Annotated in this window: 41 protein-coding genes and 1 pseudogene; 21 read left to right on the top strand and 21 right to left on the bottom strand. The window is 73.8% G+C overall.

All coding sequences use genetic code 11. The annotated features are described in order from the left end of the window. Together ABEB07_RS24765 and ABEB07_RS24760 are read right to left on the bottom strand one after the other, a co-directional pair. Positions 1 to 749: M56 family metallopeptidase (locus ABEB07_RS24765; protein ID WP_345670359.1), on the bottom strand; the 749-nt coding region annotated here is incomplete at its 3' end. A gap of 53 nt (positions 750 to 802) precedes the next feature. Further along, positions 803 to 1,204: a BlaI/MecI/CopY family transcriptional regulator gene (locus ABEB07_RS24760; protein WP_176151422.1), complete on the bottom strand. Its 402-nt coding sequence runs from the start codon at positions 1,202 to 1,204 to the stop codon at positions 803 to 805. Positions 1,205 to 1,300: 96 nt separating this feature from the next. Here ABEB07_RS24760 and ABEB07_RS24755 point away from each other — a divergent pair, with 96 nt between their 5' ends. Next, entirely contained in the window at positions 1,301 to 1,945 is a 645-nt protein-coding gene (locus ABEB07_RS24755; protein WP_345670358.1) for a peptide deformylase, read from the top strand. 13 nt (positions 1,946 to 1,958) lie between these two features. Here ABEB07_RS24755 and ABEB07_RS24750 read toward each other — a convergent pair whose 3' ends face one another. Then, positions 1,959 to 3,386: a dihydrolipoyl dehydrogenase family protein gene (locus ABEB07_RS24750; protein WP_345670357.1), complete on the bottom strand. Its 1,428-nt coding sequence runs from the start codon at positions 3,384 to 3,386 to the stop codon at positions 1,959 to 1,961. Between the two features lie 139 nt (positions 3,387 to 3,525). Between ABEB07_RS24750 and trxA the strand changes: the two genes are divergently transcribed. Beyond that, positions 3,526 to 3,924, top strand: a complete 399-nt coding sequence (gene trxA, locus ABEB07_RS24745; protein WP_164589131.1) for a thioredoxin — start codon at positions 3,526 to 3,528, stop codon at positions 3,922 to 3,924. Positions 3,925 to 4,224: 300 nt separating this feature from the next. On the opposite strand, the gene ABEB07_RS24740 is transcribed toward trxA, so the two are convergent. After that, complete coding sequence (locus tag ABEB07_RS24740; RefSeq protein ID WP_345670356.1) at positions 4,225 to 5,259, bottom strand: LacI family DNA-binding transcriptional regulator; 1,035 nt, start codon at positions 5,257 to 5,259, stop codon at positions 4,225 to 4,227. A 169-nt stretch (positions 5,260 to 5,428) separates the two neighbouring features. Continuing rightward, positions 5,429 to 6,085, bottom strand: a complete 657-nt coding sequence (locus tag ABEB07_RS24735; protein ID WP_345670355.1) for a TetR/AcrR family transcriptional regulator — start codon at positions 6,083 to 6,085, stop codon at positions 5,429 to 5,431. Positions 6,086 to 6,237: 152 nt separating this feature from the next. On the opposite strand from ABEB07_RS24735, the gene ABEB07_RS24730 reads away from it, so the two are divergent. From ABEB07_RS24730 to ABEB07_RS24705, 6 genes are all read left to right on the top strand, one after another. After that, the gene (locus tag ABEB07_RS24730; protein ID WP_164588513.1) at positions 6,238 to 6,801 is read left to right on the top strand and encodes an NAD(P)H-dependent oxidoreductase; all 564 of its coding nucleotides are present in this window, start codon (positions 6,238 to 6,240) and stop codon (positions 6,799 to 6,801) included. Between the two features lie 269 nt (positions 6,802 to 7,070). Continuing rightward, entirely contained in the window at positions 7,071 to 8,057 is a 987-nt protein-coding gene (locus ABEB07_RS24725; RefSeq protein ID WP_176151417.1) for an alpha/beta hydrolase, read from the top strand. A gap of 69 nt (positions 8,058 to 8,126) precedes the next feature. Continuing rightward, a complete protein-coding gene (locus ABEB07_RS24720) occupies positions 8,127 to 8,345 on the top strand; it encodes a hypothetical protein (RefSeq protein ID WP_164588817.1) in 219 nt (72 codons plus the stop codon). A gap of 134 nt (positions 8,346 to 8,479) precedes the next feature. Further along, positions 8,480 to 10,006 carry a flotillin family protein gene (locus ABEB07_RS24715; RefSeq protein ID WP_345670354.1) on the top strand — a complete coding sequence of 509 codons (1,527 nt, stop codon included), beginning with the start codon at positions 8,480 to 8,482 and terminating at the stop codon, positions 10,004 to 10,006. Between the two features lie 104 nt (positions 10,007 to 10,110). Next, positions 10,111 to 10,614, top strand: a complete 504-nt coding sequence (locus ABEB07_RS24710; RefSeq protein WP_345670353.1) for a cupin domain-containing protein — start codon at positions 10,111 to 10,113, stop codon at positions 10,612 to 10,614. A gap of 92 nt (positions 10,615 to 10,706) precedes the next feature. Continuing rightward, positions 10,707 to 11,153, top strand: coding sequence for a type II toxin-antitoxin system PemK/MazF family toxin (locus ABEB07_RS24705; protein ID WP_345670352.1), 447 nt, complete (start codon positions 10,707 to 10,709; stop codon positions 11,151 to 11,153). Positions 11,154 to 11,227: 74 nt separating this feature from the next. Here the strand turns inward: ABEB07_RS24705 and ABEB07_RS24700 are convergent, their stop codons facing one another. Beyond that, complete coding sequence (locus ABEB07_RS24700; RefSeq protein WP_345670351.1) at positions 11,228 to 12,034, bottom strand: TIGR02452 family protein; 807 nt, start codon at positions 12,032 to 12,034, stop codon at positions 11,228 to 11,230. A 422-nt stretch (positions 12,035 to 12,456) separates the two neighbouring features. On the opposite strand from ABEB07_RS24700, the gene egtA reads away from it, so the two are divergent. From egtA to egtD, 4 genes are read left to right on the top strand one after another with little or no spacing between them, the layout of a single operon-like run. After that, positions 12,457 to 13,794 (top strand): ergothioneine biosynthesis glutamate--cysteine ligase EgtA, encoded by a 1,338-nt coding sequence (gene egtA / locus ABEB07_RS24695; protein ID WP_176151412.1) that lies wholly within the window; start codon positions 12,457 to 12,459, stop codon positions 13,792 to 13,794. Beyond that, the gene (gene egtB / locus ABEB07_RS24690) at positions 13,791 to 15,158 is read left to right on the top strand and encodes an ergothioneine biosynthesis protein EgtB (protein ID WP_345670350.1); all 1,368 of its coding nucleotides are present in this window, start codon (positions 13,791 to 13,793) and stop codon (positions 15,156 to 15,158) included. Before egtA ends, egtB begins: the two co-directional genes overlap by 4 nt. Beyond that, positions 15,158 to 15,949 carry an ergothioneine biosynthesis protein EgtC gene (gene egtC, locus ABEB07_RS24685; protein WP_345670349.1) on the top strand — a complete coding sequence of 264 codons (792 nt, stop codon included), beginning with the start codon at positions 15,158 to 15,160 and terminating at the stop codon, positions 15,947 to 15,949. Before egtB ends, egtC begins: the two co-directional genes overlap by 1 nt. Next, the gene (egtD, locus tag ABEB07_RS24680; protein WP_345670348.1) at positions 15,946 to 16,908 is read left to right on the top strand and encodes an L-histidine N(alpha)-methyltransferase; all 963 of its coding nucleotides are present in this window, start codon (positions 15,946 to 15,948) and stop codon (positions 16,906 to 16,908) included. The genes egtC and egtD overlap by 4 nt, the downstream gene beginning before the upstream one ends. A gap of 245 nt (positions 16,909 to 17,153) precedes the next feature. Here the strand turns inward: egtD and ABEB07_RS24675 are convergent, their stop codons facing one another. Beyond that, positions 17,154 to 18,413 (bottom strand): extracellular solute-binding protein, encoded by a 1,260-nt coding sequence (locus ABEB07_RS24675; protein WP_345670347.1) that lies wholly within the window; start codon positions 18,411 to 18,413, stop codon positions 17,154 to 17,156. Positions 18,414 to 18,682: 269 nt separating this feature from the next. Between ABEB07_RS24675 and ABEB07_RS24670 the strand changes: the two genes are divergently transcribed. Continuing rightward, entirely contained in the window at positions 18,683 to 18,898 is a 216-nt protein-coding gene (locus ABEB07_RS24670) for a dodecin (protein WP_164583545.1), read from the top strand. A 29-nt stretch (positions 18,899 to 18,927) separates the two neighbouring features. Here ABEB07_RS24670 and ABEB07_RS24665 read toward each other — a convergent pair whose 3' ends face one another. Next, a complete protein-coding gene (locus ABEB07_RS24665) occupies positions 18,928 to 19,419 on the bottom strand; it encodes a phosphatase domain-containing protein (protein WP_345670346.1) in 492 nt (163 codons plus the stop codon). A gap of 91 nt (positions 19,420 to 19,510) precedes the next feature. Here ABEB07_RS24665 and ABEB07_RS24660 point away from each other — a divergent pair, with 91 nt between their 5' ends. The 3 genes from ABEB07_RS24660 to ABEB07_RS24650 all read left to right on the top strand — a co-directional run bounded on the left by ABEB07_RS24660 (position 19,511) and on the right by ABEB07_RS24650 (position 22,040). Further along, on the top strand, positions 19,511 to 19,744 hold the full coding sequence (locus ABEB07_RS24660) for a hypothetical protein (RefSeq protein ID WP_164583543.1): 234 nt from the start codon (positions 19,511 to 19,513) through the stop codon (positions 19,742 to 19,744). A 123-nt stretch (positions 19,745 to 19,867) separates the two neighbouring features. Next, positions 19,868 to 20,911, top strand: coding sequence for an LLM class flavin-dependent oxidoreductase (locus ABEB07_RS24655; RefSeq protein WP_345670345.1), 1,044 nt, complete (start codon positions 19,868 to 19,870; stop codon positions 20,909 to 20,911). Positions 20,912 to 20,957: 46 nt separating this feature from the next. Next, positions 20,958 to 22,040: a DNA polymerase III subunit beta family protein gene (locus ABEB07_RS24650; protein WP_345670344.1), complete on the top strand. Its 1,083-nt coding sequence runs from the start codon at positions 20,958 to 20,960 to the stop codon at positions 22,038 to 22,040. Positions 22,041 to 22,094: 54 nt separating this feature from the next. Here ABEB07_RS24650 and ABEB07_RS24645 read toward each other — a convergent pair whose 3' ends face one another. From ABEB07_RS24645 to ABEB07_RS24630, 4 genes are all read right to left on the bottom strand, one after another. Continuing rightward, complete coding sequence (locus ABEB07_RS24645) at positions 22,095 to 22,910, bottom strand: SDR family NAD(P)-dependent oxidoreductase (protein WP_345670343.1); 816 nt, start codon at positions 22,908 to 22,910, stop codon at positions 22,095 to 22,097. Positions 22,911 to 22,943: 33 nt separating this feature from the next. Beyond that, positions 22,944 to 24,308, bottom strand: coding sequence for a hypothetical protein (locus ABEB07_RS24640; RefSeq protein ID WP_345670342.1), 1,365 nt, complete (start codon positions 24,306 to 24,308; stop codon positions 22,944 to 22,946). Between the two features lie 186 nt (positions 24,309 to 24,494). Next, positions 24,495 to 25,094: a nucleoside/nucleotide kinase family protein gene (locus ABEB07_RS24635; protein ID WP_345670341.1), complete on the bottom strand. Its 600-nt coding sequence runs from the start codon at positions 25,092 to 25,094 to the stop codon at positions 24,495 to 24,497. Next, a complete protein-coding gene (locus ABEB07_RS24630) occupies positions 25,091 to 25,693 on the bottom strand; it encodes an AAA family ATPase (protein ID WP_345670340.1) in 603 nt (200 codons plus the stop codon). Before ABEB07_RS24630 ends, ABEB07_RS24635 begins: the two co-directional genes overlap by 4 nt. Positions 25,694 to 26,032: 339 nt before the next feature. Between ABEB07_RS24630 and ABEB07_RS24625 the strand changes: the two genes are divergently transcribed. Further along, the gene (locus ABEB07_RS24625; protein ID WP_345670339.1) at positions 26,033 to 28,411 is read left to right on the top strand and encodes an excinuclease ABC subunit UvrA; all 2,379 of its coding nucleotides are present in this window, start codon (positions 26,033 to 26,035) and stop codon (positions 28,409 to 28,411) included. 52 nt (positions 28,412 to 28,463) lie between these two features. Further along, entirely contained in the window at positions 28,464 to 29,018 is a 555-nt protein-coding gene (locus ABEB07_RS24620; RefSeq protein WP_345670338.1) for a GNAT family N-acetyltransferase, read from the top strand. 246 nt (positions 29,019 to 29,264) lie between these two features. On the opposite strand, the pseudogene ABEB07_RS24615 reads toward ABEB07_RS24620, so the two are convergent. From ABEB07_RS24615 to ABEB07_RS24595, 5 genes and pseudogenes are all read right to left on the bottom strand, one after another. Beyond that, positions 29,265 to 30,044: pseudogene (locus tag ABEB07_RS24615) on the bottom strand (lysophospholipid acyltransferase family protein); the annotation flags it as partial. Further along, positions 30,044 to 30,832 (bottom strand): GNAT family N-acetyltransferase, encoded by a 789-nt coding sequence (locus ABEB07_RS24610; protein WP_345670337.1) that lies wholly within the window; start codon positions 30,830 to 30,832, stop codon positions 30,044 to 30,046. The pseudogene ABEB07_RS24615 and the gene ABEB07_RS24610, both read right to left, overlap by 1 nt. A 230-nt stretch (positions 30,833 to 31,062) precedes the next feature. Beyond that, positions 31,063 to 31,812, bottom strand: a complete 750-nt coding sequence (locus ABEB07_RS24605; RefSeq protein WP_345670336.1) for a succinate dehydrogenase/fumarate reductase iron-sulfur subunit — start codon at positions 31,810 to 31,812, stop codon at positions 31,063 to 31,065. Further along, complete coding sequence (locus ABEB07_RS24600) at positions 31,809 to 33,758, bottom strand: fumarate reductase/succinate dehydrogenase flavoprotein subunit (RefSeq protein ID WP_345670335.1); 1,950 nt, start codon at positions 33,756 to 33,758, stop codon at positions 31,809 to 31,811. Before ABEB07_RS24600 ends, ABEB07_RS24605 begins: the two co-directional genes overlap by 4 nt. Position 33,759: 1 nt before the next feature. Further along, positions 33,760 to 34,431 carry a succinate dehydrogenase gene (locus tag ABEB07_RS24595; RefSeq protein WP_176152224.1) on the bottom strand — a complete coding sequence of 224 codons (672 nt, stop codon included), beginning with the start codon at positions 34,429 to 34,431 and terminating at the stop codon, positions 33,760 to 33,762. A gap of 119 nt (positions 34,432 to 34,550) precedes the next feature. On the opposite strand from ABEB07_RS24595, the gene ABEB07_RS24590 reads away from it, so the two are divergent. Further along, positions 34,551 to 35,438: a LysR family transcriptional regulator gene (locus ABEB07_RS24590; protein ID WP_176151401.1), complete on the top strand. Its 888-nt coding sequence runs from the start codon at positions 34,551 to 34,553 to the stop codon at positions 35,436 to 35,438. Positions 35,439 to 35,686: 248 nt separating this feature from the next. Here the strand turns inward: ABEB07_RS24590 and ABEB07_RS24585 are convergent, their stop codons facing one another. The 4 genes from ABEB07_RS24585 to ABEB07_RS24570 all read right to left on the bottom strand — a co-directional run bounded on the left by ABEB07_RS24585 (position 35,687) and on the right by ABEB07_RS24570 (position 40,807). Then, complete coding sequence (locus ABEB07_RS24585; protein WP_176151400.1) at positions 35,687 to 37,828, bottom strand: putative bifunctional diguanylate cyclase/phosphodiesterase; 2,142 nt, start codon at positions 37,826 to 37,828, stop codon at positions 35,687 to 35,689. Continuing rightward, positions 37,825 to 38,637, bottom strand: coding sequence for an SAM-dependent methyltransferase (locus ABEB07_RS24580; RefSeq protein ID WP_176151399.1), 813 nt, complete (start codon positions 38,635 to 38,637; stop codon positions 37,825 to 37,827). The genes ABEB07_RS24585 and ABEB07_RS24580 overlap by 4 nt, the downstream gene beginning before the upstream one ends. Before the next feature lie 335 nt (positions 38,638 to 38,972). Then, positions 38,973 to 39,929: an SCO0930 family lipoprotein gene (locus ABEB07_RS24575; protein WP_345670360.1), complete on the bottom strand. Its 957-nt coding sequence runs from the start codon at positions 39,927 to 39,929 to the stop codon at positions 38,973 to 38,975. A 434-nt stretch (positions 39,930 to 40,363) separates the two neighbouring features. Beyond that, the gene (locus ABEB07_RS24570) at positions 40,364 to 40,807 is read right to left on the bottom strand and encodes a hypothetical protein (RefSeq protein WP_345670334.1); all 444 of its coding nucleotides are present in this window, start codon (positions 40,805 to 40,807) and stop codon (positions 40,364 to 40,366) included. A 78-nt stretch (positions 40,808 to 40,885) separates the two neighbouring features. Here ABEB07_RS24570 and ABEB07_RS24565 point away from each other — a divergent pair, with 78 nt between their 5' ends. Then, on the top strand, positions 40,886 to 41,650 hold the full coding sequence (locus ABEB07_RS24565) for a bestrophin-like domain (RefSeq protein ID WP_176151397.1): 765 nt from the start codon (positions 40,886 to 40,888) through the stop codon (positions 41,648 to 41,650). Positions 41,651 to 41,884: 234 nt separating this feature from the next. After that, positions 41,885 to 42,307 carry a hypothetical protein gene (locus ABEB07_RS24560; protein ID WP_345670333.1) on the top strand — a complete coding sequence of 141 codons (423 nt, stop codon included), beginning with the start codon at positions 41,885 to 41,887 and terminating at the stop codon, positions 42,305 to 42,307. Positions 42,308 to 42,347: the final 40 nt, after the last annotated feature.

Below are 42,347 nucleotides of genomic sequence, written 5' to 3'. Positions count from 1 at the left end.
GCGGCCAGCGCGGGCAGGGTCGGGGCGGGCGCGGCGTGCGCCAGCAGCGCCGCCTTGCCGATCGCCCGGGCGACCGCCCGCCGGTCGCCGACCGCCTGGGCCGCCGCCTCGTCGGCCCACCGCTCGGCGGTGTAGAGGACGGCGGAGCGCAGCGGGCGCAGGAACGGGTTGGCGCGGGCCGCCAGGTGCACGGCGAGCAGATGGCGGTGGTGGCGGGAGGCGAGGTGGGCGCGTTCGTGCGCGAACAGGGCGCGCCGCTCGGCCGGCCCGAGGGCGGCCAGCAGGGCGGTGGTGACCACGACGCGGCCATGGCCGTGGCCGTGGCCGCCGGGCAGCGCGTACGCGTACGGCGCGCTGTCGGGCAGGACGACGACCCGGGGACCGGGCAGCCCGGTCAGCGCCCGGCGGGCCCGCCGGATGACGCGCCGGTGGCGCCACAGGGTGCGCCCGCAGGACGCCGTGACCGCCGCGAGGGCGGGGATCGCCGCGCGCCCGGCGATGCCGTCGCAGGGCACGGCGGCCCGGACCTGGGGGTCGGACCAGCCGTCCGGCAGCGGGTTGCCGGGCAGTTGGGCGGTGCCGACGACCATGAGCAGGGCGAGGCAGAGCGTGCTGCACACGGACATGACCACCGCCACCGCGGTCAGCAGCCGGGTGGCGGTGCGCGGGTGCAGGTGGAGTGCGGCCAGCCGGGCCACCGGCCAGGCGGTCAGCGGCAGCACCAGCGGAAGGAAGACGAAGACACCCATGCCGCGTCAGCCCTTCGCGCCGCCGCCCGGCGCGGGCGGCGCGCCTCGTCCGGTCACCGGTCCTCCCCGCCGCGGTCCGCCGTGTCCTCGGCCGTTTCGAGCAGGGCGCGCAGCACCTGTTCGTCGCCCGGGGGCAGGGCGGTGACGAAGCTGGCGAGGACGGCCTCGCGGTCGCGTTCGCCGTCCAGCAGCCGCCGCATCCGCAGCGCCGCGAGCCGGGCGACGTCCGCGGTGGGCGTCCACGCGAAGGAGCGGCCCCGGCGTTCGCGGGAGACCACGTCCTTGGCGAGCAGCCGGGTGAGGATGGTGACGACGGTGGTGTGGGCGAGGTCGCCGCCGAGCCTGTCCCGCACCCAGGCGGCGGTGACCGGGCCGTCCGCCGCCCGCAGCGCGCCGAGGACCTGGCTCTCCAGTTCGCCCTGCCCGCGCCGGGCCCGCCGGTGCTGCGCCACCATGTCCGTGTCCCCTTCCGGCGTCGGCGTGTCGCACCACGCTACTTCACCCGGCCGGCGCTCCCGCCGGGCGGCGACGGTACGTGGCATGCTGGCGCGATGGCTTCTCCCCGTGCGCGTACGCCGCTTGCCGAGCAGGTCACCGAACTCCTCGCTCCGGGCGGTCCGTTGCCCATCGTCGCGGCCGGCGACCCGGTGCTGCGCCGCCCCGCCGAGCCGTACGACGGGCAGTTGGCGCCCGAGCTGCTGGCCCGGTTCGTCCAGGCGCTGCGGGACACCATGCGCGCCGCGCCGGGGGTGGGGCTGGCCGCCGTGCAGGTGGGGGTGGGGCTGCGGATCGCGGTGATCGAGGACCCGGCGCCGGTGTCCGAGGAGGTGCGGATCGCCCGCGAGCGGGTGCCGCAGCCGTTCCGGGTGCTGGTCAACCCGTCGTACGAGGCGGTCGGGGCCCGCCGGGCCGCGTTCTACGAGGGCTGTCTGAGCGTGCCGGGCTGGCAGGCGGTGGTGGCGCGGCACGCCGAGGTGCGGCTGCGGGCGTGGGACGAGCACGGCCGTGCGGTGGACGAGGTGTTCACCGGGTGGCCGGCCCGCATCGTGCAGCACGAGACCGACCACCTCGACGGCGTCCTCTACGTCGACCGCGCCGAGCCGCGCTCGCTCGCCTCCCACGAGGCCATGGCCGCGCGCTGGACGCAGCCGACGCCGGAGGCCGCCGCCCGCTCCCTCGGCTTCGAACTCCCTTGACCTGCAAGGGCGTTCAGCCTCGGTACGCCTCCAGCAGCCGCAGCCACACCTCGCTGATCGTCGGGTAGGACGGGACCGCGTGCCACAGCCGGTCGACCGGGACCCGCCCGGCGACGGCGACGGACGCGGAGTGCAGCAGTTCGCCCACGCCGGGGCCGACGAACGTGACGCCGCGCAGGATGTTCTCGTCCAGGTCGACGACCATGCGGGCGCGGCCCCGGTAGCCCTCCCCGTACAGTCCCGCCCCGGCCACGGAGGACATGTCCACGTCCACCGCGCGGACCCGGTGGCCGGCCTGTTCCGCCTCGGCCAGCGAGAGGCCCACGGCGGCGGCCTCCGGGTCGGTGAAGACGACCTGCGGGACGGCGTGGTGGTCGGCGGTGGCGGCGTGGGCGCCCCACGGCTCCGTGTCCAGGGAGGCGCCGGCGGCGCGGGCCCCGATGGCGTCGCCCGCGATCCGCGCCTGGTACTTGCCCTGGTGGGTGAGGAGCGCCCGGTGGTTGACGTCGCCGCACGCGTACAGCCAGTCGCTGCCCTCGACCCGCAGCGTGTCGTCGACCGGCAGCCAGGAGCCCGGTTCCAGGCCGACGGTGTCCAGGCCGATGTCGTCGGTGCGCGGGGCGCGGCCGGTGGCGAAGAGGATCTCGTCGGCCTCGATCCGGTCGCCGGACCCGGTGACGGCGACGACGGCGCCGTTCTCGCGGCGCACCGACTCCACGGACGTGCCGGTGCGGATGTCGGCGCCCGCCTCGGTGAGGGCGTCGGCGACCAGTTCGCCGGCGAAGGGCTCCATCCGCGCCAGCAGCCCCTTGCCCCGGACCAGGACGGTGACCTGTGAGCCGAGGGCCTGGAAGACGGTGGCCATCTCGGCGGCCACCACACCGCCGCCGACCACGATGAGCCGCCCCGGCACCTCCTTGGCGCTGGTCGCCTCGCGGCTGGTCCACGGCCCGACGTCCTCGATGCCGGGCAGGTCGGGCAGCTGGGCGCGGGTGCCGGTGCACACGGCGACGGCGTGCCGGGCGGTCAGCGTCCTGGTCGTGCCGTCCGGTCCGGTGACCGTGACGGTGCGCGGCCCGGCCAGGCGGCCGTGCCCGCGGTACAGGTCGGCGCCGATGCCGTCGAGCCAGCCGACCTGGCCGTCGTCGTGCCAGTGGGAGGTGTACTCGTCCCGGCGGGCGAGGACCGCCGCGGTGTCGAGGGGGCCGCGCACTGCCTCGCTCAGGCCGGGCAGGCGGCGGGCGTCGGCTCGGGCGATGATGGGGCGCAGCAGGGCCTTGCTGGGCATGCACGCCCAGTAGGAGCACTCGCCGCCGACCAGCTCGCTCTCCACGATGGCGGTGCTCAGTCCGGCCGCGCGGGTGCGGTCGGCGACGTTCTCCCCCACGGGCCCGGCGCCGAGCACCACCACGTCGTAGGCGATGTTTTCCGTTTCCGTCATGGGGTCAGTCTGGAGGGTGGTGTGCGCGGAGGCCACACGGGTACGCGCGCGGGACAGCATCGTGCGCGCACGGAATAGTCCGTGGGGTCGGCCGTGTTGTGCCGACGGCTCACCCGACAGCAGGAAGAGGGATCACGCCATGAGCAGCACCAGCAGCACCGTGGAGCTCACCAAGGAGAACTTCGACCAGACGGTCACGGACAACGAGTTCGTGCTCATCGACTTCTGGGCGTCGTGGTGCGGGCCGTGCCGTTCGTTCGCCCCGGTCTACGAGAAGGCCGCCGCGGACAATCCCGACCTGGTGTTCGGCAAGGTCGACACCGAGGCGCAGCCGGAGCTGGCGGCGGCCTTCGGCATCCAGTCCATTCCGACGCTGATGATCGTCCGGGACCAGGTGGCCGTGTTCGCGCAGCCGGGCGCGCTGCCCGAGGCCGCCCTCACGGATGTGATCGGGCAGGCCCGCAAGCTGGACATGGACGAGGTCCGCAAGGCGGTCGCCGAGCAGCAGCAGGCGGAGGCCGAGCAGAACGGCCGGTGAGGCCGCGTCGGCGACGGCGGCACACCGGCGCGATGACGCGAGCAGCGGGCGGCCCAGTGGCCGTAGAGCGGGGTCCCTTCCGAATCCGGGAGGGACCCCGTTTTCGTGTCGGCGCTCCGAGGGTGTGGCCTGGGGCGGGGTGCGTACCGCTCGCGCGGGGCTGTGTAAGGGGTCGCGCGGGGCTGTGTGAGGGGGCAGGGCTTTGGTGGTGGGGGGGCGCGGGGCCGTGTAGGGGGGCGGGTGCCTCGTGGGGGGGCGGGGCGGTGTGAGAAGTGAGAGTGGGGGCGCGGAGCGCGGGGGTCAGCTGGATTCGCGGTGGACCATCGTGGCGCCCAGCACCGGACGCCGCTCCGGTGCCGCGGCGGGATCGCGTACGGCGCGGTCGACCAGGTCGGCCAGGTCGCGGCCGGCGGGCAGGTCGACGTGCACGGTGCTCAGCCGGGGCCGCAGCAGCCGGCCGAGCATCAGGTCGTCGGCGCCGACCACGGCCGTCTCCTCGGGGATGCGGACGCCCTCGTCCTGGAGGGCGCGCATCAGCAGCATGGCGTACTCGTCGTTGTAGGCGAACACGCCGTCCAGGCCGAGGCCGCGCCAGCGGGCGGCGAGCCGGGCCGCGGACTCCTCGTCGTAGCCGAGGGGCAGTTCCGTGACGGTGCCGTCGGCGCCGTCCAGGGCGCGGCGTACGCCGGCCAGGCGGGGCCGGGAGAACGGTTCGAGGCCGCGTTCGGCCGGCATGACCACGCCGATGCGGCGCCGGCCCCGGGCGTACAGGTGGGCGCCGGCCCGGTGGCCGACGCTCTCGTGGTCCATGAGCAGGGCGTGGGCGCCCTCGACGGCCTCGGGGCCGAGGGTGACGACGGCGCGGGCGCCGGAGCGCCGGAGCACCGCGACCCCCTCGGCGCCGATCGCGGAGCCGGGCGCCAGGACCGCGACCGGCCGCAGTTCGGCCCAGGCGCGGGCGGCCTCGACGCCGTGCAGGCCCACGGTGCCGTGCTGGACGACGGTGTAGTCCAGCCGGCCGAGCGCCCACTGGAGATCGTTGATGAACCTGCTGTAGAGCGGGCCCACCGGGACGGCCGGGGCGGGCATCAGGACGATGCGGCTGTGTCCGGCCCGGAGGCTGCGCGCGGCGGCGTGCGGCACATAGCCGAGTTCCCTGGCGGCCTCGCGGACCCGGCGGCGGGTCGGCTCGCTGATGCGTACGGCGTCGGTGTTGTTCAGGACGTAGGAGACGGTCGCGCGCGACACTCCGGCCAGACGGGCCACATCGGCACTCGTGGGGACCGAGTGCGGTGCGCTCGACGCGGGCGCGGCGGGTTTCGGTATCTGCACCATGACGTACCGCATCTTGGCAGAAGCCCCGGCGGGCCGGACGGGCGGGGCGGAACGGGCCGGTCCTGCGGACCGCGGGGCCAACTCCCTTGCCCGTACGGGCTGGTGAGCCGACTCGCACGGGCCGGCGAGGGGCTCGGGCCGGCCCGCGGAGCGACCGCCGGCGGCTCCGTCAGGTGCGGGTCAGACGGGCGACCAGGTCGTGCCAGCCGGCCTGGAGCCGTTCCATCGGCATGTGGCACTGCCGGGTGAGGTGGTGGATCAGGGCGGGTTCCAGGTAGCCCATCAGCGTCTGGGCGAGGAGTTCGGCGTCCGCGTCCGGGACGGCCTGCCGCAGCAGGAGCACCACGTGACCGTGGCGGACCCGGCGGGCGGGCACGACGAACCGGCGGTCCGGGCACGGCTCGGCGGCGAGCTGGAGCTCCAGGTCGGCGTCGGCGCGGCGCAGCGCGGCGCAGCCGAACGCGCGCAGGCGTTCCACCGCCGGCGCGCCGGGGCCGAGCGGCGGCGGGCCGCTGAGGAAGGACGCCTGGAACTTCTTCTCGGAGTGGTCGAGCAGCGCGGTCAGCAGCCCGGTACGGTCGCCGAAGCGGCGGAAGACGGTGCCCTTGCCCACCTGGGCGGCGGCGGCCACCGCCTCCATCGTGACGGCGGCGGCCCCGTGCTCGGCGACCAGGCGGGCGGCGGCGTCCAGCAGTCGTGCGCGGTTGCGGGCGGCGTCCGCGCGCAGGCAGGGCCCGTCGGCGTCACCGGCCCCGAACTCGACCATCACCGGCGTCTTCGCCGCGGGCCCCTGCGAGGCGGGAAAGGGCGGCAGGGTGCTGGACATGAACACAGCGTAAAGCATCGGGACTAAACTGGACCACGGTCCGGTTGTGATGGTAGAAAATTAAACGGACCTTGGTCCGTATCGTTGGTCCGGCAGCGCTGCCGCGCTGTCATGGTCCTCACGTCCCCTTTTCCACTCTTGGAGTCCCCCAAATGTCTGTTCGCATCCTCGCCCTCGTCGGCAGCCTCCGCGCCGGTTCCCACAACCGCCAGCTCGCCGAGGCCGCGGTGAAGCTCGCCCCCGAGGGCGCCGAGGTGGAGGTGTTCGACGGTCTGGGCGACGTGCCGTTCTACAACGAGGACATCGACGTCGAGGGCAGCGTCCCCGAGGCCGCCGCACAGCTGCGCGCCGCCGCCCAGGCCGCCGACGGCTTCCTCTTCTTCTCGCCCGAGTACAACGGCACCATCCCGGCCGTGCTGAAGAACGCCATCGACTGGCTGTCCCGCCCCTACGGCGCCGGCGCCTTCGGCGGCAAGCCCGTCGCCGTCGTGGGCACCGCCTTCGGCCAGTACGGCGGCGTGTGGGCGCAGGACGACACCCGCAAGGCCGTGGGCATCGCCGGCGGCAAGGTCATCGAGGACATCAAGCTGTCCATCCCCGGTTCCCTGACCCGCTTCGCCGAGACCCACCCGGCCGACGACGCCGAGGTCGCCGCGCAGCTGACCGAGGTCGTCGCCCGCCTGCACGGCCACGCCGGCGAGACCGTCGCCGCCTGATCCTCCGCGGCCGTGCCGCGCCGCCCCGGCCCGTCCGGGCGGGGGCGGCGCGACGGCCGGTGAGGGGGCCGGAGCCGCCGTGGCTCCGGCCCCTTCGCGCTGCCGGACCGCTGCCGGACCGGCGCTCGCTCGACGCCGTCACCCGACGCCGTCGCCCGATGGGCCGCAGGCCGGTGGCGTACGCGGCCGGACCGGGTAGGCGCTTGCATGGCCGTACGCCTCCGCGCACGCGCCGCCGTACGCCGCGAGGCCACGTGAGGGAGACAGCCATGACGCCGGTACCGCCGCCGTTCGACCCGGAGCTCGCCGCGGCGCTGGAGCAGGTCGGGGACCGGACGCGGCCGCGCTTCACCCCCGCCGACATCGAGCCCGCCCGGCACGGTCCGGCCGCCGAGCTGCCCGAGCTGCTGGACCTGACCATGGACGGCGCGTTCGAGGTGACGGACCGCACGGCGCCCGGCCGGCCGGGCGCGCCCGGCGTCCCGCTGCTGGTCTGCCGGCCCACCGCGCCGGACACCGGTGCGCCGCGGCCCGTCCTCTACTACGTGCACGGCGGGGGCATGGTCCTCGGCAGCAACAAGGTCGGGATGAACACGGCCCTGGACTGGGCGCGGGAACTGGACGCGGTCGTGGTGTCGGTGGAGTACCGGCTGGCGCCCGAGCACCCGCACCCCGCGCCGGTCGAGGACGTCTACGCGGGGCTGCTCTGGACGGCGGAGCACGCCGGGGAGTTCGGCGCGGACCCGGAGCGGATCGTGCTGGTCGGCGCGAGCGCGGGGGGCGGTCTGGCCGCGGCGCTGACGCTGCTGCTGCGGGATCGTGAAGGGCCGCGTCCGGTCGGGCAGTTGCTGATGTCCCCGATGCTCGACGACCGCAACGACTCGCTGTCCGCGCGCCAGTTGGCCGGGGTCGACATGTGGGACCGTACGGCCAACGCGACCGGGTGGGGCGCGCTGCTCGGCGACCGGCGCGGCGGCCCCGACGTGTCGCCGTACGCCGCGCCGGCCCGCGCCGAGGACCTCTCCGGCCTGCCCCCGGCCTTCCTCGACGTCGGCTCTGCCGAGACCTTCCGCGACGAGGTCGTCGCCTACGCCTCCCGTATCTGGCAGTGCGGCGGCGTCGCCGAACTCCACGTCTGGCCGGGCGGGTTCCACGGTTTCGACGCTCTCGCCCCGCAGGCGGCGCTGTCGCGGTGCGCGGCCGCCGCCCGTCTGGCCTGGCTGCGCAGGCTGCCGACGGCCGACCCCGCGGGCTGACTCCACGGGCTGACTCCGCGGCGTGCGCGATCGCGGACGGCGGGCGGGTCGGGCCCGTAGGCTGGGGTCATGGGCGATGCGTCGTTGGTCGGGCTCGTGGGTCGGGTCACCGGAACGGTCGGGCCGGGGCTGGTCGGCGAGGTGATCGTCCGGGTGCGCGGCGGCGCCGAGCACTTCCTCGCCCACCCGGCGGACGGTGCGGCCCGCCTCGAGCGCGGCACGGTGGTGCTGGTGGTGGAACACCTGCCGCCGCGCACCGTGTACGTCGAGGCCGTGTACGGCGGTTGAGCACGCCTCCGCGCAGGTGAGGGCCGTGAGCGTCAAGATTGCGGCAAGGACGCGCCGGTGTCTTCACGGTGGGCCGGGCGAGGAGCACACTCCCTTCGTTCGGTGCCGGACGGGCACCAACCCGAAGGGGGCGCATGCCGATGGTCGTCGGCGTCGTGGCGGGAGCGGCGGTCGCCGCCGTTCTCGTCCTGATCGGTCTGTTCAAGATGATGTGGCGGGTCGCCGAGCCCAACGAGGCTCTGGTCATCTCCGGTTCCACGCACCGCACCGAGGGCCTTGAGGAGGGCATGGGGTTCCGGATCGTGACCGGGCGGGGCACGCTGGTGCTGCCCGGGGTGCAGGCGGTGCGCAAGCTCTCGCTCGACCTCAACGAGACCGAACTGCAGGTGGACTGCGTGACCCACCAGGGCATCCCGCTGAAGGTGCGGGGCGTGGTCATCTTCAAGGTGGGCGACGACTTCGTGTCGATCGCCAACGCCGCCCGCCGGTTCCTGGACCAGCAGAAGCTGATGTCGGAGCGGGTGCACAACGTCTTCGCCGGTCATCTCCGTTCCATCGTGGGCGGGTTGACGGTGGAGGACATGATCCGCGACCGGGAGAAGCTGACCGGCCAGACCAGGGCGGCCTGCGGTACGGAGATGGAGAAGCTCGGTCTGATCGTGGACTCGTTGCAGATCCACGAGATCGAGGACCCGACCGGCTACATCCAGAACCTGGCGATGCCGCACGCGGCGGCGGTGCAGCGGGACGCGCGCATCGCGCAGGCGGAGGCCAACCGCCTGGCCACGGAGGCCGAGCAGCAGTCGTTCGCGCGGATGGCCGAGGCCACCCGGGACAGCGAGATCCTCCAGGCCGGCTACCAGGCCGAGCGGGACAAGGCGGCGGCCAAGGCCAGGCAGGCCGGTCCCCTCGCGGACGCGGCGGCCCGGCAGGAGGTCGTCGTCCAGGAGACGCGGGTCGCCGAGCTGGAGGCGCACCGGCGCGAGCAGCAGCTCCAGGCGGACGTGCGCAAGCCGGCCGACGCCACGGCGTACGAGAAGCGCACGCTGGCCGAGGCCGAGCGCGACGCGCGGATCTCGGCCGCCCAGGCGAAGGCCAAGGAGACGGAGCTCGCGGCGGCGGCCGAGGCGACCCGGGTCAAGACCGCGGCGGGCGCGGAGGCGGAGGCCACCAAGACCCGGGGCACGGCGTCGGCGGCGGCGACCCGGGCCACCGGTGAGGCCGAGGCGGCCGCGGCGCAGGCGAAGGGCCTCGCGGACGCCGAGGCGCTGCGGGCGAAGGGACTGGCGGAGGCCGAGGCCATCAAGGCGCGGGCGGCGGCCCTCGCAGAGAACCAGGACGCGGTGGTCGCGCAGCAACTCGCCGAGAATTGGCCCGAGATCGTCCAGGCGGGCGCCTCCGCCTTCAACAACGTGGACAACATGGTGCTGCTCAACGGCGCCGACGGGATGGCCGACCTGTTCGCCAAGGCGCTCACCATGGGCGGCACCGGGCTGGGCCTGGCCCGCCAGCTCCTGTCCTCCATGAACCACGACGGCCAGGGGCACGACGGCCCGGCCGGGACGGGGAGTTCGCCCGCGCCGGGCCCGGTCGTCGCCCCGGGCCCGGTCGTCGCCCCGGGCCCGCCCGTCTCACGGAAGGTGCCGGTGGACGAAGGGTGAGGGCCGACCGGCCCGGACGAGGCCCGTCGGCCACCCGGACGGCCCGGGGATGACCGTCTGCCCTGGAAGAATGGCGGGCGAGCCGAGCGAGAGAGGGGTGGACCATGACGTCGCCCTCCGGAGACGAGCCAGGACCGACAGAGCCGACGGGAGCGACAGAAGCCACGGAGCCGACGGGACCGACGGGACCGACGGGACCGACGGAGCACTCCGACCCTCGCGTAGGGCCGGAGCCGGCCCCCGAGCCGCGCGTCCTGTGCGACGCCCGGGCGCTGGCCGCGGACCCGCCGTTGCCCGGCGGTGTGCTGTGGAAGCTCGCCGAGGCCGGACGCCAGCTCGACGCCAACCTCGTCCGGCTCGCCCCGGGCGGGCGCGTCGCCCCGCACGCCGAACCGGACCTGGACGTGCTGCTGTTCGTGGTCGGCGGCGACGGCGTCCTCGGCGCGGGCGCGGCGGACGAGCCCCGGCGCCTGACCGAGGGCGCGACCGTCTGGCTGCCGCACGGCTCCACCCGCAGCATCGCCGCCGGCGCGGACGGCCTCTCCTACCTGACCGTGCACCGTCGCCGCCCCGGCATGCGGATCCGCCCGCACGGAGGGGCCTCCTGACCGTCGCGCGCCGAGGACACGGCGGGCGTACGGCAGTTGGGCGTCGTACGCCCGCCGTACGGCCGTGCGCGCGCACGTTCTAAGGTGCCGGGATGACTGCCTTCACCGATGAGAACGTCCCCGGCCGCTCCGGCCCCGGCGCCACCACCGAGGCCGACCCGCGCGAGGTCGGCCGGGTGCGCACCGAGTACGCGCCCGCCCACGACGGCGACCCGGACCCCGGCGAGATCGTCTGGACCTGGGTGCCGTTCGAGGAGAACGACGGGCGGGGCAAGGACCGTCCGGTGCTGGTGGTGGCCCGGGAGGCCGCCGGCACCTTCCTCGCGGTCCAGCTCTCCAGCAAGGCGCACGCCGGCGAACGGGAGTGGGTGCCGATCGGGAGCGGCCCCTGGGACCGGTCGGGGCGCGACTCCTGGGTGGCCGTGGACCGGGTGCTGCGGCTGCACGAGGAGGGCATGCGGCGGGAGGCGTGCGCGCTGGACCGGATGCGGTTCGACTCCGTGGCGCACCGGCTGCGCGAGCGGTACGGCTGGCGCTGACCGGCCGGGCCGGACCGCGCCGCTCGACCGCACCCCGCCGCCGGGGCGGGCGTCGGCCGCATGGGTGACCGGCGTCAGGCGAATGTGCGTTCGAACGCCGAGCGGATCTCGCTCCCCGGGGTGCGGTCCAGCACGCCGAACACCACCTGTTCGAAGGCGTCCGCGAACCGCCCGCCCGGCGCGAGCTGGGCCCGGAAGGCCTCCGCCACCCGCGCCGGATCGTTGCGGAACACCCCGCAGCCCCACGCCCCGAGCACCAGCCGCCGGTAGCCGTGCGCGGCGGCCGTCTCCAGCACCCGTTCGGCGCGGACCGCGAGCACGCGCGGCAGTGCGGCGGCGCGCTCCGGCGCGGTGCGCAGGACCACTCCGGCGTTCGGCGCCGCCGCGGTCAGGAAGCCCGCGGTGTACGGCTCGTCCAGCAGCCGGCCGCGGTCGTCGCGGAAGACGGGGACGGCGGGCGAGTGAATCACCCGGTCGGAGTAGAACGGGTCACGGTGGGCGCGGTGGTGGTCGTAGAACCGCCGGGCCCCGAGCAGGCAGGTGTACAGCGCGGAGGCCCGGCACAGGGCCTCTTCCTGGGCCTGCGCGCCGTTGAGGTAGCCGCCGCCGGGATTGCGGGCGGAGGCGAAGTTGAGCACCGCGACCGGGCCGGGGAGCCGGCGGGCCGCCTCCAGGCTGCTCTCCCCCGTGACCTCCACGGACGTGGTGACCGGCGTCCACCGCGGCACGGCCACCGGGTCCGGCCCGTGCAGACGGGTGCCGGCCCGCGCGGCCTCGACGGCCGCGGCGAGCCGCACCGTACGCCCGTCGGCGGCGCGGTAGGAGCCGGCCATGACGATCTGCTCCGTCTGCTGTGCAATGCCGCGCAGGCGAGCGCTCATGGCGCCACCCCCGTGCGCGCCATGAACGCGGCCCACGCCGCCTCCCCCGTGGTGCTCATACCGGCATGGTGATCCATTGCGCCGCCGGGCCGCAACGGGGTTTCCGCGCCCCCGCCGCCGGCCCGGCATCCCGTCGGCCCGCCGACCCGTCCGTCCGTTCGGCGCCCCGACCGGCGTCGGCCGGGAACTCTCCGCGACTGTCCCGGCACACCCCGGGTACCCGGGCGCGAGCTGCCCCGGAGCACCGTGAAGCACCGTGAAGCGTCGGGAAACTTCGCGGAAACGGCGATTCCGAGGCAGGATTATCCCGTTCTGCACCCTTGTGCGAATCGGCTGAAGGGTTTTGGGTGGGACGGTGCGCGACACCGGCCGACCGTGGACCCGGGGCCGGTGGCATGGTGGAATCTCAGGAGGATCCCGACATGTCCGATTCGGCAAGCGGCTGTACGGAGCCCCGTACCGCCCTGACGGAAGCCGAGGTCGAGGCTCTGGTCAGCGGCATCTGCTTCAAGACCGGCCCGCCCCGCACCCTCGGCGTCGAAGTGGAATGGCTCGTCCACGAGCTGCGCGATCCGCGGCTCCCCGTCACACCCGAACGTCTCGAAGCGGCCTACGCCGCGCTGCGGACCGTGCCCCTGGAGTCCGCGCTCACCGTCGAACCCGGCGGCCAGCTGGAACTGAGCTCGCCGCCCGCCGCGTCCCTGATGGAGTGCGTCGGCACCGTCTCCGCCGACCTCGCGGCCGTCCGCGCCGTACTGGCCCGGCAGGGTCTGCGGCTCGTCGGCCTCGGCCACGACCCCTGGCACCCGCCCCGCAGGTTCCTGCGCGAGCGGCGCTACGACGCCCTGGAAGCCTCCCTCGACCGGGGCGGCCCGGCCGGCCGGCGCATGATGTGCACCTCGGCCTCGGTACAGGTGTGCGTGGACGCCGGTCACGAGGAACCGGGGCCGCTGGGCCATGTGCGGCGCTGGTGGCTCGCGCACCAGCTGGGCCCGGTGCTGGTGGCCGCCTTCGCCAACTCGCCGCTGCTGGCGGGCCGGCCCACCGGCTGGCTGTCCACCCGGCAGCTGCTGTGGACGGAGATAGGTCCGGGCCGGGCGGGCGCTCCCCCGCTGGACGACGCCCCGCACACCGCCTGGGCCCGGCACGTGCTGGACGCACCCGTGATGTGCGTACGGCGCGCGGACGGACCCTGGGAGGTGCCCGACGGGCTCAGCTTCCGCGAGTGGGTCCGCACGGGCGTGCCCAGGCCGCCGACGAAGGAGGACCTCGACTACCACCTGACCACGCTGTTCCCGCCGGTGCGGCCACGCGGCCACCTGGAGCTGCGCATGATCGACGAGCAGCCCGGCGACGATGGCTGGATCGTGCCGCTGGCGGTGACGGCGGCGCTGTTCGACGACCCGGCCGCGGCGGAGAGCGCGTACCGGGCGGTGAAACCGCTCGCCGAGCGGGACCTGCCCCGGCCCGCGCCGCACAATCCGCTGTGGGTGACGGCCGCCCGCTCCGGGCTCGCCGACCCGGAGCTGCGCGAGGCGGCGATCGCCTGCTTCCTGGCGGCGCTGGAGGCGCTGCCCCGGCTCGGCGCGACCGACGAGGTCACCCGCGCCGTCCAAGGCCATCTGGACCGCTACGTCCTCAAGGGCCGCTGCCCCGCCGACGATCTGCTCGACCGCCTGCGCGGCCCCCAGCCCTCCCGGCCCCGCCCCCGCCCGACGGGTCCGGGCCCCTTCGCCCACGGGAAGGACATCCGCACATGACCGACCCCGCACTCGACACCGCGACCGGTCCCGCCGCCGGCCCCGCGGGCGACACGGAGACCGACGCGGAGGCACTGCGCGCGCGTGCGCTGAGCACGCTCACCGCCGCCCGCGACCGCACCACCCTGCTCACCTCGTGCGTCGAGGAACCCGACCTCACCGCACAGCACTCCCCGCTGATGTCGCCGCTGGTGTGGGACCTGGCGCACATCGGCAACCAGGAGGAGCTGTGGCTGCTGCGGACGGTCGCCGGCCGGGAGGCGATGCGCCCCGAGATCGACAGCCTCTACGACGCCTTCGAACACCCGCGCTCCGCACGGCCGTCGCTGCCGCTGCTGGCCCCCGAGGAGGCCCGCGGGTACGCGGCCGAGGTGCGCGGCCGGGTGATGGACGTACTGGAGTCCACCGCCTTCCACGGGACCCGGCTGACCGAGGCGGGCTTCGCCTTCGGGATGATCGCGCAGCACGAGCAGCAGCACGACGAGACCATGCTGATCACCCACCAGCTGCGCACCGGCCCGCCGGTCCTGACCGCGCCGGATCCGGAGCCGGCGCCCCTGTACACCGGCCCGGCCGAAGTCCTCGTCCCCGGCGGCCCGTTCACCATGGGCACCAGTGACGAACCGTGGGCGCTGGACAACGAGAAGCCCGCACACGTGCGCGACGTGGCGCCGTATTGGATCGACACCACCCCGGTGACGAACGGCGCGTACCAGGCGTTCCTCGCGGACGGCGGCTACGGTGACGCGCGCTGGTGGGCGCCGGAGGGCTGGGCGCACATCCGGCGGCACGGCATCGAGGCGCCGCTGTTCTGGCGGCGGGACGGCGGCCAGTGGCTGCGCCGCCGCTTCGGCGTCACCGAAGTGGTCCCGCCGGACGAACCGGTGCTGCACGTGTGCTGGTACGAGGCCGACGCCTACGCCCGCTGGGCCGGACGGCGGCTGCCCACCGAGGCCGAGTGGGAGAAGGCGGCCCGCCACGACCCGGCGGACGGCCGCTCCCGGCGCTACCCGTGGGGCGACGCCGAACCGTCCCCGTGCCACGCCAACCTCGGCCAGCGGCATCTGCGTCCGGCCCCGGCCGGCAGCTACCCGGCCGGTGAGTCCCCGCTCGGCGTACGGCAGTTGATCGGGGACGTGTGGGAGTGGACGGCGAGCGACCTGCTGCCCTACCCGGGCTTCCGGGCGTTCCCGTACAAGGAGTACTCGGAGGTGTTCTTCGGGCCCGAGTACAAGGTGCTGCGCGGCGGTTCGTTCGCCGTGGACCCGGTCGCCTGCCGGGGCACGTTCCGCAACTGGGACTATCCGATCCGGCGGCAGATCTTCTCCGGGTTCCGCACCGCCCGCTCCCAGGCGGCTACCTGATGTGCCGTCACCTTGCCTTTCTGGGACCCGAGGAGCCGCTCGGCCGGCTCCTCGTGGAGCCGCCGCACGGCCTGTACCGGCAGTCGTGGGCGCCGCGCCGGCAGCGGTACGGGACGGTCAACGCCGACGGTTTCGGAGTGGGTTGGTACGCCCAGGGCGACCCGGCGCCGGCCCGGTACCGCCGGGCGGGGCCGATCTGGGCGGACCTGTCCTTCGCCGACCTGGCCCGGGTGGTGCGCGCCGGCGCGCTGCTCGCGGCGGTACGGGACGCGACGCTGTCGGGCGCGGACGCGGAGGCCGCGGCGGCGCCGTTCGCCGCGGGCCGGTGGCTGTTCAGCCACAACGGCGCCGTGACCGGCTGGCCCGGCTCGCTGTCCGCGCTGTCGCGGACCCTGCCCCCCGAGGATCTGCTCGCGCTGGAGGCCCGCAACGACTCCGCGCTCGTGTGGGCGCTGGCGCTGGCCCGGCTGCGCGGCGGCGACGACGCCGGGCAGGCGCTGGCCGACACGGTGCTGGAGGTGGCCGCGGCCGCCCCCGGCTCCCGGCTCAACCTGCTGCTCACCGACGGCGAGACGATCACCGCGACCGCCTGGGGCGACACCCTGTGGTACCTCGCCGGGCCCGGCCGCCGCACGGTCGTGGCCTCCGAGCCCTACGACGACGATCCGCGCTGGCGGGAGGTCCCCGACCGCACGCTGCTCGCGGCGAGCCGCACGGACGTCCTGCTGACCCCGCTCAAGGACCTCACCGAGGACCTGGCATCCGCACCCTCCAAGGAGCCCCGCCCTTGAGTCCCTTCCGTCTGACCCGCATCCTGCCCGAGGACGCCACGGCCGCCGCGCTGCGCGCCGACGTCCGGCACGGGCTGACCACCGCTCCCAAGTCGCTGCCGCCGAAGTGGTTCTACGACGCGTACGGCAGCGAACTGTTCGAGCGGATCACCGAGTTGCCCGAGTACTACCCGACGCGCGCCGAACGGGAGATCCTCGCCGACCGGGCCGGCGAGATCGCCGCCGCGCTGCCCGCGCGCACCCTGGTCGAACTGGGCTCCGGCTCCTCGGAGAAGACCCGGTACCTGATCGACGCCCTCGCCGATCTGCACACCTACGTTCCCGTCGACGTCAGCGAGAGCGCGCTGCGGCAGGCCGGGCAGGCGCTGACCGCCGAGCGGCCCGCCCTCGACGTGCACGCGCTGATCGCCGACTTCACGTCCGGGCTGACGCTGCCCGACACGCCCGGCCCGCGGCTGCTGGCGTTCCTCGGCGGCACCATCGGCAACCTCCTGCCGGCCGAGCGCGCCGCGTTCCTGGGCGGGGTGCGCGCCCTGCTCTCCCCCGGCGACGCGCTGCTGCTGGGCACGGACCTGGTCAAGGACGAGGGCGTACTGGTCCGGGCGTACGACGACGCGGCGGGGGTGACGGCCGAGTTCAACAAGAACGTCCTGTCCGTCGTCAACCGCGAACTGGGCGCCGACTTCGACCCGGACGCCTTCGAGCACGTGGCGCTGTGGGACCCGGGGGCGGAGTGGATCGAGATGCGGTTGCGCTCGCGTGCCGCCCAGAGTGTGAAGGTGCCGGCGCTGGACCTCGCGGTCGACTTCGCGGCGGGTGAGGAGCTGCGCACCGAGGTGTCGGCGAAGTTCCGCGAGGAACGGGTGGCGGCGGAACTGTCCACGGCGGGCCTGCACCTCACCCGCTGGTGGACGGACCGCGAGGGCCGCTTCGCGCTGTCGTTGAGCGTGGCGCGGTAGGGGCGACCCCGTTCCCCAGGACGCCTGGCGCGGCCTCCGGGACCCCGGGCAGCTCGGCTGCCCGGGGTCCCGTGCGGTCCCGGACGGTACGTGGTACGGGGCGGTGCGGGGCGGTCCCGGGCGGCGCGGGGCGGTCCCGGGCGGCGCGGGGCGGTCCCGGGCGGCGCGGGGCGGTCCCAGAGGGTGCGGGGCGGTCCCGGGCGGTGCGGGGCACCGGCGTCCTGCCCTCCGGCCGCCTTCCGCTCTCAGCCCAGGCCGGGGGCCAGTTCCTCGGTGATGCGCTGGGAGGCGCGGCGTGCCGCGGTCTGCGGGTCGTCGCCGGACAGCACCTTCGTCATGTAGGGCTTGATCGGGTTGTCCGCCTCGACGGCCGCCCACAGCGACGTGTTCGGGGTCGCCCGGCCGTGCGCGGCGCCCGCCGCCATGGCCGCCACCCCCTCCTCGTCGGCGACGGCCGAGGCGAGGTTCGTCTTGTTCGGGACGTAGTTCATCGTGCGGGCCAGGTCGGTGTCCCACTTGGCGCCGGTGAGCGCCGCCACGACGGCGACCGCCGCGTCCCGGTCGTCGGTGTTGCGCGGCACGATGAGGTCGGAGCCGCCGGTGAAGACGGAGCCCGGCCGCTCGGCGGTCTTGCCCGGCACCGGGAAGAAGCCCAACTGGTCCTTGAGCGCGGGGTTCTTCTGGATGATGGCCTGGGCCAGTCCGGGCGGCGCCACGATCTGTGCCACCTTCCCGCCGGCGAACACACCGGCCTGCGGCGGGTGTTCCTCGTCGGCGCCGGCCGGTCCGTCGCCGAGTGCCTGCAACCGCCGGTAGAAGTCCATGCCGCGCAGGGCGGCCGGGGTGTCCAGCGTGCCCTTCCAGACGCCGCCGCTCTGCTTGGCCAGTTCGCCGCCCTCGTCCCAGATGAACCCGGAGAGCGTGTACCAGTCCTGCCCGGCCAGGTAGATGCCCTGGTTGCCGTCCGAGTTCAGCTTCTCGGTGGCGGCGAGCCATTCGTCGCGGGTGCGCGGCGGGTTCGTGACGCCCGCCTTCTCGAACAGGTCCTTGCGGTAGATGACGACGCGGTTCGCCGCGTACCAGGGGATGCCGTACTGCGCGGAGTTGTCCTGGCCGGGCTCGGCCAGACCGGGCAGCCAGTCCTGCATCCGCCAGTCCCGCATCGACTCCAGCGTCAGGTTGGTCAGCCGGCCGTCCTGGACGTACTGCGCGACCTGGGTGTTGCCGACCTCGATGACGTCGGGGCCGTCCGCCGCCTTGCCGCTGAGCGCGGCCTGCACCTTGGGGCCGATCCCCGTCCACTGCTGGACGCGGATGTCGAGGCGCAGATCGTCGTGGCTGCTCTCGAAGTCCTTCTTGAAGCGGTCCAGGAAGTCCTGCGAGGCGCTGTTCTGCATCACCCAGACGGTGACGGTGTGCCGTTCGCCGTCGCTGCCCGGCAGCACACCGCACGCGCTGGTCAGGGAGGCGGAGGCACAGACGAGGGCAAGGAGACGACGTCTCACGAGGGGGCCTGCTTTTCTGTCGGGGAACTCAGGGCACAGGGGGAAGGTCCCGACGTGGGGGGCCGAGCAGGGGCTCGTACGGGCGTGCTGGGATTTTGGTATGGACCAATGCCCAGGTCAAGTCACGCAGCGGTCACGGTCCGCACATCTCGCGCCGCGGGCCGGGATACGGCACGGTGGAGTGACGTGTGACACGCGTGTCACCGCCGGACGGACGCGACGTCCCCGCCACCGGCGTCACCGGCGCCACCGCCGAGAGGAGCACCCGCATGACCGACCACACCTACCGGGTCACCGAGATCGTCGGCACCTCGCACGAGGGGGTCGACGAGGCGATCCGCAACGCCGTCTCGCGCGCCTCGCGGACCCTGCGCAACCTGGACTGGTTCGAGGTGACCCAGGTCCGGGGCCAGATCGAGAACGGGCAGATCGAGCACTACCAGGTAGGACTGAAGGTCGGCTTCCGCATCGAGGACGCGGACTGAGACACCCGACGGCGGCGCGGCGAGGCCCGTCAGGTCCGCCCCTGCCCCTCCTGCGCGTCCTTCAGCTCGGCGGACGGCGCGGCCCAGCGGGCGCGCAGGACGGGGAAGCCGGCGGCCTCGGCGTCCGCGCACACCAGCTCGTCGTCGTCCACCAGGACGCGGATCTCCCGGTCGCGGGCGAGCCGGCGCAACGTCTCCAGCTTGGTGCGGCGGGCCGGCCGGCGGTCGGCGTCGCGCCGCATGTGCACCTCGCCCGGGGGCAGGCCGTGGGCGGCGAGCCAGTCGAGCGTGTCCCGGCGGCACCGCTCCGGCCGCCCGGTGAGGTAGACGATCTCGCACGCGCGGGCGCGCTCCCGGGCGAGCCGTACGCCCTCCTCGATCGGCGGGTCGGCGGGCGCGGCGGCGAAGAAGGCGTCCCAGTCGCGGGGCCGCCGCCGCAGGAAGCGCTGCCGGTGCGCCGTGTCGGCGAGGGTGTTGTCCAGGTCGAACACGGCAAGGGGCCGTCCGCTGCGCTCCGTCACACCGCACAGCGTAGTCACCCGCACGCACGCGAGCCCCGGTCCGGGCCGCCGTCCGGATGCGCGCCCGGGCGCGCCCCCCGATGCTGGGAACATGTCCGGACCGATGCCCGTGACCGTGCACCCGCCCTCGCCGACGGGCGGACGGCGCGTCCGTGTGAACGGCGAGATCCTGGGGCTGGCGTACAGCACCGCGGACGTCGCCGAGTTCCTGCGCCGCGCCGGCCTGGAGGTCGACGCCGTGGAGGTCTCCGTCTCCCCGCTCATCGACTGGCGCGGCGGCGGCCCCGAGTACTGGGGCCCGGACCCCGACGACCACGCGCCCTGAGACACCCGCGGCCCGCACGGCGCCCCGGCCACCGGCACCGGCCCCTCCTCCCCCCGCCGCGCGCAATCCCGGTCACCCGCACGGCGGCGGGAATCACCGGCGCGCTGCCGCGTTGAACCCGGTGTGAGTTCAGTGATCGCCGCCACCCGCTTCTCCGTGCTCGACCGCTCCCGGACCCGCGAGGGCCGCCCGGCCGCCGAGGCGCTGCGGGACACCGTGGAGCTGGCGCGGGCGGCCGAGGCGCTCGGCTACCACCGCTTCTGGGTGTCCGAGCACCATGGCGTGCCCGGTGTCGCCGGGTCCGCGCCGACCGTGCTGGCCGCGGCCGTGGCCGCCGCGACCGGGACGATCCGGGTGGGCACGGGCGGGGTGATGCTGCCCAACCACCGGCCGCTGGTGGTGGCCGAGCAGTTCGGGGTGCTGGAGTCGCTGTTCCCGGGGCGCGTCGACATGGGGCTGGGCCGCTCGGTCGGCTTCACGGACGGCGTCCGCCGGGCCCTGGGCCACGGCAAGCGGGACGCCGACGACTTCGAGGCCCAACTGGCCGAGTTGCTGGGCTGGTTCGAGGGAACGTCGCCGACGGGTGCGCACGCCCGGCCGGCGGAGGGGCTGCGGGTGCCGCCGTTCGTCCTGGCGATGGGCGAGGGCGCGCTGATCGCGGCCCGCGCGGGCCTGCCCATGGTCATCGGCGACCTGCGCGACCGCGAGAAGCTGCTGCGCGGCGTCGACCGCTACCGCGCCGCGTTCCGCCCCTCCTCCCGGGCGCGCGAGCCGTACGTCGTGCTCTCCGGCACGATCGCGGTGGCGGCCACCCCCGAGGCGGCCCGCCGCCTGCTGCTCCCGGAGGCCTGGTCCATGGCCCACGCCCGCACCCACGGCGCCTTCCCGCCGCTCCCGCCGGCCGAACGCGTCGAGGGGCTGCCGATGACCGCGAAGGAGCGCGTCCTCTACGAGTCCGGCCTCGCCGGCCACCTCGCGGGCACCGAGGAGCAGGTACGGGACGCCTTGGAGACGCTGCTGAAGGAGACGGCCGCCCAGGAGGTCCTGGTCACCACGAGCACGTACGACCGCGAGGCTCTGCTGGACTCGTACCGCCGCCTGGCGGCGCTCTTCACGGGACGAGCCGCGCAACACCGAGGACGCGGCGAAGGCGGGCGGCCGACTTGACCCTCCACCAGGTCGAGGGCGCAGGGTCGCGGATGTGGAGAACGACATGCACAGCATCGGCGAACTGGCCCGGGACAGCGGGCTGAGCGTCAGCGCCCTGCGCTTCTACGACCGCGCGGGTGTGCTGGTCCCCGCCTGGGTGGACCCGGTGAGCGGCTACCGCTGGTACGGCGCCGCGCAGTGCGCGGAGGCGGAGGTGCTGGCGCGGCTGCGCCGGGCCGGGATGCCGCTCGCCGACATCCGTCTGGTGCTGGCCGGCTGGTCGAGCGCCGACACGGATCTGGTGCGCGGCCTGCTCCAAGCGCACTTGCGCCGCCTGGAACGGGACCTGTCCGACGCGCGCGAGGAGTTCTCCGCCCTCCGGACCCGACTCGACCACAGGGAGACCCTCGTGACCACGCCCCGCACCGCCGCCGTCCGGCTGACCGTGTCCGCACCGCGACTGGCCGCCGCGCTGGACGCGGTCCGCTTCGCGGCGGGCACCGACCCGGAACTGCCCATGCTCGCCGCCGTCCTGTTCGACGTCGAGGACGGGATCCTCCGCCTCGCGGCCACCGACCGCTACCGCATGGCGGTCGCCCGGACGCCCGTCACGGGCCACGACGGCCCCCGCGCCCAGGCCGTCACGCCCCTCCCGCTGGTGGACGCGATGCGCGCGCTGCTCGACGGCGAGGCGGCCGTCCAACTCGCCTTGGACGGCGACCGCGTGACCCTGGAAGCAGGGGACCGCCAGGCGGCCGGCCGCCGCCTCGACCACGACTTCCCCGACTACCGCCGCCTGGTCGACCTGCCGGCCGGACGCCGCGTCCACGTCGACACGGCGGGCTTCCGCAAGGCGCTGGAGACCGGCCCGGTCCGCCCCGGCGAGCCGCACGAACGGACCGGCACGCCCGGCGTCCTCAGCGTGCTCAGGGTGACGGACGACGGCGAGGTGACCGTGTGCGAGGACACCGACGACACCCCCGACCGCATCGCCTTCGACCGCGACCTCCTGCTCGACGCCCTGACCGCGGCGCCCCACCCCCACCTCACCCTGGACTTCGGCGCCCCCACCACTCCCCTGGCCATCCGCCGCCCCGACGACGAGCACACCTTCTCGATCCTGATGCCGGTGCGGCTGGACAACTGAGCGAAGGGGGCGTGCATGGGCTGGACACCACGGGTCCGTCCCCTTGACCGACTCTCAAGTCGTAGGTGAGGTGGGGGCAGGGTTCAGACCGGCCTGGGGCTGGCCGCCGTCCACGGGAATGTGGGCGCCGTTCACGGCGCCGGAGGCAGCCGAGAGGAGAAAGGCGATGACCCGGGCAACCTCCTCGGCGTGCAGGAGGCGGCCGCTCGGGTTGCGCTCCGCGTAGGCGGCGTAAGCCTCAGGGTCCCGCAGGCGGAGCCGGTCCCAGCTCTTGCCCGGCAGCAGGATGGAACCGGGACTGACGGTGTTGACCCGCACCCGCTGAGGGGCCAGCTCCTGGCACAGCGCTCCGGCCAGATAGATCTCGGCGGCCTTGGCGGCACCGTACTGAGCGGGGAACCTTGCCTTCCAGCCCGAGATGGAGGAGACCAGGACGACGGAACTGCCCGCCCGGAGGTGGGGCAGTCCGGCGCGCAGGGCCCGCACCGCATGGCCGCCGTTGAGTTCCCATGTCGTCTGCCAGTCCTCACGTGTGGAGTCGAGCAGCCCGGCTCCGCGCTTGCCGCCGACGTTGGCCACGATCCCGTCGAGCCCGGCGAACGCGTGTCCCGCCTCGTCGGTGAAATCCTCCAGTTCGTTCGGTGCCAGGACGTCCACCGGCGCGGTGAACACCCGTGCCCCGTACGTCTGCTCCAGTTCGGCCGCCGCGCGCTCCAGCTGCGCGGTGTCGCGGCCGCAGATGGCCACGGACGCGCCTTCCGCCGCGAGGAGTCGCGCGGTCGCGAATCCGAGGCCGCGGCTGCCTCCGGTCACCACGAACTTGCGTCCCCGAAGCCCGTACGCGACAGCGGGCTCTGTGCTCTCTTCCATGCCCTCACCTTGTCATCCGGTGCCGCGAAGCCGTCACCTGACCAGTTTCCGGATGACGATGCCCACGATGAGCGTGGTGAACAGCAGACCCGCGGAAGTGAAGGTGACGGCGAGCGCGGTCCACTGTGCGGTTTTGAGTTCCGACGGCAGACCTGTGCCGACGTTCAGCCACAGGGCGAACGCGAGATCCAGGGACTTGGCCGCGGCCGTCATGTTCGTCACGCTTTGGCCAGTGTTCCGTAACGGACCCGCCAGTTGCAGACCGACAGCCGTGAGGAGGATGCCCGCCACCAGCACACGAGCGGGGTTGCGTGCGCGCACACCCCAGCCGAGGACACCGCCCAGCACGCCCCGGGAAACGCTGCGCCGGAGCGGCGGCAGCATCCCTGCCTCGCGTTGCCGGGTGAGGTAGTAGAGCTGATCCACTTCACGGTTCCTGTTCCGCTTGGCCAGGGCCGAGCGGACCGCTTCCAGCGCCGTGCCCGTCACCTCGGTGAAGGAGCGCTCCACGAAGGACACGACCTGTCCTCCGTCGCGGAACACCTGACCGGCGAGTTCCATGTCGCCCACGCTTGAGGCCGCGTCGAGGCTGTACCGCAGGCCACCGCCGGGCAGCCCCAGGGTGTCGGTCACCGAGGAGCCACGGAGACTGATGACGGTGGGTTGCGCGGACGCCGCCGTCAGCCGCGTCACCGTACTGTTGTCCAGCGACAGACGGGCCGTCGCTTCGGGGCGGGCCCGGTCGCTCTCGCACACCTTGAGATCGCGTACCTCCAGGGGGCCGCGTACGGTGCTGTCGGTGATCGTGCTGGAGTCGCCTGCCGGAATCACCAGTCCGTTGACGCGTACGGTTTCGCTGCAGCGCAGTTCCGTGGCTCTCAGTGGCTGATCCAGGCGCACCCGCTGGAGGTTCAGTTCCTTGGCCTCCACGTCGCGAAGGTCGAGACCGGACAGCCAGAGATCGTCCAAGGTGATGTCCTCGCGGACCCGCAGGGCCCGGGCGTCCACCCGCGGCCGGCCCAACCGCCCCGCTGTCACCTGGCTCCTCACCGCCAGCGCCGACAGTCGGGCGTGCACGATGCGCACGTCACCGCGCAGGGTGTTGAGCTGAGCCAGCTCTTCGACGCGGACGCGTTCCAGCCGGGTGTCACCGCAGGAGTGCACCGCGAGGGAGACGAGGGAGGTGTCGGTGACGATCACCTCACATCCGACCGGGGCATTGCGAACGGTCAACCGCCCCACTCTGCAGTTCGCCACCAGGACGGCGTCAGCCTCCACGTGGTCGATGACCAGTTCGTCGATGCGGCAGGACCGGATGGTCAGGGTGCCGTCGACGCTGACGTGTTCCAGGGTGACACTGTCGGCGGAGACGGAGTCCAGCAACAGGTCCGCCTCCACCCCTTCCTGACGTAGGTGGACACTCCGGTCGGCGACGGTTCGCTGCCGGCCGATCCTCGCCAGTTCCTCCAGTGTGCGAACGGCTCCCACAGGCATCCCCCTGCTGCTTGCGGTGGCGGCTTGCGTCTGGACAGCGGGGCCCCGACCAAGCCCTGACAGGCGTCATCGGCTTGGGTGCCGGAAGCGTCACGGGGCGCTGTCCAGGACGGCCCGCACCTCTCCGGGAGGGCGGGCAGACGTCTGAACGTCCAACACGGCGACGATCTTCTTGGCCGCCGTCTCGGGCTCCACCGCGTCCGTGCGCACCACCACGTCGAAGAGGTCGCGCAGGTCGGAGTCGAGGAGGTCCCGCGCCGTCTCGTCCCACGCTGTCAGCCGCTTCGCGGTGTCGCGATCCCCTCGCCGTCGGGAGCGGGCCTCGCACACGTCCTTGGGCACCCACAGCAGTACGCGCAGCCACTGCGTGGTCGTGGCGGCCAGCAGGGCACGGAGGTCGGCCACGTTGCCCATGTGCACCACCGGCACCAGGCCACGTCTCTGGGGGGCTTCGACGGAGTCGCGGTCGACGGCGTAGACGTTGCCGTACCGCCGTGTCTCGACCAGGAGGCGCCCCTGCTCGCGCAGTTCGCTCAGTTCGTCCTCGGTGACGAATCGGTAGCCGGTGGAGCGACCCGTGCCCTGCTTGAGCTTGGTGAGCAATCGGAACCGCGGGTCGGCGGCGGACAAGGCGGCGGTGAGGGTGTCCTTGCCTGCGGTGGGCGGACCGTAGAGGACGACGGCGGTCACGGCCTCTGCACCAGTCCGTGGGCGACGGTTTCCACCTGTTCGGCCAACGGGCGCGAGGCGGTGATGCGGTTGTCGATCAGGTGGTGCGGAGTCACCGGGCGCAGATCCAGGTCGATGCCGCCGGCGTACGTCGCCCAGTGTGCGAGCTTCCACGTGTCACGTGAGGCGTTGCGGGAGATCAAGCGCTCCCGCATGGACTCCGCGTCGCTGTCCACCCAGAGCGTCTCGAATCGGGCTCCCAGTCGGCGACACCGCCTCATCGCCCGGCCGGTCCACTGACTGTCGGCGGCCTCGGACAGGAAGGGCGCCACCAGGACCACGGAGATGCCGCACTCGAGGTTCTCCCAGGCCGCCTTCATCAAGCACTCGTACTCCAGCGGCCTGGCGTGATCCAGATAGGTGGGGCTGTGCCGGTCGTCCGGATCGCTGCCCATGGCCTGAAGCAACCGCTCGGTCAGGGGCCGGCTGATCGTGTCCTTGTCGAGCATCGCCCAGCCCGTCGCCGCGGACAGCAGCTTGCCGGCTTCCGACTTACCCGACCCCGCGTAACCCGCGACCAGAGCAAGGGTGAGCGAGCTGCCTTGGCTCGTGGGTGCCACTCGGCCCTCCGTGAGTGTCGTAGGCGCACATTCTAGGAGGTGGGCAGGTTCACCAAGAGGTGAATAATTCTTCACAGCAGAGGAGTTGGCTGGATTCGCCCCATGAATGGCGGATGACCGACTGACAGAGGAAGCGTGGTGATCGTCGAGGCAGTCCGCGCGTTCCGGACGCCGAGACCCGCTCACGACCCTCGGCGCACGGAGTCATGCATCGCCTACGGCCCGAGAGAGACCGTGGCACGCATTTCCTCGCCGTCAGATGAGAGGGACAGCCGTAGGAACGTAGAATAGTGGGGTTTGTCCGCCCCTTCTTCTCCTTTCCTTGTTCGGAGTGTTGCCATGTACAGCGCCCATGATCCGTACGTCCGTGTGCGGGGGGCTCGGGAGCATAATCTGCGGGGGGTGGATGTCGACATTCCGCGGGATGCGCTGGTGGTGTTCACCGGGGTGTCGGGGTCGGGGAAGTCGTCGTTGGCGTTCGGGACGGTGTACGCGGAGGCGCAGCGGAGGTATTTCGAGTCGGTGGCGCCGTACGCTCGGCGGCTGATTCATCAGGTGGCGGCACCGAAGGTCGGGGAGATCAGCGGGCTGCCGCCGGCCGTGTCGCTGGAGCAGCGGCGGGCCGCGCCGACCTCGCGGTCGTCGGTCGGGACGGTGACCAATCTGTCCAACTCGCTGCGGATGCTGTTCTCGCGGGCCGGGACGTATCCGCCGGGGGCGGAGCGGCTGGACTCGGACGCCTTTTCGCCGAACACCGCCGCCGGGGCCTGTCCGGAGTGCCACGGGCTGGGGCGGGTGCACCGCACGAGTGAGGAACTGCTCGTTCCCGACCCGTCGCTGTCGATCCGCGAGGGGGCGATCGCCGCGTGGCCGGGGGCCTGGCAGGGCAAGAACCTGCGGGACGTCCTGGAGGCGCTCGGTCATGACGTCGACCGGCCCTGGCGCGAGCTGCCCGCCGAGCAGCGCGAGTGGATGCTGTTCACGGACGAGCAGCCGGTGGTGACCGTGCACCCGGTACGGGACGCCGACCGGATTCAACGGCCTTACCAGGGGACGTACATGAGCGCGCGGCGGTACGTCATGAAGACGTTCGCCGATTCGAAGAGTCCGGCGCTCCGGGCGAGGGCCGAGCGGTTCCTCGCCTCGGCGCCCTGCCCGGTGTGCGGCGGCGGCAGGCTGCGGCCCGAGGCGCTGGCCGTGACCTTCGCGGGGCGCACCATCGCCGAGCTGGCGGCGCTGCCGCTGTCCGAGCTGGCCGGGATCCCGCACGGCGGCTCCGAGGCCGCCCGGGTGCTCACCGACGACCTCACGTCCCGTGTCGCGCCCGTCGTGGAGCTGGGCCTCGGCTATCTCAGTCTGGACCGGGCCGCGCCCACCCTGTCGTCGGGCGAGCTGCAACGGCTGCGGCTCGCCACGCAGTTGCGCTCCGGGCTGTTCGGGGTGGTGTACGTGCTGGACGAGCCGTCGGCGGGGCTGCATCCGGCGGACACCGAGGCCCTGCTGACCATGTTGCGGCGGCTGAAGGCGGCCGGGAACTCGGTGTTCACGGTGGAGCACGACCTCGACGTCGTGCGGGGCGCCGACTGGGTGGTGGACGTGGGGCCGCGGGCCGGGGAGCACGGCGGGCGGGTGCTGCACAGCGGGCCGGTCGCCGACCTCGCCGGGGTCGCGGAGTCGGCCACCGGACGGTTCCTGTTCGGGCGTACCGCCGGTTCTCCGCGGCAAGTGCGTGACGGACACGGCGCGTTGAAGGTCGGGCCGGTGAGCCGGCACAACCTGCGCGGGGTGACGGCCGAGTTCCCGCTCGGCGCGTTCACCGCGGTCACCGGGGTGTCCGGGTCGGGGAAGTCCACGCTCATCGGGGAGATCGGCGAGGATCTGCCGGGGGTCGGGCGGCTGGTGCGCGTCGACCAGCGGCCGATCGGGCGCACCCCGCGCTCCAACCTGGCCACCTACACCGGTCTGTTCGACACCGTGCGGAAGGTGTTCGCCGCCACCGACGAGGCCCGCGCCCGCGGGTACGGCGTCGGGCGGTTCTCGTTCAACGTGTCCGGCGGGCGGTGCGAGACCTGCCACGGCGAGGGGTTCGTGAGCGTGGAGCTGCTGTTCCTGCCGAGCACGTACGCGCCGTGCCCGGACTGCGGCGGCGCCCGCTACAACCCCGAGACGCTGGAGGTGACGTACCGGGGGCGGAGCATCGCGCAGGTGCTGGATCTGACGGTGGAGGCGGCGGCGGAGTTCTTCGCCGACCACCCGGCCGTCTCCCGCAGCCTGGGCACGCTCCAGGACGTGGGGCTCGGCTATCTGCGGCTCGGGCAGCCCGCGACCGAGCTGTCCGGCGGCGAGGCGCAGCGGATCAAGCTCGCGAGCGAGTTGCAGCGCGGGCGGCGCGGACACACGCTGTATCTGCTCGACGAGCCGACGACCGGGCTGCATCCCGCCGATGTCGAGGTGCTGATGCGGCAGTTGCACGGGCTGGTCGACGGCGGGCACACCGTGATCGTGGTCGAGCACGACATGGCCGTCGTCGCGGGCGCCGACCATGTGATCGATCTGGGGCCGGGCGGCGGTGACGCGGGCGGGCGGATCGTGGCGGCGGGGACTCCGGCGGAGGTGGCGCGCGCGGAGAGGAGCGTGACGGCGCCCTATCTGGCGCGGGCGCTGGACGGCACACCCGACAATCCCGGCACGCCTGGCACGCCCGGCGGATCGCGCTGACCCGGCGGAGCCGGCTGCGGCTCCGGGCGGTCCGGTGTGATGGGATCGGCGGGTGGAGAGTGAGAGCGTCCAGGGAGTCGGCGGCGGCGCGCCGTATGTCCGGTCGAGGGCCGAGCGTGATCTCGGCGCGTGCGTCGAGGTGCTCGCGCGGGTGCACGAGGACAGCGGCTATCCGGTGAACTGGCCCGAGCGGCCCGCCGACTGGCTGGCGCAGCCGGGGGCGCTCGGGGCCTGGGTCGCGGAGCTGGACGGCCGGATCATCGGTCATGTCGTGCTGTGCCGCGCCGGCGCCGGGGACGTGGCGCCCGGGTTGTGGAGCGCCCGTGCCGGGCGGGGCGCCGACGCGACCGCCGTGGTCGGGCGGCTGTTCGTCGCTCCCTCGGCGCGGGGGCGCGGGGCCGGGGCGTCGCTCATGGCGCGCGCCGTGGCGCACGCCCGCGCGCACGGCCTGCATCCCGTGCTCGACGTGGCCGCCACGGACACGGCCGCGGTGGCCCTGTACGAGCGGCTCGGCTGGCGGTCACTGGGGACGGTGCCGCAGCGGTGGGGCGAGCAGGAGGTCGCCGTCCGGTGCTTCGCCGCGGGCGGCGACGCCCCGCTCGGCTGACGGTACGGTCACCGGGCCCGCGGGCGTGGCGGGCGACGGCCGTGCGGGTGGCCCCGCTTGCCCCACAGCCGCTGCCCGCCTCACCGCCGCTGCCGTCCCCACCGCCGCTGCCCGCCTCACCGCCGCTGCCGTCCCCACCGCCTCTGTCTGTCTCACCGTCCCCGCCGAGTTCACCGGCTCCGGCGGCCTCACCCGTACCGGTGGCGCCTCCGGCGCCGGGTGTGTCCGCTCCCCCGGCGCCGTACCCGGGCCGTCGCCGTCGTCGGGGTCGGCCGCGCGGGCCAGGGCGCGGCGGTCGGGGTGGGCGCCCGGCGGCACGGCGGGTCGCACCTCGACCTCGGCGGTCAGGCCGCGGGCCGTGACCACCCGCCACACGGAGGCGAGCAGGGTGTCGTCCCCGACGAAGGCCGGCGCGGTGCTGGCACCTCCGCCGGGGCCGCCGTAGCGGACGCGGACCGGCTGGACCGGTACCCGGGCGTCCAGCGCGGCCTGGAACACGGCCCGGTGGAAGCGGCCCCGGGCCCTGCCGCACCAGGTGCTGCCCTCGGGGAACGCCACGACCGCGCGGCCGCCGCGCAGCGCCTCGGCGATCCGCGCGACGGTGTCCGGCAGGGCGCGCAGCCGGTCCCGTTCGATGAACAGGACGCCGCCGCGCGTCGCGAGCGCGCCGGCCACCGGCCAGCCGCGGATCTCCGCCTTGGCGAGCATCCTGGCCGGGCGCACCGCCGCCAGCAGGGGGATGTCGAGCCAGGAGACGTGGTGGGCGACCAGCAGGAGGCCGCCGGTGGGCGCGGCGGCGCCGGTGACGCGGACGCGGACTCCCGCCGCGCGCACGATCGCCCGGCACCACCTCCGGGTCCAGCCGTCCGGGACGCGCCGGCCGAGCGGCGACAGGGCCACTCCGGCCAGCAGCAGCGTCAGGACCGCGGCGAGCCGCAGTACGGCGCGTGGCAGGGCCGCCGCCGAGCCCGCCGCCTGCACGCACGCCCCCGGGGTGCAGGGGGCGCTGGGCAGCCAGGCGCTCATCAGGCCGGGACGAGGGAGAGGAAGTGCCGCAGGTAGCGCGGGTTGACCCGGCGCATCGACAGCAGCACGTACAGGTCGGCGACGCCGAAGTCGGGGTCGTGCGCGGGTTCGCCGCACACCTGGGCGCCCAGGCGGAGGTAGCCGCGCAGCAGGGCGGGCAGTTCGGTGCGGGCCGCCGGCGCGGCCGAGGCGGCGGACTCGGGGCGCGGCAGCCACGGCAGCAGCGGGCGTACGCGGTGCTCCGGCGGCGCCAGGTGTTTGGCGCTGACCCGGTTCCAGGTGGCGGTGGCGAGCGCGCCGCCGTCGGCGAGGGGTATGGAGCAGCAGCCGGCGAGCCATTCGTGGCCGCCGTCGACCATGTAGCGGGCCAGGCCGGCCCAGATCAGGCCGATCACCGTGCCGTCGCGGTGGTCGGGGTGCACGCAGGAGCGGCCGACCTCGACCAGGCCCGGGCGGATGGCGTCGAGGCGGGTGAGGTCGAACTCGCTCTCGGCATAGAGGCGTCCGGCGACGGCGGCCCGTTCGGGCGGCAGCAGGCGGTAGGTGCCGACGACCTGTCCGGTGTGGGTGTCGCGCACCAGCAGGTGGTCGCAGTACGCGTCGAAGGCGTCGATGTCGTGGCCGGGCAGCGGGGTGGTGAGGAGGGCGCCCATCTCGCCGGCGAAGACGTCGTGGCGCAGCCGCTGCGCGGCCCGTACGTCGGCCTCGTCCCGGGCCAGGCCGACGGTGTAGCGGGTGGGTTCCGTGGGCTGCGGGGGGCTGGCGAGTACGGTGCTGCCGCCGGTCATGGGTGCCTCCTGGTCGCGGTCCGGGTGCGGGGACGGTAGGGGACGGCGGACCGGCGGTGCGGTCCGTCGTCCCTGTTCTCCCGATGCCGGCTGTCCTTCGCGTGACCGTGGCCAAGAGGGCGGGTGTGCGGTTGTTGAATGCCCGGGGTGCTTGGCGGGACCGGGGATGAGCACCACTCCCGGTCCCGCCCGTCCGCACCCTGTCGGCGAACGTTCGTCGGCGGCGGCGCCTACCTCTTGGCCACCTTGCGGGTGGCGCGCAGCCACTCCTTGTTCATGGCGGTGATGGAGACCAGCGGGATGCCCTTGGGGCAGGCGGTGGCGCACTCGCCGGCGAGGGTGCAGCCGCCGAAGCCCTCCTCGTCCATCTGGGCCACCATGTCCAGGACGCGGGTCTCGCGCTCGGGCGCGCCCTGCGGCAGGACGCCCAGGTGGTTGACCTTGGCGGAGGTGAAGAGCATCGCGGCGCCGTTGGGGCAGGCGGCGACGCAGGCGCCGCAGCCGATGCACTCGGCGTGCTCGAAGGCGAAGTCGGCGTCGGGCTTGGGCACGGGTGTGGCGTGCGCCTCGGGCGCGGCCCCGGTGGGGGCGGTGATGTAGCCGCCGGCCTGGATGATGCGGTCGAAGGCGGAGCGGTCGACCACCAGGTCCTTGACCACCGGGAAGGCGGCGGCGCGCCAGGGTTCGATGTCGATGGTGTCGCCGTCCTGGAAGGACCGCATGTGCAGCTGGCAGGCGGTGGTGCGCTCGGGGCCGTGCGCGTCGCCGTTGATGACGAGGCTGCACGCGCCGCAGATGCCCTCGCGGCAGTCGTGGTCGAAGGCGACGGGGTCCTCGCCGGCCAGGATGAGGTGTTCGTTGAGGACGTCCAGCATCTCCAGGAAGGACATGTCGGGCGAGATGTCGTCCACCTCGTAGGTGGACATGGCTCCGTCGGCGCCGGCGTTCTTCTGCCGCCATAGGCGCAGGGTGAGCTTCATGCGTAGCTCCGCTGGGTGGGGTGGACGTACTCGAAGACCAGGTCTTCCTTGTGCAGGACGGGAGCCTCGCCGGTGCCGGTGAACTCCCAGGCGGCGGCGTAGCCGAACTCCTCGTCCCGGCGGGCCGCCTCGCCGTCGGGGGTCTGGGACTCCTCGCGGAAGTGGCCGCCGCAGGACTCGGCGCGGTGCAGGGCGTCGAGGCACATCAGCTCGGCCAGTTCCAGGTAGTCGACGACGCGGTTGGCCTTCTCCAGCGACTGGTTGAACTCCTCGCCGGTGCCGGGGACCTTGATGCGCCGCCAGAACTCGTCCCGGATCCGCGGGATGCGCTCCAGGGCCTCGCGCAGTCCGGCGTCCGTGCGGGCCATGCCGCACAACTCCCACATGAGTTCGCCCAGTTCGCGGTGGAAGGAGTCGGGGGTGCGGTCGCCGTCGACGGCCAGCAGCAGGTTGAGGCGGTCCTCGGTCTCGGCCAGGATCTCCTGGACGGCCGGGTGGTCGTCGGTGACGGGGTCCTGGTGCGGGTGGCGGGCCAGGTAGTCGTTGATGGTGGCCGGCAGGACGAAGTAGCCGTCGGCCAGGCCCTGCATCAGCGCGGAGGCGCCGAGGCGGTTGGCGCCGTGGTCGGAGAAGTTGGCCTCGCCGATCGCGAACAGGCCGGGGACGGTGGTCTGGAGGTCGTAGTCGACCCACAGGCCGCCCATCGTGTAGTGCACGGCGGGGTAGATCCGCATCGGCACCCGGTACGGGTCCTCGTCGGTGATCCGCTGGTACATGTCGAAGAGGTTGCCGTACTTGGCCTCGACGGCCTTGCGGCCCATCCGCTCGATGGCGTCGGCGAAGTCCAGGTAGACGCCCTGGCCGCCGGGGCCCACTCCCCTGCCCTCGTCGCACACGTTCTTCGCGGCGCGGGAGGCGATGTCGCGCGGGACCAGGTTGCCGAAGGAGGGGTAGACGCGCTCCAGGTAGTAGTCGCGCTCGTCCTCGGGGATCTCGTTCGGCGCCCGGGTGTCGCCCTTGGCCTTGGGCACCCAGATGCGGCCGTCGTTGCGCAGCGACTCGCTCATCAGCGTCAGCTTGGACTGGTGCTCGCCGGTGCGCGGGATGCAGGTGGGGTGGATCTGGGTGAAGCAGGGGTTGGCGAAGTAGGCGCCGCGCCGGTGCGCCCGCCAGACGGCGGTCGCGTTGGAGTTCATGGCGTTGGTCGACAGGTAGAAGACGTTGCCGTAGCCGCCGGAGGCGAGGACGACCGCGTCCGCGACATACGTGTCGATCTTCCCGGTGATCAGGTCGCGGGCCACGATGCCGCGGGCCCGGCCGTCGACGACGACCAGGTCGAGCATCTCGGTGCGCGGGTGCAGCTCGATGTTGCCGGCGGCGACCTGCCGCGACAGCGCCTGGTAGGCGCCGAGCAACAGCTGCTGGCCGGTCTGGCCGCGGGCGTAGAAGGTGCGGGAGACCTGGACGCCGCCGAAGGAGCGGGTGTCGAGGAGGCCGCCGTACTCGCGGGCGAACGGCACGCCCTGCGCCACGCACTGGTCGATGATCTCGACGGAGATCTGGGCGAGCCGGTGCACGTTGGACTCGCGGGAGCGGAAGTCGCCGCCCTTGACGGTGTCGTAGAACAGGCGGTGCACCGAGTCGCCGTCGTTGCGGTAGTTCTTGGCCGCGTTGATGCCGCCCTGGGCGGCGATGGAGTGGGCGCGGCGCGGGGAGTCCTGGTAGCAGAACTGGACGACGCGGTAGCCCTGTTCGGCGAGGGTGGCGCCGGCCGAGCCGCCCGCGAGGCCGGTGCCGACGACGATCACCGTCTGCTTGCGCCGGTTGGCGGGGTTGACCAGCTTGGCCTCGAAGCGGCGCTTGTCCCAGCGCTCGGCGACGGGGCCGGTGGGGGCCTTGGTGTCGGTGACCGGGTCGCCGGTCGGGTATGCGGCGTAGGAGGTCATGTCAGCTCACCACTCCGGTCATGACGCCCACCGGTACGGCGATGAAGCCGGCCGTGAGCAGCAGTGCGAGAACGTTGGCGGCGGTCTTCAGGGCGCGGTCGCGGGCGCGGCTGCCGACGCCGAGGGTCTGGGCGGCGCTCCAGAAGCCGTGCCGGATGTGCAGGCCGAGCGCCAGCATGGCGACGATGTAGATCACGTCGCCGTACCAGGTGGAGAAGGTGTCCACGACGTTCTGGTACGGGTGGCCCGCCTGGAAGCCGCCGGAGTGCACGGTGCCGGTGGTCAGGTCGAGCAGGTGCCAGACGATGAACAGGCCGAGGATGATCCCGCCCCAGCGCATGGTGCGGGTCGCGTAGCTCGCCCGGGGCCGCTGGTGCACGTACTTGCTCGGGCGCGCCCGGATGTCGCGGCGGCTGAGCTGGTACGCGCAGACGGCGTGCGCCACCACCGCGACGACGAGGACGACCCTGATCAGCCAGAGCGTCCACTCGTAGTGCATGAACGGCTCGCCCACGGTGCGCAGCCAGTGGGCGTAGTGGTTGAACTCGGTCGGCCCGAAGAAGATCTTCAGGTTGCCGATCATGTGGGCGACCAGGTAGAGCAGCATGATCAGGCCGCTGACCGCCATCACGGTCTTCTTGCCGACGGTCGAGTCCCACACGGTACGCGCCATGGACGGCCGTCGGTCCGTCCGCGTTGCCAGAGCCATGGGAATGACGCTAGGGCCGAAGGACCCGATCGGTCCAAGACATGGTCCGCCTCGTTTCGATAGGGGCGGACTATCATGGCTGGGTGCAGTTCCAGCAGCTCCAGTACTTCGTGGCGGTGGCCGAGACCCGGCACTTCACCCGGGCCGCGGAGTTGGTCCATGTGGCCCAGCCGTCGCTGTCCCAGCAGATCAAGGCGCTGGAGCGGGAGCTGGGCGCGGATCTCTTCCTGCGGGCGCGGGGCAACATCGCGCTGACCGACGCCGGGGAGGCGCTGCTGCCGCTGGCCCGGCGCATCCTCGCCGACGCGGACACCGCCCGGCACGAGGTGCAGGAGCTGGCGCAGCTGCGGCGCGGGCGGGTGCGGCTGGGGGCGACGCCGAGCGTGTGCACCGGGCTGCTGCCGGATGTGCTGCGCGCCTTCCACGACCGCTATCCCGGCGTGCACCTGCTGGTGGAGGAGAGCGGCTCGCACGACCTCGTACGGCATCTGGCGCGCGGGGCGCTCGATCTCGCCCTGGTGGTGCTGCCGCTGCCGACGCCGTCGCCCGCGCTGACCACGGTGGAGCTGCTGCGGGAGGACTTGGTGGTGGTGTCCTCGCCGGAGGCGCCGGCGCCCGGTGGGGCGGGGCGGCGGACGGTGCGGATCGCCGATCTGGAGGGGGAGCGGCTGGTGATGTTCCGGCACGGGTACGACCTGCGGGAGCTGACGGTCGCGGCGTGCCGGGCGGAGGGGTTCGAGCCGGAGTTCGCGGTGGAGGGCGGGGAGATGGACGCGGTGCTGGGGTTCGTGCGGGCGGGGCTGGGGGTCGCGGTGGTGCCGCGGATGGTCGCTGCGCGGGCGGGGCGGGGGGTGCGGGTCACGGCGTTGGCTCGGCCCGGGTTGTTCCGGACCATCGCGTTGGCGCATCGCAGTGACGTGGCGCCGCCTCGGGCAGCTCGGGAGTTGCAGCGGATGTTGTTGGAGCGGTGAGGGGAGCTTTGGGGGGCGTTTCGTTCTCGGGTGCGGGTCGGGTGGGGCTGGGCGCGCAGTTCCCCGCGCCCCTAGGGGTGGACCGCTGCGTGGTCGGGCGCGGGAGCGTTGGGGTTGAGCGCGCAGTTCCCCGCGCCCCTTAGGGGTGGATCGGTACGTGGTCGGGTGCGGGTTCGTGGGGGTTGAGCGCGCAGTTCCCCGCGCCCCTGAGAGGGCCCCTTCGGGGCCTCTCCAGGGAATCTTCGGGGTCAGCCTGTTGCGTCTGCCAGGGCCAGGTGGTGGAGGCGGTCCGGGGGGCCCGGGCGGGCGTAGTACCAGCCCTGGGCCGTGTCGCAGCCCAGTATGCGCAGCTGCTCGGCCTGGGCGCCGGTCTCCACGCCCTCGACGGTGACCGCGAGGTCCAGGCTGTGCGCCAGGGCCACGATGCCCTCGACGATCTTGAGGTCGACCGGGTCGGCCGGGAACTGCTGCATGCTCCGGGTGAAGGAACGGTCCAGCTTGAGCACGCTCACCGGCAGCCGGCGCAGATTGGCCAGGTTGGAGTAGCCGGTGCCGAAGTCGTCCAGGGCGATGTCCACGCCCATCTCGGCCAGCCGGTGCAGCGGCTTGAGCACGTCGTCGTCCGCGCCGATCAGCGCCGACTCGGTCACCTCCAGGCACAGCGCGTCGGGCGCCACCCCCGTGCGCTCCAGGATGTCCACGGTGTCCTGGACCAGGCCGGGGTGCTGGAGCTGGCAGGGCGAGAGGTTGACGTTGATGCGCAGCGAACCCTCCGCGCCGTCGCCGTACAGGTCGCGCCACTTGCCGGCCTGGCGGACCGACTGCTCCATCACCCAGCGGCCCAGCGGCACGATCAGCCCGGTGTGCTCGGCGAGCGGGATGAACCGGTCGGGACCGAGCACCCCGTGCTGCGGGTGCAGCCAGCGCACCAGCGCCTCCGCGCCGCGCACGCTGCCGTCGCCGAGGCGCACCAGCGGCTGGTACTCGATGAAGAACTCGCCCCGGTCCAGCGCGGCGGGCAGCGCCGTGGTCAGTCCGTGCCGGGTGATGGCGCGGGCGTCGGCCTCCGGGTCGGCCAGCTCGAAGCGGTTGCCGCCGGCCGACTTGGCCCGGTACATGGTGATGTCGGCGCTGCGCAGCACCTCCGCCGCGCTGCGCTCCCCCACCGGGCCCTCCACGACGCCGATGCTGCCGCGCACGGTCAGCTCCCGGCCGTCGATGCGGATCGGCGCGACGAGCGCGTTCATGATGCGGGCCGCGAGTTCGTCGACCTCGCGCCGGCTGTCGGGGCCGGTGGTCAGCGCCACGAACTCGTCGCCGCCGAGGCGGGCCACCATCTCCCCCGGCGCGGTCGCGCACGACTGGAGCCGGTCGGCGACCTCGACCAGCAGCCGGTCGCCGGCCGCGTGCCCGAGGCTGTCGTTGATGGTCTTGAAGCCGTCGAGGTCGAGGTAGCACAGGCCGAAGCGGCGGCCCTCGCCGGAGTTCAGCGTCTTCTCCAGCCGCTCGAAGAACAGGGTGCGGTTGGGCAGCCCGGTGAGCGCGTCGTGGGTGGCCTCGTAGCGCAGCCGCAGATTGAGCAGCCGCCGCTCGGTCGTGTCCTCCATCAGGGCCAGCTGGTACTGCGGGTTGCCGTCGGGGTCGCGGAGCAGGGAGACGGTCAGGTTGGTCCACAGGACCGTGCCGTCGGGCCGGTAGAAGGCCTTCTCCACGTGGTAGTGCTCGCGCTCGCCGCGCACCAGCTCCTCGTACAGCCGCCAGATCTGCGGCGCGTCCTCGGCGTGCGTCCACTCCTGTACGTTGCGGCCGCGCACGTTCTGCTCGGAGCCGCCGAACATGCGCAGCAGCGCGCCGTTGACCTGGAGGATGTTGCCCTCCAGATCGGCCATGCCGATGCCTATGGCGGCGCCCTCGAACACCGCCCGGAAGCGGGCCTCGCTGGCGTGCAGCGCCTGGGCGACCACGCCCTGGGCGCGCAGCGCGGCCTGGGCGATGGCCTCCTGCTCGGCCAGGGTGCGCTCGCGCAGCGCCCGGGCGAACCCGGCGGCCATCGCGTGCTGGAGCCGGGAGGAGCGGGCGCGCAGGTCCTCCCGGTCGCCGTCCTCGCCGCAGTAGAGCACCAGGTAGGCGTCGACGCAGTCCAGGGAGCGGCTGAGCGCCTCGGGCGCGGTGCAGTGGGCGCCGATCAGCGCGGCGCCGACCGCCTCGCCCTCGGCCGCGTCGAAGGCTCTGGCCCGCAGCGCGTGGCTCAACCGCCGGGCGAGCGGCAGGAGTCGTTCCTCGAACTCCGGGCGGGTCAGCGAGGTGGAGGTGACCGGGAAGACCGCCCGGCTCCAGATCGTCGTGAGCCGGCGCAGTCTGTCCTCCGGCCCGTCCGGCTGCGCGCTCACGCCGTACGTCCCACGCCGGCGAAACCGGAGAAGGCGTAAGGATCCTCGTCCTCCGGCGCCGTCTCGGGCCGCCAGAGCGGCATCGGCACCAGTCCGGGCTCCACCATGTCGTACCCCTCGAAGAACCGCGCGATCCGGTCGCGCGAGCGCATGATCAGCGGGTTGCGGATGTCCTTGTACACGTCGACCGCGCCCTCGCTGCGCTCCGGCGGCAGCGGGATCCCCTCGTAGGAGGCGTGCGTGAGGACGAGCAGGCTGCCGGGCGCGAGCGCGTCGCGCAGCTCGGCGACCGCGGCGTACGGGTCGTCCGTGTCTTCCACGAAGTGAAGTATGGCAACGAGAAGCAGTGCCACTGGCCGATTCAGGTCGATCAGGGCGCGCAGTTGGGGGCTTTCGAGTATGTCCCGGGGCTTGCGCAGGTCGGCCGCGACCACGTCGGTGTCGTCGTCGCCGGCCAGGACGGCCTGGCTGTGGGTGACGGCCACCGGGTCGTGGTCGACGTAGACGACGCGGCTGCCGGGACGGGCCGCCCGGGCGACCTCGTGGACGTTGCCGAAGGTGGGAATGCCGGAGCCGATGTCCAGGAACTGGGTGATGCCCTCGTCCACCGCGAAGCGCACGGCCCGCCGCGTGAACGCCCGGTTCGCCTGCATGATCTTGGGCAGTCCCGGCAGGAACTCCATGGCCTTGCGGGCCGCTTCCCGGTCCACCTCGAAGTTGTGCGAACCGCCCAGGTAGTAGTCGTAGATGCGGGCGACGCTCGGCACCGAGATGTCGATGCTCCGCGGCGCCCAGGCGGGACGCTCCATCTTCTCTCCACAACGTAGGCGATCCGGTGTTCGAGCTGAGGCTACTGATCGCCTGCCAAAGGGGCGAGCCGAAACGGAAATTGACCATCCGTTCCCGGTCACCACCTGCGTGCTCGCGCCCGTCCGGTCCGGCATCACAGCGGATTGCCGCCGATGTGCGGGCATGGTGCGGCACGCGCCGGTACGTCGCCGAACATGGCGAACCGCCCCCTCCGTGCGGTGCGGAGGGGGCGGTCCGGTCCTTGGCGTGCCGTCGTGCTCGTCCGGTGCTCAGGCGTCCCCGGCGGTCCTGCCCCGGCCGTGCCGGGGGCGGGCGGCCGGTTGCGGGGAGGCGCTCACTTCTTCGGCGCGCCGACCGGCTTGCCGTCCGGGGAGACGGCGTACCACGTGCCGCCGATGCCCTGGCCGTTGGTGTCGCCGGGGATCTTGTCGCCGGAGTAGGTGTAGACGGGCCAGCAGTTGACGGTCATCTGCTTGACTCCGTCGGGCCGGGTGAAGCCCATCAGGCCCTTCTTGCGCACGCCCTTGGTGGCGTCCGCGGGCACGGGCGCCACGGCCGGCCACTTCTCCAGGCAGGCGCCGGTGCAGGCGGAGACCGACGTGGGCCAGGCCTGGTCCTTGAGGAAGCGGTAGACGGTCATGCCGTTCTTGTCGACGACGATGTCGCCGAGTTCGGTCTTCTTGACCGACAGGCCCGGCAGGCTCGCCAGCGTGGCCTTCTTGCCGTCGGGGGCCAGCGCGTACCACTTGCCGCCCACGCCCTGGCCGCTGATCTCGCCGGCCTCGGTGTCCTTGGCGTAGCGGTACGCGGGCCAGCCGCCGATCGTCAGCTGCTTGCTCCCGTCGGCGCGGATGACCTCGCCCAGCATCGCCTTGTCGACGCCGGCGCCGGCGGTGGCGTCGGCGGCGGGGACCGGCGGCCAAGCGGTGGCGCAGTCGCCGTCGCAGTGGGACCTGGGCGGCTCGGCGGTGTCCTCGTCGAAGCGGTACAGGGTCATGCCGGAGCTGTCCGTCAGCACCCTGCCCAGCTCGGCGCTGTCGGTCACGGCGAGCCGCCCGGCCGACTTGGCGGCGGAGCCCTGCTGCCCGTCGGCGCCGTACCCGTTGCCCGCGCCGGTCCCGCCGCCGGTCCCGGCGCCCACGCCCGCGCCGCCCAGACCGTCGGCCGCGGCCGTCGCGCCCACGTTCTGGCTGCCCGCCGCGGGGGCGCCGTCCTGACCGCACGCCGTCGTCAGCGCCAGAACGGCCGCGGCCGTCGCCACGAGTGAGGCGCTCCGCCAGGAGGTCTTCATCGTCAACTCCCCATGATCACAACGGTGTTGCGACACCCTGCTGCGCCGCCGCACGGCACTGGGTACGGACCGCGGGGGTGGTCGCGTTCAACGGCGGCGGGAATTTCCCCGGCACAGAGCGTGGCGTGTTTCGGCCGACTCGGCCGAGCCCGGGCCACGGGGGGCCCGCATACGCCGGGGACGGGGCGTACGCGTGTACGGTTCGGCGGCGGACGCACGCTCCTCCGGACAAACCCCCGGCCGCCGCATTTCCCCAGTTCGGAGCAATCCTCGGACAGCGTGGCGTACCCCGCGTCCGCAGCGCCCATGATCTCGCTCGTGCATCGACCGAATCCGACCCGATCCGCCCGGGCGCTGCGGGCGTTGGCGCCGGTGGCCCTGGCCTGGGCCTGCGTGGGCGTGCCGGCGGCGCCGGCCTTGGCCGACGCCTGCGCCTACGCCGTCACGGGCCCGGACGAGACGGTGGCGGTGGCGGCGGCCGGCGGCGGCCTGTGGCCGTCCTTCCCGCCGTGCCCGAAGCCCACCCCGTCGTCCCCGCCGCCCAGCCCCACGCCGACACCCACCCCCACTCCCACACCGACCCCTTCGCCTTCTCCCTCGCCCTCGCCCACCGAGCCCCGGCCCACTCCCCGGCCCACACCGCGGCCGACGCCCTCGCCGACGCCGTCACCGACGCCGAAGCCCACCGCGAGGCCCGAGCCGCGGCCCGCGCGCCCGGCCCCCGCGGCGGCGCGGCCCCGGCGGACACCGCCCCCGTCGCCGAAGCCCTCGCCGACGCCGACCCCCAGGCCCCGCCCCTCGGCGCAGCCGGTGACGTACCCGCGGTACCACGCCCGGCCGCACCGTTCGACGCCGCGGCGCGCGCCGTCGCCGCTCACCTACGTCCTGCTCATCGCGGTGCCCGCGCTGGCCGCCGTGGCCGCGCTCCGCCCGCGCTGACCCTCTGGAGGAATCCGTTGTCGGAATGGCTTGTTCTGCTCCTTGCGATGCTGGCCGCCTGCGCCGTGGTGGTCGTCATCACCCTCCTGCGGCACCGCACGGCGGCCGAGGACGACGATCCCAGCGAGACCCCGGACGTCATCGAGTACATGACGATGTGGATCGGCGTGGTGTACGCCATCGTCCTGGGCCTGGCCATCGCCGGGGTCTGGGAGGCGCGCGTCGCGGCCCAGGACCACGTCCAGGCCGAGGCCCTGGCGCTGCACGAGATCTCCGAACGGGTCCGGGTCTACCCGCCCGACGTGCGCGACGGCATCCGCTCCGACGTCGACGCCTACGTCCAGCACGTCGTGAAGACCGAGTGGAAGACGATGGCCGAGCACGGCCGGGTCACCGCGCAGGGCGACCAGTTGCTGGAGAAGGTCCGCGCAGACGTCACCGACTACCGGCCGAAGTCGGACTTCGAGGCGCAGGCCTACCAGCCGCTGGTGGACCAGGTGACCGCGGCCGACCAGGCCCGCGCCGCGCGCGCCGACTCCACCGGGGCGACGATGCCGGGCGTGGTGTGGTTCGGGCTGATCGCGGGCGCCGTCGTCACCGTCGGCATGGTCTTCGTACTGCAGATCCGGCGCACGACGCGCGAGCTGGTCCTCGCCGGGCTGTTCTCCGCGCTGATCGCCTTCCTGCTCTTCCTGATCTGGGACTTCGACGCGCCCTACAGCCGGGGCGTCGGGACGTCGGCGAGCGCCTTCCTCGACCTCTTCCCGCACCTCACGGGGTGACCCGGCTGACGCCCCCTCACCGGCGCGGTCGGCACGGCTCCTGACAGCGCCTCATGCCGGCCGCTCCCCCGCCCGCGGGAGCGCCGTCCCCTGTGCGGGGCACACCGTTGCCCCGTTCGCCCGAGAGCGATCGCGCCGCGGCGCACATGTTCCTAGCGTTTCGATCATCGAGGCGCATTTCCGGCGTCCGCGGAAAAGGTCCGCGGCTGCTCCTCGGGGACCGGAGGAACCATCATGCGCGTAATAGGCGTCGTTTCGGCCGCGGTGCTGGGCGTCTGCGCCCTCACCGTCGCCGCGCCCGCCGCCGTGGCGAGCGGCGGTGACGGCCGCTCCTACGGCGGCGACAGCCGCTCCGAGGACGGCGGCGGCCGGTCGGGCGGCGGTGGCGGCGGCGGCGGCGACAGCTCCTGGGGCGGTGGCGGCGGTGGCGGCGGCCGCTCCGAGGAGGGCGGCGACGGCGGCGGTGGCGGTTACGGCGGCGGCGGTGGCGGCGGCAAGCCGGAGCACTTCCAGCACGGGGTCCGTGCGGGCGAGGGCGGCACCATCGCCGGCTTCGACCTGAAGGAGATCGGGCTGGGCACCGCGCTGATCGGCGGCTCGGTGGGCGCGGCGTACTGCCTCTCGCGCCGCCGCACCGGCGAGGAGGGCACCGCCTGACCGCGTTCACCGCCTCGGCACACGGCTTTCGCCCCGGACC

It is taken from the genome of Streptomyces similanensis, assembly GCF_039543625.1.
Lineage (GTDB): Bacteria > Actinomycetota > Actinomycetes > Streptomycetales > Streptomycetaceae > Streptomyces > Streptomyces similanensis.
The sequence above is the reverse complement of the archived record's forward strand: the minus strand, read 5'-3'. Positions and strand labels throughout refer to the sequence as shown.

Bases quoted from the DNA above. Each gene is read 5' to 3' on its own strand.
- ABEB07_RS24610 (WP_345670337.1), bottom strand. From the start codon at position 30,832: ATGACCGGCGGCAGCACCGTACTCGCCAGCCCCCCGCAGCCCACGGAA.
- ABEB07_RS24740 (WP_345670356.1), bottom strand. From the start codon at position 5,259: ATGGTGCAGATACCGAAACCCGCCGCGCCCGCGTCGAGCGCACCGCAC.
- ABEB07_RS24575 (WP_345670360.1), bottom strand. From the start codon at position 39,929: ATGAAGACCTCCTGGCGGAGCGCCTCACTCGTGGCGACGGCCGCGGCC.
- ABEB07_RS24725 (WP_176151417.1), top strand. From the start codon at position 7,071: ATGACGCCGGTACCGCCGCCGTTCGACCCGGAGCTCGCCGCGGCGCTG.
- ABEB07_RS24650 (WP_345670344.1), top strand. From the start codon at position 20,958: ATGCACAGCATCGGCGAACTGGCCCGGGACAGCGGGCTGAGCGTCAGC.
- egtB (WP_345670350.1), top strand. From the start codon at position 13,791: ATGACCGACCCCGCACTCGACACCGCGACCGGTCCCGCCGCCGGCCCC.
- ABEB07_RS24760 (WP_176151422.1), bottom strand. From the start codon at position 1,204: ATGGTGGCGCAGCACCGGCGGGCCCGGCGCGGGCAGGGCGAACTGGAG.
- trxA (WP_164589131.1), top strand. From the start codon at position 3,526: ATGAGCAGCACCAGCAGCACCGTGGAGCTCACCAAGGAGAACTTCGAC.
- ABEB07_RS24710 (WP_345670353.1), top strand. From the start codon at position 10,111: ATGACGTCGCCCTCCGGAGACGAGCCAGGACCGACAGAGCCGACGGGA.
- ABEB07_RS24580 (WP_176151399.1), bottom strand. From the start codon at position 38,637: ATGGAGCGTCCCGCCTGGGCGCCGCGGAGCATCGACATCTCGGTGCCG.
- ABEB07_RS24600 (WP_345670335.1), bottom strand. From the start codon at position 33,758: ATGACCTCCTACGCCGCATACCCGACCGGCGACCCGGTCACCGACACC.
- ABEB07_RS24605 (WP_345670336.1), bottom strand. From the start codon at position 31,812: ATGAAGCTCACCCTGCGCCTATGGCGGCAGAAGAACGCCGGCGCCGAC.
- ABEB07_RS24750 (WP_345670357.1), bottom strand. From the start codon at position 3,386: ATGACGGAAACGGAAAACATCGCCTACGACGTGGTGGTGCTCGGCGCC.
- ABEB07_RS24755 (WP_345670358.1), top strand. From the start codon at position 1,301: ATGGCTTCTCCCCGTGCGCGTACGCCGCTTGCCGAGCAGGTCACCGAA.
- ABEB07_RS24560 (WP_345670333.1), top strand. From the start codon at position 41,885: ATGCGCGTAATAGGCGTCGTTTCGGCCGCGGTGCTGGGCGTCTGCGCC.
- ABEB07_RS24595 (WP_176152224.1), bottom strand. From the start codon at position 34,431: ATGGCGCGTACCGTGTGGGACTCGACCGTCGGCAAGAAGACCGTGATG.
- ABEB07_RS24670 (WP_164583545.1), top strand. From the start codon at position 18,683: ATGACCGACCACACCTACCGGGTCACCGAGATCGTCGGCACCTCGCAC.
- ABEB07_RS24705 (WP_345670352.1), top strand. From the start codon at position 10,707: ATGACTGCCTTCACCGATGAGAACGTCCCCGGCCGCTCCGGCCCCGGC.
- egtA (WP_176151412.1), top strand. From the start codon at position 12,457: ATGTCCGATTCGGCAAGCGGCTGTACGGAGCCCCGTACCGCCCTGACG.
- egtC (WP_345670349.1), top strand. From the start codon at position 15,158: ATGTGCCGTCACCTTGCCTTTCTGGGACCCGAGGAGCCGCTCGGCCGG.
- ABEB07_RS24720 (WP_164588817.1), top strand. From the start codon at position 8,127: ATGGGCGATGCGTCGTTGGTCGGGCTCGTGGGTCGGGTCACCGGAACG.
- ABEB07_RS24625 (WP_345670339.1), top strand. From the start codon at position 26,033: ATGTACAGCGCCCATGATCCGTACGTCCGTGTGCGGGGGGCTCGGGAG.
- ABEB07_RS24660 (WP_164583543.1), top strand. From the start codon at position 19,511: ATGTCCGGACCGATGCCCGTGACCGTGCACCCGCCCTCGCCGACGGGC.
- ABEB07_RS24645 (WP_345670343.1), bottom strand. From the start codon at position 22,910: ATGGAAGAGAGCACAGAGCCCGCTGTCGCGTACGGGCTTCGGGGACGC.
- ABEB07_RS24700 (WP_345670351.1), bottom strand. From the start codon at position 12,034: ATGAGCGCTCGCCTGCGCGGCATTGCACAGCAGACGGAGCAGATCGTC.
- ABEB07_RS24715 (WP_345670354.1), top strand. From the start codon at position 8,480: ATGCCGATGGTCGTCGGCGTCGTGGCGGGAGCGGCGGTCGCCGCCGTT.
- ABEB07_RS24735 (WP_345670355.1), bottom strand. From the start codon at position 6,085: ATGTCCAGCACCCTGCCGCCCTTTCCCGCCTCGCAGGGGCCCGCGGCG.
- ABEB07_RS24730 (WP_164588513.1), top strand. From the start codon at position 6,238: ATGTCTGTTCGCATCCTCGCCCTCGTCGGCAGCCTCCGCGCCGGTTCC.